Raw genomic sequence first — 43,204 nt, forward strand, 5'->3', positions numbered from 1 at the left:
GGCGGGCCCACCTACCGGGAGCGGGTCTTCGCCGAACTGGATGCCGAGGAGTTCCCCCGGCTGAGCACGGTGGCGAGGCGATGGGAAGACCTGACCGCCCGCGACACCTACGCCAAGGGGGTGCGCGCCCTCGTGAAGGGCCTTCTCCCGTGAAGCCCCGCGTGAAGGGCCTTCGCGTGAAAGCGCCGTTCCGAGGGGGCGGTCCGTCACGCGGTCGTATCCACGCGGTCGTATCCACGCGGTCCTGGTGACCGCCCGGCCTCAGCGGCGGCGGTAGAAGACGATCGACTCGGAGTCGCCGTTCACGATCGAGGTCGCCAGCCACAGCTCGGACGTGCCCGGAATGCGCTCGACCACCGCCCGGGTCAACTCGCCGGGCGACGGCGAGCGCTCGCGCGTCCACGTCCGGCCGTCCCAGTGCAGCAGCACGACGTGCCGCGCGGTACCCACGGGGCGCAGGCTCGCGATCCACACGTCGCGGGGGCCGGAAGCCGTCACGCTGGTCAGCTCACCTCGCCAGCCCGGCGGCAGCGCGACCCGCTTCCAGAAGGCGCCGTCCCACCGCACGACGAGAGGGCTTTCCCCGGCCTGTCCGACCGCCCACACGTCGGACGGGCCGTTCTGCCAGACGGCCACCAGCGTGCCGCCACCCGCCACCGTGGGCATCTCGGCCTGTTCGAACCCGCGGGCCGAGCCGTGCCAGACCATCGGCTGCCCCCTACGTGTTCCGGCGATCCAGGTGTGCCCCGCGCCCGCGCTCACCGCGCGCAGCTCGTTGGCGACGAGCTTCCTGGTGAAGCGGCCGCCGTACCCCTGCACCACCTGCGAGGACGAGATGAGGACGACGCGACCGCCGTCGACCGCGACGTCCCGCGCCTTTATCGGCGAGCGATGGCGTCGCCAGGAGCGGCCGTCCCAGTGCAGGGCGACGGGCTCGTCGTAGGCGCCGCCGCCCACCGCCCAGACGTTGGCCGGCCCGTCGGCGTCGACCGCCGCGAAGGTGCCGTTATGGCCGGCCGGCAGCCGCCGCCAGCGGGAGCCGTCCCAGTGGCGCAGGGTCATCTCCACGCCGTCCTCCCAGCCCTTGTAGCCGGCGGCCCAGGCGCGGTCAGGGGAGGCGGCGCTCACGTCGTACAGGCCGCGCTCCCAGATGTGGTCGTCGGGCAGGCCGGGGACGAGCTTCCACCGTGCCGACAGCGGGACATCCTCGTCGGGCGGCGTCGGTGAGGGCTCGGAGGCGGGCACGGGCGGCGGCTCGGAGCCGACCGCCGGAGTGGGCTCGGCGGCGCAGCCCTGCACGACCAGGCAAGCCACCATGGCCAGCAACCGCTTTCTCAATCGGCGCCCTCCGCGACGGACTATACAGCGCGCCGCGCAACGGTGCCTGAGTCCGCCCGGCGCCGGCGCGAGGCTGCGGCTGGGCCGCGTCGCGCCGGTCCCCGATTCATACGTTTTCTTGACGCCCTGACCTGGTCCATCGACCTTTCGGCGTGAGTAAGGTGCGATGCGTCTTCACGGGGTTCGATGATGAAGGGTGACCTTATGGTGCTGGCGAAACGGCCGGCCGCCAGGGAAGGCACGCCGCGGTTCTGGCTGCTTCAGGACCCGCGTACCGACCGCGAACAGACCGTGCACGGCACCCGCGTCAGGCATCCGTGGTGGCGCAGTGCCCGCACGATCTCCGCAGGCGGCGCCGTTCGAGGCCGGCGGGTTCGCGGTCCGGGCGGTGCGCCTGGCATGTTCGCGACCGGTGCCGTCACGCCCTTACCGACCTCTTCGATCCGTGGCCCGTCCGTCCACGTGCAGGTCGCGGTCGCGTGCTCCGGCCGGCTCCGCGTACGCGGGTGTGCGGCATGAGACGGCATCACGGGATTCTCGGCTGGTTCCGGCACCCGGCCCAGGTGATCGTCACCGGCTTCGGGATGGCGGTCCTGGCCGGCACCGCCTTGCTCGCGCTGCCGATCGCCACCGAGTCGGGGGAGCCGGCGGGCTGGCTGACCGCTCTGTTCACCGCGACGTCCGCGGTGTGCGTCACCGGCCTGGTGGTCGTGGACACCGCGACGCACTGGTCGGTGTTCGGCGAATGGGCGATCGCCGGGCTGATCCAGGTCGGCGGGCTGGGCATCATGACCCTGGCGACACTGTTCACCGTGCTGGTGTCCGGCCGGCTCGGGCTGCGCGCCAAGATCTTCGCACAGGCCGAGACCAAGACGCTGAGCATGACCGACCTGCGGCACGTGGTCCGCAAGGTGGTCGTCTTCAGCCTGGTCTGCGAGGCCATCGCGGCGGCGATGCTCACCGGCCGGTTCCTGCTCGGCTATGGCCAGCCGTTCGGCCGAGCCGTCTACCTGGGCGTCTTTCATGCGATCTCCGCCTTCAACAACGCCGGGTTCGCCTTGTGGTCCGACAGCCTGACGCGTTTCGCCACCGACCCGTGGATCTGCTTGACCATCGCGACCGCGGTGATCGTCGGCGGGCTCGGCTTCCCGGTCGTGTTCGAGCTGCTGAGCATCTGGCGCCGGCCCCACCGCTGGTCGGTCCTGACCAGGGTCACCGTCGGCGTCACCGTGGTCCTCCTGGTCGGCGGCACGCTGCTCTTCCTGGCCGTCGAATGGCGCAACCCGAAGACGCTGGGAGCGCTCGACGACCCGGGCAAGCTGCTGGCCGCCTTCTTCGCCGCCGTCATGCCCCGCACCGCGGGCTTCAACAGCATCGACGTCGCCGGCATGTATCCGACCAGTTGGCTGGCCACCGACCTGCTGATGTTCATCGGGGGCGGCAGCGCGGGAACGGCGGGCGGCATCAAGGTCACCACGTTCGGCATGCTCGCGTTCGTCATCTGGGCCGAGATGCGAGGTGAGCGCGAGGTCAACATCGGTCATCGCCGTCTGCCGGAGGCGGCACAGCGTCAGGCCGTCTCGATCAGCCTCATCAGCGTGGCGCTGGTCACGGTGTCGACGTACGTGCTGCTGGCGCTGACCCCGCACAGCCTGGACCAGGTGCTTTTCGAGGTCGTCTCGGCCTTCGGCACGGTGGGCATGTCCACCGGGATCACCGCGGACGCCACGCCGGCCGGGCAGGTGCTGTTGGTGCTGCTGATGTTCATCGGCAGGACCGGCCCACTCACCCTGGGCTCCGCCCTCGCCCTGAAAGATCGTGCCCGCCGCTACCAGCTGCCCGAGGAGAGGGTCATCGTGGGCTGACAAGGACGCGGCGCGCCCGTTCGGTCGAGCAGGCGGCCGGAACCGGCCGGCCCCATGGCCGTGATCTCCAGATGGACACTCGGCAATACGATGTTGCTGGATACCATATGGACATATAGCATCGGGAATATGCGTTCAACCTACGATCGGCCGCCCGAGGATCTGACCGCCCGCGCGAGGATCCGGGACGCCGCCTTGGCCGAGTTCGCCGAGCGAGGCTTCAAAGGCGCGACGATGAAGGCCGTCGCCGACGCCGCCGGCGTCTCCGTCGGCCTGGTACAACACCATTTCGGCTCCAAGGACGGGCTGCGGGAGGCCTGCGACCAGCATGTCCGCGACGCCATCCTGGGTGCCGCCGGCCAGATCCAGGAAGAGGCCGACGTCGACCCCGAATTCCTGCGGGGGATGTACGAGGCGAGCGAGCTCAGCGTCCGCTATCTCGCCCGGGCCCTGGTCGAGGGCTCCCCGGTGGCGGCCGCGTTGTTCGACGAAGGCGCCGAGGTCGCCGAGCGGTTCTTCACGGCCACCTGGCCCGATGACTTCCCTCCCGGCGAAGCGAAGGTCCGCGAACGGGCCGTCGTGATGGCGGCGATGCATCTGGGCACGATCGTGCTGCACGAGCACCTGTCCCGGCGGCTCGGCATCGACGTGCTGGGGCGCCCGAACTCCAGCCTGATCGGCATCGCCCTGGCCGACGTCTACGCGCACATGGGCGAGTGGTTCGACGCGGAGCAGGGAAGCCGGATCCGCCAGGCCGTCACCGACCTTCACATGAAGGAGCACCCCGATGCCTGATGTGATCGAGGTCCATCAACTGATCAAGGACTTCGGCCGGGTCCGGGCGCTGGACGGCCTGGACTTGACCGTACGGGAAGGAGAGGTACACGGGTTCCTCGGCCCCAACGGCGCCGGCAAGTCCACGACCCTGCGCATCCTCCTCGGCCTGCTGCGCAAGGATGCCGGCGAGGTCCGGCTGCTGGGCGGCGATCCCTGGTCCGAGGCCGTCGAGCTGCACCGGCGGCTCGCGTACGTCCCCGGCGACGTCACCCTGTGGCCGAGCCTGTCCGGTGGCGAGGTGATCGACCTGCTCGGCCGCCTGCGCGGCGGCACCGACGCCAAGCGGCGCGACGAGCTGATCGAGCGCTTCGCCCTGGATCCGCGCAAGAAGGCCCGGACCTATTCCAAGGGCAACCGGCAGAAGGTCGCGCTGATCGCCGCACTCGCCTCCGAGGTGGAGTTACTGCTGCTGGACGAGCCGACCTCCGGTCTCGACCCGCTGATGGAAGCGGTCTTCCGCGAGGTCATCGCCGAGGAGCGACGCGCCGGCCGTACGGTCCTGCTCTCCAGCCACATCCTCGCCGAGGTCGAGGCGCTCTGCGACCGGGTGAGCATCATCCGGGACGGCCGGACAGTGGAGACCGGCACACTCGCGCAGCTGCGCCATCTCAAGCGCATCTCGGTCACGGCGGAGCTGGACACGGTGCCGGATGACGGCCTGCCCCATGTCCACGACCTCCGCCTGGACGGTGGCCGCGTACGCTTCCAGGCCGACACCGACCACATCGGCGACGTGCTGGCCCGGCTGGCGCGGTACGGCGTGCGCGACATCACCGCCCAGCCCCCCACCCTCGAAGACCTGTTCATGAGGCACTACCGATGAACACGCCGGCACTGATCAGGCTGATCCTGCGCCGCGACCGCGTCTGGCAGCCGCTGTGGCTCCTGTTGGTCGCCCTCTTCGTCACCACCACGGTGGCCACCATCCGCCAGCTGCTCCCGACTCCCGAAGCGCGCCTGCACTACGTCAACGAGATCGCGGCCAATCCCGTGATCCTGTTGATGCAGGGGCCGGCGTACGGCGACAGCCTGGGCGCGGCCGCCGCTCAGCAGCGGGGCGCCGCCACCATGATCTTCGCTGCCCTGGCCAGCGTCATCCTGCTGGTCAAGCACACCCGCTCCGACGAGGAGCAGGGGCGGCGCGAGCTCGTCGGCTCGGCCGCCGTGGGGCGGCACGCGCCGCTGACCGCTGCTCTCGCCGTCGTGCTGGGCGCCAACGTGGTGCTGGCCGTGCTGATCACCGTGGTCGGCGTGAGCGCCGGGCTTCCCCTGGCCGGGTCCCTCGCCTGGGGGCTGATGGCCGCGTCGGGTGGCTGGGCCGGGGCCGCGCTGGCCGCGGTCGCCGTGCAGGTGACGCAGAGCGCCCGGGTGGCCGGAGCCGCGGCCTTCACCGTGTTCTTCGGGGCGTACCTGGTCCGCGGCGTCAGCGACGTGGGCGGCCCGGGCATGGAGTGGCTGGGCTGGCTCATGCCGAGCGGCTGGATCCTGCGCGCCCACGCCTTCGGCGGCGAGCAGTGGTGGGTGTTCCTGCTGGTCACGGCGTTCGTCGCGGCCTTGATCGGGGTGGCCTACGCGCTGTCGGCCCGCCGGGACATCGCCGCCGGCCTCCTGCCGCCGCGTCTCGGCCCCGCCCATGCGCCGAACGGCCTGCGCGGGCCGCTCGGGCTGGCGTGGCGGATGCACCGGGGCATGGCGCTGGGGTGGATCGCGGGTGCCGGCTTCATCGGTGCGGCGGTCGGGCTGGGCGGGCAGACCGCCATCGAGACGTTCGCCCGGAGCGGCGCGCTGGACTTCTGGGCCGAGCGGACGGGAACCGGTGATCCCACGGAGATCTTCTTCCGCCTCGTCGTGTACAAGCTGGCGATGTACTCCGTCTCCCTGTACGCGATCATGACGGTGCTCCGCCTGCGCGGCGAGGAGGCCACGGAGCTCTTCCTGTCCAATCCCGTGAGCCGGACGCGCTGGGTGGTCAGCCATCTCGTGCTCGCGGTGGCGGTGCCCGCCGCCGTACTGGTGATCGCCGGCCTCGCGTTGGGCCTCGGCGACGGGGACTTCGCCGGCGGCCTGGCCATCACCACGATCCTCCTGCCCGGCGTCTGGGCGATGGCCGGGATCGCCGTGGCGGCGTTCGGGTTGTTCCGGCGGGCCGGGGCGATCGTGGGGTGGACGGCTCTCGTGCTGGCCATCGCTGTGGAGGTCGGCTGGGAGGTCGGGCTGGTGAGCGACTCGTTCTTCATGGTCTCCCCGTTCGCGCACGTCCATTACTCCACGCTGGCCAGCCCGGGACCGGGCACGCTGCTCGGGCTCACGCTCGTGGCCGCCGGCTTCACCGCGGTGGGCCTGTACGGGCTCCGCCGCCGCGATCTGGCTCTGTGACTCCATCCCGCCGCGCCGCAACGCGGGGATGCCCCGCCGCCGTCGGGGACGCGTGCGGCCGGCGCGGAGGATGGAGCACCACCTGCGACAGGACTGTGCCGAGGCGTCGGCCAAGCACTGTCCGGCCGGAGGGTGGACGGGCGCCCGTGTCCGCGTTATTTTGTCTGCTTGTTAGCAGCTAATGCGGGATAGCAGATGAATAGTCGTGACCACATAGAGCAGCTGCTCGCCGCGATGCAGCGCGACCTGCTGCCCTCGCTGTTGTACGTCCATGAGGACGACGACCTGCGGCTGATCGACAACGTCATGCTGCAGGTGCTCGACCGTGGTGAGGAGCCCACGGTCAAGGAACTGGCCGCCTTGATCGGCCGTTCTGACTCGCGGACCAGCCGGATCGTCGATGGGCTGGTGCGGCGCGGGCTCGTGGAGCGATATGAGGACGAGCGGGATCGCCGCGCCCGCAGGATCCGGGTGAGTGAGCAGGGCACCGCGTTGCTGCAACGGCTTCGCCGGCTCAGGGTCGATGCGCAGATGCGGCTCTGGGAGCACTTCACCGAGCAGGAGCAGCAGATCGTGCTCCAGGCGCTGGAGCTTTTCGCCAAGGCTGCGAGGAGGATACGGGATGAAGCTGATCCAGCTGTCTCAGATCGACGCTTCGATGATCGACCTGGTGGGCGGCAAGGCCGCCGGGCTGGGGGAGATGATCAAGGCCGGTGAGCGGGTCCCTGACGGCTTCTGCGTGACCGTCGAAGCCCATGCCACAGGAGAGGTCCCGGAGGCAGAGCTGGTCGAGGCCTACGAGCGACTCGGCGGCGGCAAGGTGGCGGTGCGCTCAAGCGCCACCGCCGAGGACCTCCCCCAGGCCAGTTTCGCCGGGCAGCAGGACACCTACCTCAACGTCGAGGGCGGAGAAGCGCTGATCGACGCCGTCCGCCGCTGCTGGGACTCCCTGCACACCGAGCGCGCGGTGGCCTACCGGGCCAACGCCGGCATCGAGGACGCGGCGATGGCCGTCGTGGTGCAGCGGATGGTCGACCCTGAGCAGGCCGGTGTGCTGTTCACGGCCAACCCGATCACCGGGCGTCGCACGCAGATGGTCGTCGACGCCGCGAAAGGACTCGGCACCGCGATCGTCGACGGCGCCGTGGTGCCCGACCACTATGAGTTCGACGACGATGCCGCCCAGGACGGCTGGCTGGAGGACCTGCGTACGGCAGGACTGCGCTTGCGGGAGCACTTCGGGTCGCCCCAGGACATCGAGTGGGCCGTCGATCGGGACGGCACGCTGTGGTTACTGCAGTCTCGCCCGATCACGACGCTGTTCCCGGCGCCGCCCGCGACCGGCGAGACCCGGCTCTACCTGGAGATCGGTCACATCCAGGGCATGCTGCGGCCGATGACCCCGATGGGGGTGTCGATGCTCAAGGCCGGCGCCGCCCCGTGGTTCGAAGCGGTCGGCGCGAAGGTCGAACGGCGTGATCCGTTGCCCCGGATGGTGCCGATCGGCGGCAGGCTCTATTTCGACCTGACCGACTTCCTGCGCAACAAGGCGATCCGCAAGCGGCTGGGAGTCTCGCTGGAAGTGTACGGTCCGCGGGTGCAGGGCGCCGTGCGGCGGATGCTGGACGACCCGCGCTTCGACCCGCGGCCCGGCCTGCCGTTCAGGATGCGCACGGTCATCAAGGCGACGGCGCTTCTCGTGCCCCGAGCGGTCGCCGGGCTCGTCTCCGCGCTGGCCCGGCCGGAGGCCGCACGGGCCCAGGCCTACCGTGGCGTCGAGAGGATCAGGCGGCTGACCGTCCCGCCCGGGGAGAACGCGACCGCCGCCGAGCGGTTGCGCTGGGCGACGGAGGACGCGCACAGGTCGGTCATGGACCTCGACATGCAGGGGGTCATGTGGCCGCTGGTCGCCGGCATCATGGCGGGCACCGTTCCGGCCTCTCTGCTCGAGGGCGTGGCCACAGAAGAGGAGCTGGACACCGTCCTCGGCGGCATGCCGTACAACGTGACCACGGAGATGGACCTGGCCCTGTGGGGGCTCGCGGTGAAGGCGCGCGAGCACCGCGGCCTGTTCGGCAACACCTCCTCGGAAGAGCTCGCCGCCCGCTACCGAGAAGGCGGCCTGCCCGACATCGGCATGGCCGCGTTCCTCGAGAAGTACGGTCTGCGCGCCGCTGCCGAGATCGACGTCGGCACGCCACGGTGGGCGGAAGACCCGGCCCCGCTGTTCTCCACGATCGCCAACTACCTGCGCGTGGACGACCCCGACCAGGCACCGGACCGGCGGTTCGAGCAGGCCGCGGCGAAGGCCGAGCGGATGCTCGCCACGCTGGCGCGGCGCGCCGCGCGCAGGCGGCCGATCCGCGGCAGGATCGCGACCTTCCTGATGCGCAGGTCGCGCAAGCTCACCGGCCTGCGCGAGATCGCCAAGTTCGCCTGGCTGATCCCGCTGCAGGCGGCCCGGCAGCAACTGCTGCTCGTGGGCGAGGAGTTGTTCGAGCAAGCGGACGACATCATGTTCCTCGACCTGGTGGAGGCGCGCCAGGCCGTTCAAGGTGCGGATCTCCGTCACGTGATCGCGGCCCGGCGGGCCGAGTACGAGCGTGAACTGCGACGGCCCACCGTCCCCGGAGCGCTGCTGTCCGACGGCACCGACGTGGAGGCGCTCGCACCGCAGGGCCCCGCGGACGACGGAGTGCTCACCGGCATGGCCGGGGCGGCGGGTCGGGCGACCGGGAGGGCGCGAGTGATCCGCGACCCGGCCGACGCGCACATCGAGCCGGGTGAGATCCTCGTCGCGCCCACCACCGACCCCGGCTGGACTCCGCTCTTCCTGACCACGGCGGGCCTGGTCACCGAGACCGGCTCCCCGGTCGCGCACGGCCCGACCGTCGCCAGGGAATACGGCATCCCGGCCGTCATCTGCGTGCGCAACGCCACCCACGAGATCAAGACCGGCCAGCTCATCACCATCGACGGCGCCGCGGGTACCGTGCGCATAGAGGAGGGATGAACCAGGCGATGGGCGGAACCGCGGCGCTGCACCCCCTCCAGAGGGGTGGACGGATGGTGCCCGCCGCGCCCGCGGCTCACGAAGGGGAGTCCTCGCGGGTTCGTCCGCGGAGCCGGCGTGCGACACCGAACCAGGCGGGCACGTCACGCTCGTCGTCGAAGCCGCGGGCCACCACGATGTCGGTGGAGGAGTGCAGGAAGATCGACAGGACGATCGTCACCGCGACGAGCTGGAAGACGTCCTGGGCCGCGCTGATGCCGGAGGCGAGGACGATCAGCCCGTAGACGACGGAGGCGAAGCCCTTGGGGCCGAACCAGGCCACCGCGGCCTGCTCCCGCACGCTGAGCCCGGAGCGGAGGAACGACACCCAGATCGCCACCGGGCGGGCCAGCACCAGCGCCAGGATCGCGAAGAGCCAGCCCTGCCAGCCGACCGAGCCGAGCAGGGCGGGAGTGATGAGCGCGCCGAACACCAACAGCGCCGCCAGCTTCAACAGCTCGGCGATGAGCTCGCCGAAATGTTCGAACGACTCGCGCTGCCGCTCGCCGAAGGTGGCGACCGTGATCCCGGCGGCGAAGGCCGCGAGGAAGAGGTTGCCGTGTGTGGCCTTGCCCACCGCCAGCACCAGCAGGCCGATGGCCAGGCCGTTGAGTGGTTCGTACGGGGCCGAGGCGGAGAACCAGCGGGTCCGCTCCAGCTTGATCGCCAGCCACGGGATGGCCACCCCGATCACGATGCCGAGGCCGAGTTCGAGGCTGAGCTCACCGAGATGCAGGTCTTCCGAGCCGGCCGCGACGGCCAGGAACACCATCACGAACGGCAGCGCCAGGCCGTCATTGACGCCCGACTCCACGTTCAGCAACTGCCGCAGCCGGGGCGGCACCTTGTCGTTGCCGACCAGCGCGGCGGCGAACACCGGGTCGGTCGGCGCCAGGATCGCGCCGACCAGCAGGGACTCGACCCACCCGAGACCGAGCAGGTAGTGGGCGGCCAGCGCGGTGATGACCAGCGTGAGGGGCAACCCCCATCCCAGGGCCCGACCGGGCAGACGCCACGCGCCACGCAGATCCCTCCAGCCGACCCGCATGCCGTCAGTGAACAGCACGGCGAACAGCGCCAGCTCCGCGAGCGTGGCCACCAGGTCGTCGCCGGGCCGCAGCGACACCACGCCCAGCGCGCCATCGCCGAGCACGAACCCGGCCACCAGGAACAGGGCCGCCGTGGACAGGATGGTGCGGTGGGCCAGACTGGACAGCAGCACGGCCAGCATCAGCATGCCCGCGAACGCGAGCAACAGCGCACCCATCAGACGGCTTCTCCTCTGTATCGGCACCGACGAACGTCCGCGACCGAACCTGTCGGCGCACTGCGCTGACTGCGACGGAGCCACCTGGGCACGGAGGGCGACCCGACATCCGCTTCGACCCAGCCGGAGAACCCAGCCCGTCGACGATCAGTCCAGGCAGGTTCTGGCCGGCCGGCAGCCGGGCGGCCCTGATGGCCGGGGTCGGCGGTGCTCGCAGCGACGGCGGCAAGCCCTTCACGAGCGCGCACGTCTAGCCCCTTTACACGATCGGCGAAAAGACTGCCGACCAGACTTCCCGGCGCACCTGCAGGGAACCTATCAAGACATGTCAAGCGCGGGCACAGTGGCCCGATCAGATCGGGACAGGCGGCCGGTGCGTCGATGAGGACCCGATCCGGGCCCATGCCACATGGTCACCGGCGCCGACCTCGGCAACCGGCGCCGACCTCGGCACCCGGCCCCCGCACGGTCCCGCTCGTGGGCCTGCGCCGGTGGCAGGCGTGGAGGCGGCCGCCCCGGACACCCCGGGACGGCCGCCCTCTTCGACCTGCGTGCCACGGGTCAGGAGCGGAGCCGCGGCCGGATCACTAGACGATCCGCAGCTGGTATCGGAGGCTCGTCCAGCCCACTGAACACCCGTTGTCCTTGCTGGACGTCTGGCGGAAGGTGAACTCGACGGTGCCGTCAGACCGCTTGGTGAAATGGGTGTCGGGCGACACGTCGTAGGTCCTCGACCACACTGTCGTAGCCGGCGGAACCTGGTTCCAGGGCGTCGACAAGGCCACCTCGCGCGTGTGCGACATCGACTGCCGTGCGATGCCGCCATCGAGCGCGCCCGCACGCTCGCCGGCATTCCTTCCTTCCGCTGACCCGCCTCGCCACCTGGAGAAACGGTTATGAGTGACAGTTGCTGCGGCCCCGTCCCGGTCACGACCGCACACGTCGCCGCCCCTCAGCGGGCCGCTTCAGGGCGACGGGAAGACCTGCCTGTGGCCGTGATCGGCGCGGGCCGGTCGGCCTGGCGGCCGCCGCCCACCTGGCCGAACGCGGGATCGACTTCCTGGTCCTGGAGGCCGGCGAGCAGGTCGCCGCGTCGGTGGCCCACTGGGGGCACGTGCGGGTGTTCAGCCCCTGGCAGTACGACATCGACTCCGCTGCCCGCCGCCTGCTCCAGGCCGACGGCTGGAGCGCCCCTGACCCCGAATGGCTGCCCACCGGCGCCGAACTCGTCTCGGACTACCTCGCCCCGCTGGCCGAGCTGTTCGGCGACCGGGTACGCACCAACGCACGAGTGAGCGCGATCAGCCGCCTCGGCTACGACCGGGTGCGCACGGCAGGCCGCGAGGAGGCCCCCTTCCTGATCCGCCTGGCCGACGGCGGCGAGCTGCAGGCCGGCGCGATCATCGACGCCTCCGGTACCTACACCAGCCCGAACGTGCTCGGCGCCAGCGGTCTGCCCGCCCACGGCGAGGACACGGCGGCCGGCGTCGTCGACCACGCCCTGCCCGACGTCCTCGGCGCCGACCGCGACCGCTACGAAGGCCGGCGCGTCCTGGTCGTCGGCGCCGGGCACTCGGCCGCCACCACGCTGCTCGCCCTGGCCCAACTGGACGCCACCCCGATCACCTGGGCCATCCGCGCCGGCCACGCCACCCGCACCTACGGCGGGGGCGACGCCGACGCCCTCCCGGCCCGCGGCGCGCTCGGCAGCCGCCTGCACGCCCTCGTCGAGTCCGGCCGCATCCAGCTCCTGACCGGCTTCTTCACCCACCGGGTGCGCACCACGGGCGACGGCGTCGAACTGATCAGCCGGGCCCCCTCCGGCGCCGAGCAGTCGATCACCGTGGACCGGATCGTGAGCGCGACCGGCTACCGTCCCGACCGTTCCCTCGCCTCCGAGCTGCGCCTCGACCTGGACCCCATCCTCGGCTCCGCCCGCCGGCCGGCCCCGGTCATCGACCCCAACCAGCACTCCTGCGGCACCGTCCCCGCCCACGGCGTGGACGAGCTGACCCACCCCGAGCCCGGCTACTACGCCATCGGCGTCAAGAGCTACGGCCGCGCCCCCACCTTCCTCATGGCCACCGGCTACGAGCAGGCCCGCTCCGTCGTCGCCGCACTGGCCGGCGACTGGGAGGCCGCCCGCGACGTCCAGCTCGACCTGCCCGAGACCGGCGTGTGCTCTCCGGCCTGGCCGAGGCGCAGGAGCAGCGGGCCGGACTGGCCAGCGGCATCAGCGGCGGCCTGCTGTCCACCCCGCTCGCAGGCGTGGGCGCCTCGGCGGAGAACAACGGCGGCTGCTGCGGCTGACCCGCTGCGCGTCCGCGCCCTACCTCTGGAGAGGAGTGTTCGAGATGTCCGACGGATATCTCACCGCGGCCCAGCGAGAGGCCCTTCGTCTCATCTGTGACCACGGCCCCCTGGATACCCGCCGGCTGGGCGAGCATCTGATCGCCGCGCGCCCGGCCAGCACCAACCCCGGCTACGCCCCGGCCATCGCCCGCATGGCCGGCACCCTGGCCTGGCGGCTGCAGGCCCAGGGCTTCGTCACCGAGAGCGGGACCGGCCTCTGGCGGACCAGCCGGGACGGCCGCGCGCTGATCGGCTGCCCAGCCGTATGAGTTCCGCCACCGACAGCGCCGCCCCGAGCCTGCGGGGCGGCGCTGCGGCGCACGGGCGGCGCATCGTGGCGGCCCTGGCCGTCACTCAGACCATCGGCTACGGCGTGCTCAACTACGCCTTCATCGGTGTTCCTCGCCCCCATGGCGGGCGAGCTGAAGGCGGGCGGCACCCAGGTCGCCGCCGCGCTCACCCTCGCCGTGCTCACCATGGCCATGTGCGCGCCGCTGGCCGGACGCCCACGGCGGACGCGCCCTGATGACGGCGGGCTCGCTGCTGGGCACGCTGGCCGTGCTGGCCCGGTCCCAGGTCGCCAGCCTGGCCCCTGTACGCCGTGTTCGTCGCGGTCGGCGTCGCCTCGGCCATGGTGCTGTACGAGCCGGCCTTAGCCGTCATCGTCGCCTGGTTCGCCGGCCGGGAACGGCAGCGGGCCAACGCGCTGCTGGCGCTGACCATCGTGGCCGGGTTCGCCTTCACCATCTTCCTGCCGCTGACCGGGCTGCTGACCGCCGCCCACGGCGGCGCGGTCGCGGTCATCGCGGTGCTGCTGGTCACCTGATCCACCTGGGTCACAGCCCGGTCTTCGCCGTCGGCATCGCCGGGCTGCTGGGAGTGTTGCCGGTCACAGCCCGCCTGGTCACCACCGGGCTGCGCCGCCGCTGGGCGGCGCAGCCCGTGGCCGCGGCGGTCTTCGCCTTGCAAGGGTCGGGCGCGCTGGTGCTGCCCCTGATCGGGCGCGGCACGGCCGGAGCGGTCGCCTGCGTGCTGCTGTTCGGCATCGGCTTGGGGGTGGGCACCATCACGTTGCCGCACCTGCTGGCCGAGCGGTACGGCACCGCCGCCTACGCCAGGCTGTACGGCCGGATCGCGATGTTCTCCGTCGCCGACAAGGCCGCCGCCCCGCTGGCCGCGGTCGCGCTGGTGCAGGCCGTCGGGTACGGGTGGGTGATGGGGGCGGTGGCGATGGCCTGCGCGAACGCGGCGTTCGCGCTGCTCGCCTACCACCGCCTATAATTTAGACCGGCATCGAAATAAGGAGTCGCGTCATGGCCGCCCCCGCCACCACCCAGTGCTGCGCGCCGATCGCCCGCGAGCCGCTCGGCGAGGCCGAAGCCGCAGAGCTGGCCACGCTGCTCAAGGCCGTCGCCGACCCGGTGCGGCTGCGCCTGCTGTCGATGATCGGCTCCCATGCCGGCGGCGAGGCGTGCGTGTGCGACCTGACCGGCGTGTTCGACCTGACCGCGCCGACCATCTCCCACCACCTGAAGGTGCTGCGCACCGCCGGGCTGATCGACGGTGAACGCCGCGGCACCTGGGTCTACTACCGGATCGTCCCCGAAGTGGTGAACAAGCTGGGCGCCCTGTTCGCCCCGCTGTCCACGCCCGCCCCGGCCCAGGCCCAGAACGGCCCGGTGGACGTCGAGCTCATCACCGTATGACCGCGGCCCCCCGCTTGGCCGATGTCGTCGTCATCGGAGCTGGGCAGGCCGGGCTGGCAGCCGGGTACTACCTGCGGCGCGCGGGCGCCGACTTCGTCATCCTGGACGCCCAGGACGCCGCCGGTGGTGCCTGGCGGCACGCCTGGCCGTCGCTGCGGCTGTTCTCGCCCGCGCAATACAGCTCGCTGCCGGGCCGCATGATGCCCATCCCCGCCGACGGCGGCTACCCCGGCGCCGCCGACGTCGTCGCCTACCTCACCGACTACGAGCAGCGCTACCGGCTGCCGATCGTCCGCCCGGCCGCCGTGCGGGCCGTCCGGCGCGCGGGCGAACGCCTGGCCGTGGAGTCCGGCGCCGGCACCTGGCGGGCCCGCTATGTCGTCAGCGCCACGGGCACCTGGTGGCGGCCCTACGTCCCGCACTACCCCGGCATGCGGGAATTCGGCGGCGAGCAACTGCACACCGCCGGCTACCGCGGGCCGGAACCGTTCCGCGGCAAGCGCGTGGTGGTCGTCGGTGGCGGCAACTCCGCCGCCCAGATCCTCGCCGAACTCTCACAGGTCGCCCGGACGACCTGGGTCACGGTGCGGCCGCCCCGGCTGCTGCCCGACGAGGTCGACGGCCGCGCCCTGTTCGATCTGGCCACCCGCCGCCGCCAGGCGGTCCTCGCCGGGCAGGAGGCCGCAAGCATCGGAGACCTGGGCGACATCGTCGCCGTGGCCCCGGTGCGCCAGGCCCGCGATCGTGGCGCGCTGAAGGCCGAGCCGATGTTCTCGGCCCTCACTCCTGGCGGGGTGGTGTGGGCTGATGGCAGCACGGCGGTGTGCGACGTGATCGTGTGGTGCACCGGGTTCCGGCCCGCGCTCGGGCACCTGGCCCCGCTGCGGTTGCGCGGCCCCAGCGGCGTGATCCCCACCGACGGGACCCGCGCCCTGGCCGAGCCGCGCCTGCACCTGCTCGGCTACGGCGACTGGACCGGCCCGGCCTCGGCCACCCTGATCGGCGCGGGCCGCACGGCCCGGCAGCTGGTCGCGGAGATCGCTGCCCAGCTGTGAGGCGTCACATCACCACAGTCCTTATTTCGACCCCCATCTATCTTGACGAACATCTAAATATCATGGCATCGTGGCCTTTGATTCGACATTCGTCTAAGTTTTGACGCCTCGGCCTCACACCGCAGAAGAGGGAAACCACCATGACGACGCACCAGATCACCGGCGGCTTCATCGGCGACTTGGCGGAGGCATTCGCCCCGCCCGCCGCCGGAGGCTGCTGCGGAGGCCCTGCCGCGGCCTCCGGCTCCCTGGCCAGTGGCACGACCGAGCAGGCGGAGGCGGCTGCCACCGCCTGCTGCGGCAGCACGGCCGCCGCGCAGCAGGCCGCCCAGGCCGGCTGCTGCGGCGAAGCCCCGGCAGGCGACCCGGCCGCCACGGGGGCCGCGGAGACCGCCTCCACCGGATGCTGCGGATGACCTCCACCACCACTCAGGGGCCGGACCGGGCCTCCGTCGTGGAGCGGGTGTCCGCGGCGCGGATGCTGGCCACGGTGCACGAGCTGGCCCGCGACAGCTACGCCGGGCGGCGCGTGGGCACCCCCGGAGGCCGCGCCGCCGCCGCGTGGCTCGCAGAACGGCTGCGCGAACTCGGCGGCGAGGTCGAACTCGACTCCTTCCCCGTCGCCGACGTAAGGGAGCTGTATGCCACCCCTGAGCTCGCATGGAGCGCAGGCGGCCGGGTGCGTCGCCTGCGACACCGCCGGGACTTCGTCGAGCACCTCGCCTCCGCCGAGTCGCCGCACCCGCGCGCCGCGCCGCTGGCCGCGGCCTCCGAGGCCGACCTGAGCGGACGATGGGTGCTGGCCGAGGCCGGAGACTGGGCACAGGCCTGCGAACGAGCCGAAGCCCAGATGGCGGCAGGGGTGCTCATCGCACGCGGCACCGACCCCGAGGGGTGGATGCCCAAAATGATCGCCGGACCGGCCGCCCGCGCCGTCCCGATCATCGCCCTGCGCACCGACCAGCACGCCAACCTGGCCGACGCCCTGACCGTCGGCCCCGTGCACGTGACCGGGTCGATGCCGCTCCGGCAGGTCGCCGCGGACGGCCACAACGTCCACGCCCGTTTCCCACGCGCCTCCCGCACCGGTAGGGCGGAGGCCGGGCCTCGGGTGCTGCTGACCGCGCACTACGACGGCGTCGGCGACGATCCAGGCGTGCGGCTGCCCGCGGCGGCCGACAACGCCTCCGGCGTGGCCGCCGTCCTGGAGGCCGCCCGCGTCCTGTCGGTCAGCCCGGCCATCCGGGCCGAGCTGTCGGTGGCCTTCCTGGACGCCGAGGAGACCGGGGCATGGGGCTCGGCCCACCACGCACCCGCCCTGCCCGCCGACACGCTGGTGATCAACCTCGACGGCGCCGCGCACCTGCACCAGGCCGCCTCGGTCGAGGCGGGCGGGCCCGCCCACGCCCTGCTGGCCACGCTGGACCAGGCCGCCCGCCTGACCGGCGTCCCGCTGCGGGCCGGCGCCATGGCCTCCGACAACCGCCGCTACGCCGCAGCCGGGCTGGGTGCGGTCGGCGTCGGCATGGGCATGCCCGGCTATCAGACGCCCGCCGAGACGCCCGAGCGCGTGCAGGCGGGCACGCTGGCGGCCGCCGCCCGCCTTCTCGTGGCCACCGTAGGGCTGCTGGCCGCCCAGGCGCCGGCCTGATCGCCGCACGGTGCCGCCATCGCGCCGTGCCCAGGCGGGTCGACCTGCTGGACACCGGGCGGCTCAGCCGGCTCAGCCGGGCAGCACCTCGTTGAGCAGCTTCTCGACCCGGGAGCGGATGGCGTCACGGATGACCCGGACGGCATCGATGCCCTGCCCGGCCGGGTCGTCGAGCTTCCAGTCCTCATACCGTTTGCCGGGGAAGATCGGGCAGGCGTCGCCGCAGCCCATCGTGACGACCACGTCGGAGGCCTCGACCGCGTCGACGGACAGGACCTTGGGCCGGGCGGCGGCGATGTCGACGCCGACCTCGGCCATGGCCTGGACGGCGACCGGATTGACCTGATCGGCCGGCTGCGAGCCGGCCGAGCGGATCTCGATGCGGCCCGCGGCCAGGTGGGCTAGCCAGCCGGCGGCCATCTGGGAGCGTCCGGCGTTGTGCACGCACACGAACAGCACGCTGGGCCGGGCGGCGGTGGCCTCAGGCACGGGCGTTCTCCTCTCTGGTGGTGGTGAACAGGCGGCGGCCGGCCAGGGCGACGTAGACCAGGGCGACCAGGACGGGAACCTCGATCAGCGGGCCGACCACCCCGGCCAGGGCCTGGCCGGAGGTGACGCCGAAGACGCCGACCGCCACGGCGATGGCCAGCTCGAAGTTGTTGCCGGCGGCGGTGAAGGCCAGCGTGGTGGAGCGCTCGTAGCCCAGGCCGATCAGCTTGCCGGCCAGGAAGGAGCCGCCCCACATGAGCGCGAAGTAGGCCAGCAGCGGCAGTGCGATGCGGGCCACGTCGCCGGGCTGTGCGGTGATCGTGCCGCCCTGCAGGGCGAACAGGATGACGATGGTGAACAGCAGCCCGTACAGGGCCAGCGGCCCGACGCGGGGCAGGAAGCGGCTCTCGTACCAGTGCCGGCCGCGAGCGCGTTCGCCGAGCTTGCGGGAGAGGTATCCGGCGGCCAGCGGGATCCCGAGGAAGATGAGCACGTACTGGGCGATGTCCCAGGCCGAGACCTCCAGCGCGGCCTGCGAGAGGCCGAGCCAGCCGGGGAGCACCTGCAGGTAGAACCATCCCAGCGCGCCGAACGCCACGACCTGGAAGATCGAGTTGAGGGCCACCAGGACGGCCGCGGCCTCACGGTCGCCGCAGGCCAGGTCGTTCCAGATGAGCACCATGGCGATGCACCGGGCCAGCCCGACGATGATCAGCCCGGCACGATACTCGGGCAGGTCGGGCAGGAAGATCCAGGCCAGGGCGAACATGACGGCCGGGCCGAGCACCCAGTTCAGCACCAGGGAGGAGAGCAGCAGGCGGCGGTCGCCGGTGACGGTGCCCAGGCGGTCGTAGCGGACCTTGGCCAGCACCGGATACATCATCAGCAGCAGCCCGAGCGCGATCGGCAGCGAGATCTCGCCGATCTTCACCGCTTCCAGCGCGGTGTTCAGGCCCGGTACGAGCCGTCCGAGCAGCAGCCCGGCGGCCATGGCCGCGATGATCCACACCGGCAGGAACCGGTCGAGGGTGGACAGGCCGGCGATGACGCCCTGCGGGGGCGCGGCGGCCGACGACGCCGGCGACGTGGAGGAGGACATCGTGTGGCCCCTCAGACGGTGGCGGGCACGTCGAGCAGGGCCGACAGCTCACCCAGCGTCTCGGGCACCAGCCGGTAGTACACCCACGAGGCACGCCGCTCGGACGTCAGCAGCCCTACCTCCTTGAGCACCTTCAGATGGTGGCTGATCGTCGGCTGGGACAGCTCGAACGAGCCGGTGATGTCGCACACGCACACCTCGCCGCCGGCGCGGCTGGCCACGATCGACAGGATGCGCAGCCGTACCGGATCGCCCAGCGCCTTGAACACCCGCGCCACCCCGGCCGCCTGCTCGGCATCCAGCGGTTCGCGGGTCAGGGACGGGCTGCACTCCGACATCTCCAGCAGCTCCACAGGCATCCCTTCGTATAGACGCTCGTCGAATTAGGTGTCTGTCTATATTGGCATCGGCCGATGCGTGCTCCGTACGCGTGGCCGGCCGGCAGGTCAGCGGGTGGAGATCTCCAGATCGGCCAGCAGGGCCCGGACGCGGCGCTCGACCTCGTCGCGAATCGGCCGGATCTGCTCCGCCGTCCTGCCCTCGGGATCGTCCAGGTCCCAGTTCAGGTAGCGCTTGCCCGGGTGGACGGGGCAGGCGTCCCCGCACCCCATGGTGACCACCACGTCGGCGGCCTGGACGATCTCGCTGGTCCACGGCTTGGGAAACTCGCCGGTGATGTCGATGCCGACCTCGCGCATCGCCTCGATCACGCCCGGGTTGACCTGCTCGCCCGGTTCGGCGCCGCCCGACCAGCCCAGGGCCCGCTCGCCGGCCAGGTGGGCGAAGAAGCCGAGCGCCATCTGCGAGCGCCCGGCGTTGTGCACGCACAGGAACAGCACGATCGGCACGCCGCTGGAGTCCTTGCCCTCGACGCGGGCCAGCGCGCGCAGCCGCTGCCGGGCGAACCGCTCGGCCAGCAGCGGCAGGAAGTTGGCGATGGTGGCGCCTCCGGCGAACTGGTCGTAGCTGGTGTGCAGGAAGCGCTCGACCGTCTCGACGCCGAAGGCGCCGGCGAACTCCTCGCTCAGGGTACGGGCGGCGGTCAGCAGGGCGTGCTGCTGATCAATGGTCAGGTCGGCGCGGTGGTAGGTGCTGTCCATGAAGGGCTCCGGCGACGTCATTGATATCGACGCCTGTCGATGTCGATGTCCGCCTATATTGACAGCTGTCGATGTCGTACGGGTGAACGGCCGGCCAACAGCAGCCCTACGTCCTTCAGGCGCCGACCGCAGCGCTGCGGCGCTCGATCAGGAGCACGTCGCGCCAGAAACCGTGCCGGCTGCCGATGCGCTCGCGGGTGCCGACCACGCGGAAGCCGAGCGCCTGGTGCAAGCTCAGGCTTGCGGCGTTCTCCGGGAAGACGCCCGACTGGATCGTCCACACGCCGGCGTCTTCGGTGGCGGCGATGAACGCCGACAGCAGCGCGCGGCCGATGCCGTGCGCCTGGCAGCCGGGGTGGACGTAGATGCCGTGCTCCACCACGCCCGCGTACACGGGCCGGGACGAGACCGCCGATGCCGCCACCCAGCCGAGCACCTCGCCGGAGTCGGCATCCACCGCCACGTACCGCAGGTGCGGGGACCTGCTCGCGGTGAACCCCTCCCAACTGGGCGCGGTGGTCTCGAAACTGGCCTGACCGGTGTCCAGCCCGGCCTGGTAGATGGCCAGCACCTCGGCGGCGTCGCTCTCGCGCATCGGACGGATCTCCAGGCCGGGCCCGATGGCGGGCTTGACGGCCTGGACGATGGCCGAGTGCACCCCGTCGCCGTGATCGGCGGTCAACGTGATCGTGACCGCGACGAAGCCGGCCGCGACGAGCAGGTCCCGGTACTCCCGTACGGTGAGCGACCCGGCGGCGCAGCCGATGCGCTGCTCGGCCCGCTGTCGCGCCTGCTCGTCGAGCACCTGCGCGGTGACGACGTCGCTGACGCCGAACCGGCCGCCGGGCCGCAGCACCCGGAACGCCTCGGCGAGCACCGCCGCCTTGTCGGCGGACAGGTTGATCACGCAGTTGGAGATGACGACGTCGACCGTGTGGCCGGGCAGCGGGATCGCTTCGATCGTGCCGTGCAGGAACTGGACGTTGGCCACACCGGCCTGTTCGGCGTTGCGCCGGGCCAGCTCCACCATGGCCGGGCTGGCGTCCAGGCCGAAGACGGTGCCCTGCGGGCCGACGCGGCGGGCTGACAGCAGCACGTCGATGCCGCCGCCGGAGCCGAGGTCGAGGACCGTCTCACCGGCACGCAACCCGGCGACGGCGACCGGGTTGCCACAGCCCAGGCTGGCGCGGAGCGCCCCGTCGGGAAGCGCGGCGGTGTCGTCGTAGCCGGCCGGTCCGAAGCCGCCTTCGGTGAAGGCGACGGGGTCGCAGTCGGCGATGTGCTGCCCACGGGACGCGTTGCGGGCCAGGGCGGAGTAGTGGTCGACGATCTCGTCGTGTGCCATGAGATCTCCTCAGTCGCGAACCGGCGCGGTCGGCACGGGGTTGCCCATCACCACATCCGCGGCGGTGGGGAAGCAGCTCACGCAGCTCTCGTTGATCCGGTACAGGCTGGACGTCCCCTGCCGCTCCACCAGGACGAACCGCACCTCGGACAGGATCTTCAGGTGGTGCGACACCGTGGACTGCCCCACCCCGGAGACCGCCACGATCTCGCCCACGCTCATCGGCTCGCGCCGCCGCGCCAGCAGCGACACGATCTGGATCCGGGTGGCGTCGGCCAGGGCCTTGAACCAGCTCGCGTACTCCTCGGCCTCCGCGCGCGGCAGCGGCTCCTTCTGCTCGTCCATCGTCAATCGACGATATTCGATGAACGGGAAAAGTCAAGCTGCCGCCACCTGCACGCGGAAAACCGTCGCTATCCCGGGCCCGGCCTCTTCCGCCGCGAGCTGCTGTCGGCGATCTGCTGCGAGGCGCTTTCCGAGGCCTTGTACGCCGGGTGCCGGCCGAAGGCGTACGCGGAGGACTGCATCGTGAACAGGTCGGCGTAGGCCCGGCCGGCCGCCACCAGGGTGGCGTGATCACCGATCTCGACCACCCTGCCCCCGTCGAGCACCACGATGAGGTCGGCCGTACGGACGGTGGACAGGCGGTGCGAGACGAACACCGTGATAGCGCCCACCGACCGGCCGATGCGCCTGGCCTGCGCGGCGTACCGTTCGAACACGGCGTCCTCGGCTTCCGGGTCGAGGGCCGAGCCGGGCTCGTCCAGAATGAGCAGCAGGGGGGCCTCGCGCATGAACGCGCGGCCCAGGGCGAGCTTCTGCCACTGACCGCCGGAGAGTTCGACGCCGTCGGCGTACGACCTTCCCATCTGGGTGCTCAGGCCATGCGGGAGGCGGGCGACGACGTCGGACGCGGCGGCGCGTTCCAGGGCCCCGGCCACCACGGCATCATCGGCGATCCTCGGCAGGTCGCCCAGGCCGACCCCCTGCCGGATCGCCAGCTCGTACCGTACGAAGTCCTGGAAGCCGGCCGAGACGCGCAGCCGCCACTGGTCGGGCGCCACCTGCCGCTGGTCGACGCCGTCGAGCAGGATCCGCCCGCTGGTGGCTGGTAGAGCCCGCACAGGAGCTTGACCAGCGTGGACTTGCCGGCGCCGTTCTCGCCCACCACGGCCACGGTGTGGCCGGCCGGGAGGATCAGCCGGACGTCCGTCAGCACGTGCCGTGTCGTGCCGGGATAGGCGAAGCTCACGTCCTCCAGGGTGATGCCCCGATCGAGCCGGTCCGGGGGCCGACGGCCGCCGGCCGCCGCGGGCCTTCCACCGGCCCCCGCGGGCCTTCCGCCCGCTGCGGCGGGGTCTCCACCGGCCGCAGCCGGCTTTCCGCCGGCTGCGGCGGGTTCTCCGATGGCGGCCGCCAGGTCGGCCAGCCGCCGGTGCGCGGCGGCCATCCGGTGCAGGTCCTGCATCAGCCGGACGGCGGTGGTGACCTGCTGGTTGACCTGCACGGCCAGCACCACGACCAGGACGACGCCACCCGCAGACGCGCCCCCGGAAACCGCGCTCCGGACGGCGACCAGCACCGCGCCCGTGTACCCCGCCGCGAACGTCACCAGCCCGGCGGCACGGATCACCGTGGCGGCGAGCTGCCCTCGCCACAGGCGGCGGGTGGCGGCCGCCCACAGCCGGGCGTGGCGGGCGCGCAATTCGCCTCCGAGCGCTGAGACCCGCAGCTCGCCACCGTGCCGGGCCGTGGTCGCCAGGCGAACAGGTTCAGCGCGATGCGGGTCGGCTCGGCCGAATCCTGCCGGGCGCTGTCCAGGGCCCGATCGGCGACGCGTCCGGCGACCAGCGGCGGCAGCACGGCGAGCGGGAGCAGCAGGAGCAGCGCGCTCACCCGGGCCAGCAGGATGCCGGTGCAGGCCATGGCGATCGCGAGACCGGCGGCGCTGACGATCGCGCCCAGACCGGTGTGGAACCGGCGGCTCTCGCGCTGCAGCACGGTGAACGCGTCCGCATGCTCGGGCTGGTCGTGGTGGGCGGTCCCGGACGTTCCGTTGGACAGCGCCGCCAGCCGCAGGTCGAAGTCGATTTCGGCGAGTTCGGACAGCTCGAAGTACGCGATGTGCGCGAAGTGGCCGAAGGTCAGCGACACGATGGCGAGAACGGCGACGCCGGCTCCGGCGAGCGCCGCGGCCCCGGATCGGCCGGCGAGCACGTCGTCGGTCATCTCGCCCAGGCAGGCGGCCAGCAGCGGCGCCGCCGCGGCGCCGGCGAGCACCAGGACGAACGCGGTCACGGTCTCGCGACGATCGGCCCGCCAGGCGCCGCCGACCAGGTGCCGCACGGTCCGGGACACCTCTCTCACGTCGGGTCTCCGGTGCACCCGGCGAAGCGGCGGGCCTGCAGGCGGAACAGGGACGCGTACCGGCCGTCGAGCGCCATCAGCCCGTCATGGCTGCCCTGCTCGACGCGGCGGCCGCCGGCGAGGACGACGATGAGGTCGGCGCGGCGCACGGTGGCGAACCGGTGCGAGATGAGCAACGTGGTCGCACCCTGGGTGAGCTCGGCGAACTCGTCGAAGAACCGGGCCTCGGCGCGGACGTCCAGGGTCGCGGTGGGCTCGTCCAGGACGATGACGGGTGAGCCGTGCCGCAGCGCGAACAGCGTGCGGGCCAGGGCGATCCGCTGCCGCTGCCCGCCGGACAGGTCCGCGCCGCCCGACAGGTGCCGGGCCAGGGGCACAGGAAGGGCACGAGCGGCTGGGGGAAGGTGGCCGACCAGCCTGGGAAGCCGACCTTGTGGCGTTCGGCGGCGGTGAGCCGGAGCAGCCGTTCCTCGACCGTGTCAGCGAGCGGGTCTCTGCTGCTCAGGGTGGTCACCGGGGACTCCTCGGGGGGACCGCCGCCCGCTCGCGCGCGAGGCTCGATGCGGCCACGATGCCGGCCACCGCGCCGAAGGGGTCGGACTCGGCGATCTCCGCGCGCAGCCGCCGGGCGGCCGCGCGGTAGCCGGCGTCGCCGAGCACGGTGACGACCGCCTGACGGACCTGCTCCGGCCGGGGGCGCCCGGTGCGCAGGTCGAGCCCCGCGCCGCTCCACTGGACCCGAGCCGCGACCTCGGGCTTGTCCTCCGTGTCACCGGCGACGACCAGCGGCACTCCGTTCCGCAACGCGGCATGCACGCCGCCGTAGCCGCCGTTGGTGACGAGGACGCTCGCCACCGGCAGCAGCCGGTCGAACGTCACGTAGCCGGCGATGACGGAGTTGGCCGGGATCTCGGGGAGCAGGCGGGCGAAGTCCTCCGGGCCGTCCGGGCGGGCCGTCGCCGCGACGACCGTGACGTCGGTGGCGGCGAGCCCCTGGACCGTCGGCAGGATCAACTCGGAAAGGTCCTCATTGCCAGTGTCCCCTGGGTCACCGCCACGACCGAGCGGCCCGCCGCGGTGTACTCGGGCCACCACTCCGGCGTCGCGAAGGAGTCGCTCGACGGTTGCGGGAGCGCCCCGATGCACCGGAACGAAGCGGGCGCATCCGAGCGTGGGTACTCGAAGCCGGGCACGGTCAACTGGAGATAGTGATCGGGCCCGGTGACCGCACAGTCGAAGACGAACCCGGGGAGGTCGCAGCCGATGGCCCGGAAGACGTTCGCGACGTCCTTTTGCAGGCCGGCGTACGCTTCGAGCGTCTCGGCGTTGAGCCGGCGGTTCCGCGCGCGGCCCTCGGGGCCGGCGAGATACGGAAGTCCGGGCCCGAACGGGGGAACGTCGTCATCAGCAGCATGGGGGAAGGACCCCGAGGCAGATCGTCGTCGGCCGATCGGCGCTGGGCGGTCGCAGGGACAGCGGCAGGGCGCCCAGGAAGACGGTGTCGTGCACGAGCACGGTGGCGGGGAAACGTTCCAGCAGGGCTTGGATCAGGGGTCCCGGCGGCTGGGCGAGGGAGGTCGCGGACCGATCGCCGCCCATCATCAGGGACCGGGCGCGCCAGGTGCCCTCGTGGCCGCGGTTTCGAAGACATATCCGGTCCGGGCCGAATACGGTGGCTCGTTGACGATCGGCCCAGCCGTAAGCCTTCGGGAGCTCTTCATGCGCACCGCAGCCGCGATCCTCTCCTTCGTGCTCGCCATCACCATCCTGCCCGTCCGTCCGGCCACCGCCGCGGTTTCCGCCTCGCGGCTGCCGGGCGGCAAGGCCACCTATGTCGTCTCCCAGGGGCATCTGAAGGCCGCCTCCCGGCAGAACTGGGTACGCCTGGGCAACTACCGCTTCGCCGCGAACGGCACGGTGAGCGCCGCCCTGTACCTGTGGTGGCAACGCCATCCCAAGGCCAGGCAGCGCACCGGCACCGTCCCCGACTCGAGCTGCACCACCAAGGCGGGCGGTGCCGCGTCGCGGCCCCGCGCCTGCGAGGTGCTCACCGCCGGGGGCTTCACCGGCGGCCCCAGCGAGAAGCGCACCGGGACGTACACCGTGGCCGGTGACGTGCTCACGATCCGGTGGAAGATCGCCCAGACCTGGACGGAGCAGTGGTACGTGCGGCGCTCGTCCGACGGCAGGCTGGCCCGCCTGGACCTCAAGCGGAGCACGCTGGCCACGCACGGGTACGGCTACGGCAGCAACGCCGCGCTCGGCACCCGTCGCGCGATGAGCTCGGTCAAGGCGTTCTCGGGCTCGCTCAGGCAGGACCTGACGAGCTGGGCGAGCGGCAAGCTCGTGAACTCCGCCAACCAGCCGTTCGGCCACTCCGCCTTCCGCGCCTGCACCGGCACCACCTCGTGCCTGACCTACCTGCAGCCGTCCTCGCGCGGCGCGTGCCAGAAGTCCGGCGGCTGCCCCAAGTACGGCGGCGGAACGCGCCCCAACATCAGCTCCATCCAGTACTACCTGACGATGATCTCCAAGTCCGACCGCCGTGACACGTTGTGGCACTGGTGCACCTGCCTGGCGATGGAGCGCCGTCAGTTCTGCTACACCGGGAACTCCCACGTCAAACCGCTCATGCAGATCATCGACGACAGGGGAGCCTTCCGCGGCTGGGTCGGCGCGGAGGCGTCCTTCTCGACCGGCTCCCGGGCGACGGACATGCTGGCGGTGTTGCGCATCTCCGATTTCCGCTGACCGGGCCGCACCTGAGTGCCCGAGTGCGCCGGCATCCCCGTGGGACGGCGACACGTCTGCCTCTGGTTTGCCGTAGATGTGGTTGAGTGTGCCGTTCATGGCGGCCGAAGGGGTGGTCGCGAGAGAGCAAAGACCGAAGGAGCACGTGTGAGTTTCAGCCGGCTGACCCATCTGGAATGCGGCCGATGCGGGGCCGAGCACGACAGCGAGCGGCCACAGAACCTCTGCGTGACCTGCGGTTCGCCGCTGCTCGCCCGCTACGACCTGGCGGCGGTCCGCACGTCGCTGAGCCCCGCGGAGCTCGCGGGCCGCGGGCCCGACCTGTGGCGCTACCACGAGCTGCTGCCGGTCAGGGACCGCGCGTACGTCACCACGCTGGGCGAGGGGATGACGCCGCTGCTGCCGATGGCGCGATACGGCGAGCGCATCGGCCTGCCGCGGCTGCTGATGAAGGACGAGGGCCTGGTCCCCACCGGCTCGTTCAAGGCCCGCGGGGCCGCGGTCGGCGTCTCCCGGGCGGCCGAGCTGGGCATCGAGCGGCTGGCGATGCCGACCAACGGCAACGCCGGCGCCGCCTGGGCGCTGTACGGCGCTCGCGCCGGGCTGGCCGCCACGGTCGTCATGCCGGTGGACGCGCCGGAGATCACCCGGCGCGAATGCGTGGCGTCCGGCACGGACCTGCACCTGGTGGACGGCCTCATCAGCGACGCGGGGCGGATGGTCGGCGAATGGGTCGCGGCCTCGGGCGGCCGGGTCTTCGACACCTCGACCCTCAAGGAGCCGTACCGCATCGAGGGCAAGAAGACGATGGGCATCGAGATCGCCGAGCAGCTCGGCTGGCGCACACCCGACGTGATCCTCTACCCGACCGGCGGCGGGGTGGGCCTGATCGGCATCCACAAGGCGCTGAACGAGCTGCGCGAGCTGGGCTGGATCGAGGGCCCGCCGCCTCGGCTGGTCGCCGTCCAGGCCGAGGGGTGCGCGCCGATCGTGCGCGCGTTCGAGCAGGGAGAGAAGGAGAGCCGGCACTGGGACGGCGCGCGCACGGTGGCGTTCGGGATCAACGTGCCCAAGCCGCTCGGCGACTTCCTCATCCTGGAGGCGCTGGCGGAGACCTCGGGCACCGCGGTCACGGTCACCGACGCCGAACTGCTGGCCGAGCTGCGGGAGGTCGCGGCCCTGGAGGGGGCGTTCGTCTGCCCTGAGGGTGCGGCGGCCTTCGCCGCGGCCCGCAAGCTGCGCGCGTCCGGGTGGATCGGCCGGGACGAGCAGGCCGTGGTCCTGAACACCGGCGCCGGCCTGAAGTATCCGGGCACCGTTCCCGTGGACGCGCCGGTCCTGGGGGCGGACGCGCACCTGACCTGACGCGGGGGCGCTCCGGTGGCGTGCTGCTAAGGTGCGGCGGATGAGCGGACGTGGAGTTCTTGTCACCGGCGCGTCGCGAGGCATCGGACGCGCGATCGCGGCGGCCTTCGCCGCCCAGGGAGATCGGGTCGCGATTCACCACCGCGACTCCGCGAAGGAGGCCCAGAGCCTGCTCGGCGAGCTGCCGGGCGGGGGTCATGTGATCGTCCAGGCCGACCTGGCCGACGCCGACGGCGTGCGGCGCATGGCCGACGAGGCGGCCCGGGCGCTCGGCGGCATCGACGTCCTGGTCAACAACGCCGGGCTCTTCCTCCATCACCCCATCGCCGAGATGTCCTACGAGCAGTGGCAGGACGCCTGGCGGCGGACGCTCGACGTCAACCTGACGGGCGCGGCCAACGCCACGTGGTGCGCGATCCAGCACATGCCCGCCGGAGGCCGGATCGTCAACGTCTCCTCGCGCGGCGCCTTCCGCGGCGAGCCCGACAGCCCGGCCTACGGCGCGAGCAAGGCAGGGCTGAACGCCTTCGGCCAGTCACTGGCCGTCGTGCTCGCTCCGCGGGGCATCGCGGTGGCCTCGGTGGCGCCGGGGTTCGTCGAGACGGACATGACGAACGAGCACCTCAAGGCGCCGCGCGGCGACGCGATCAGGGCGCAGAGCCCGTTCGGGCGGGTGGCGCGGCCGGAGGAGATCGCGGCGGCCGTGCTGTACCTGGCGTCGCCGTCCGCCGAGTGGGCCAGTGGCACGGTGCTCGATCTGAACGGCGCCTCATACCTCCGCTGACAAGCCGCCCCAAAATTCATGATCTCCGTGAATCAGGCGGTTATTGTGAATTCTCAGGACACTTCGGAAAACTCGCTTCGAGGGGGACGGTGTGGCCAAGGGGTGCTTGTACGCGCTGGCATCCGTCGCGGGATGCGCGACGCTTGCCGTGCTCGGCTTCGTTCTCTACGTCCACCTCGGATCAGGCGTCCTGCTCCTCGCCCTGCTGATGGCGCCCATCGGCCTGTGCGGGCTGGTCGTCGCGCACGACGTCATGAACCACCGGGCCGTCAACGCCAACGAGCGGCTGCGGCTCGTCCAGGAGCGTGACCGGGTCCGGCGTACCGTCGACCTCGTCACCGATCCCTCCCTCACCGACGTCGAGCGCCTGGCCGTGATCGACTGCTTCATCCCCAGGCTGGGACGGAACCCGGCGCGGTCGCCGTACCGTGACAGGTTCGTGGCGGTGGACGAGCTGTCCCCGCCGTCACGCGCCCTCCTGGAACGCGCCAGAGCAGCCGTCATGTCCGTCTACACCTCCCAGGTCATGCAGCGGCGGCTGCTGGACGACCTGGCCAACGAGACCCTGTTACCGAGGCAGCTCTGGGAGATCGCCATGCTCCTGCGGGTGCAGACGCACCTGCAGGAGGAGCAGGACCAGGCCCGCCAGGGACGCGTCACCCCCGAACTGCTGGCCGTGCTCGATCCCCAGCAGGAGGCCCTGCGCCGCTCCGTCGCGTCGGTGACGGCCAGGGTGGAGAGCCTGGAGCGGTACGCCGGGCGGGTCCAGGAGGCCGACGCCGCCCTGCGGGCCATGGACGCCCTGGGCAACAACCACAAGTACCGGGCGCTGCTGGCCCACACCGACGACACCGAAGGGCTGCGCGAGCTCGAAGCCCAGGGAGACACGCTGCAGGAGACCCTGACCAGGAGCGTCCGTGACGCCATCGAAGCAGGCCAGACCCTCGAACCCGGCCCGCCCGCCTGAGCCGGCGACCACGGTCACGTGAGCCGGCGGTCCAGCAGGAGCGCTCCCCGGCCCGCCAGCAGCGAGCCGCACCATTCGCGCAGATCCGCCGGGTTGGGCCCGCGCACCTCGCCCTCGCCCAGCAGGTCGGCCCAGTCCAGCAGGGACTCGGCCAGCATGAGCGGCACCCCACGCCGCTCGTGCACCTCGGCCGCCGCCTCGAAATGCTCGGAGGCCCGCCGCGGATCGCCCATGGCGACGCGCAGGTGCGCCAGGTAGTGGTGCCCGCAGTGGTGCGCCACCGTGCCGTGCCCGAACGTCTCGCCCTCGGCGGCCAGCGCGTCGCACAGCTGCCCGGCCAGCTCGGCCCGCCCCAGCCGGGACGCGGCCACGGCCAGGTTGTCGAGAGCGGGCCGGTAGGCCATGTTCCGTGGCGGCTCGGCGCCCTGGTCGGCCAGGATGCGGTCGAGCAGGGGAGCGGCCCCCTCGTCGCCCAGCTCGCACAGGAAGCGCAGCACCGCGTGCACCGGATCGACGCGCGGCGCCTGGGCGGCCCGCCGCAGCCGGTCGCCCAGCTCCCACAGCCGCCCCTGCAACCGCCGGATCTCGCCGATCTGCTCGGCGTAGATGGCCACGGCCTCCAGGCGGCGGCCGATCTCCGAGCCGAGCCGCATGGCGGACTCCGCCTCGGCCTCGGCCTGCGCCAGGTCACCCTGCATGAGAGTCAGCCCGGCCCTGGAATAGCCGATGATCCAGTTGAGCTGGGGTTGCGCCAGCCGGCGCGCCAGCTCGTCGGCCTGGTCGAGCAGCGTCGCCGCCCTGGCGGCGTCGCCGCTGTCGAGCACCGGGGGCGTGCGCTGCACGTACGCGTGGAACAGGGCGAGGTCGTCGCCCGTCCTGCGGGCGGCCTCCAGCATCTCGTCGCCGTCGCGGTGCCGCTGGTGCAGCGGGTCGGCGGGAATGATCGTCAGGCTGCGCAGCCCCAGCACGCCGGCCAGCGTGCGCGGGTCGCCGGACTTGCGGGCCAGCGCCACCGCCTCGTCGCTCAGCGCGAAGCGCCGCTCGCCGTCGGGCGCCCAGATCAGCTCCAGGGCGAGCTGGGCCGCCAGCAGCGCCCTGGTGCTGATGTCGGTGGAGTCGACCAGTCGGCGCGCCTCGGTCAGCAGGGCGATGCGCTGCGTGTCGGGCGCCGCCGAGATGGTGGAGAAGCCGCGGTCGCCGCCGAGCGCGGCCATGACGATCAGGTCGTGGCGCTCGCACTCCCTGGCCAGGTCGGCCGCCCGCACCAGGGTCTGCCTGGCCTCCGGGTGGCCCGCCAGCCACATCGCCCTGCCACACTCCATGAGCAGCTCCGCGCGCCGCTCCCGCGTGGTGCCGGGGAAGTCGCCGAGCAGGTCGAGCACCCGCTGGTACCAGGTGACGGCCTCCCGGTGGGCCAGCCCGGCCAGCGCGTGCTGCGCCGCGCGCACCGCCGCCTCCGCCGCCGCGCGCATCCGGGCGGGGTCGCGGCCGTGCTCGGCGGCGGCCAGCAGGTGGGCGGCCACGACGTACGGCCGGGCCTCCATGGCGTTCGGGTCGGTCCGCGACAGCGCGTCGGCCACCCGGCCGTGCAGCAGCCCTGCGCGCGGCGCGGACAGGTTGCCGTAGAGGGCGTTCCTGGTCAGCTCGTGCGAGAAGTGGCAGGAGCCGCCGTCGGACATGCTCACCAGGCCCGCGCCCATCGCCTCCTCGACGGCGGCCACGAACCGCGCCTCGTCGAGGTCGAGCCCGGCCCGCAGCTCCGCCGGCTCCATGCGCTCGCCGACGGCCAGCAGGTTGACCAGGTCACGCGCGTCGGGAGGAAGCTGCGCCAGGCGGGCCACGACCATCCTGGACACCGAGTCGGGCACGGCCAGCGCGTCGAGGTCCTTGCCCGCGGAAAGTTCCCTCACCACCTCGCTGACCAGGAACGCGTTGCCGCCCGTGATCCGGTGCAGCTGCTCGGCGTCGCCGCGGGTGCGCAGCTGCGCCAGCGCGTGACCGACCTCGTCGAGACCGAAGGCGGGGACCGGGATGACGCGGCTTTCCGCGGTCACCTTGTGCAGCTCCGGCATGGCCGACTCGACCGGCAACGGCCGCGACATGGCGAGGACGAGCATGGGCAGGGCGTCGGCGTCCCACATGAGGGCGTTGAGCATCTGCAGCGACTCCAGCGTCGCCCACTGCAGGTCGTCGATCACCAGCAGCACCGGCCGCACGGCGGCCAGGCGTTCGATCAGCGTGCGGGCCGCGGCCATCAGGTGGTAGCGCTCCGATACGGGCTCGGTGGCGGGCGGCACCTCCAGCGACAGCGGCGGCGCGGCCAGCGAGGGCGCGAGCCGGACGAGCTGGCCGCACTGCTGGTCGACCCCGGCCCGCAGCAGCAGCGCGGGTGAGGTGCGGGCCAGCCGTTCGACCGCGCCCGCGATCGGTTCGTACGCCTGCCGCGCCGGATCCGTGCACCGCCCCGCGAGCACCGTGAACTGCCGCTTGAGCGCCCGCCTGGCGACCTCGGAGGCCAGCCGGGTCTTGCCCACCCCCGGCTCGCCCTGCAGAATCACCAGCCCGCTGCCGAACTCGGCCGCCGCCAGCTCGCCGTCCAGCGCCCGTAGCTCGTCATCCCTGCCGACGAAGGGCAGCACGTGGCTCTCGTCCAGCCACGGCGCCAGCCCGCCGCCCTGGTGGTGCTCGGCGCTCTGCCAGTGCAGCTCGTACGTGTGCAGCGGCTCCCGCAGCCCTTTGCCGGACAGCCGGCCCAGGTCCTTGAACTCGTGCCTGCCCCGCCCCTGCGCCAGCCGGCGTACCAGGTCGGTGCAGAGCACCTGGCCGCCCTCGGCCACCGCGACCAGGCGTGCCGCCTCCACCGTGGGCAGCCCGCTGACGTCGTCGCGCCCCCAGCACACGTCGCCGGCGGCGAGCGCGGCCCGGATGGAGATCTTCTCCGGGGCGCGCTCGTTCTCGTCGGCGATCGCCTGCTGGACCGCGATGATCGCGTCGAGCCCGGCCGTGGCCGAGTCGAACACCGCCATCAGCCCGTCGCCCAGGCTCTTGGTGAACGTCGAGCCGTTGGCGGTCACGACGGACTGCAGCAGCTGGTAGAGCCGGCGGAAGACGACGTTGGCGCGCTCCTCGCCCAGCCTGACGCGCAGGGCGGTGGAGCTCACCACGTCGGTGAACAGGATGGTCGCGGTCGTGAGCGCGCCCGGCGCGTGCGGGGGAGTCACGTGCGCGGCCTTTGCGGCGTCCCTTTTAGCGGTGTGCCCTTTTCGCGGGCCCGCTTCTCGAGGGCCCGCACGGGCGCGCGTAGCGTGCCGCGGACGTCACGGCGGACCGCGCGGGTCGCCACCGCGGGGCGTGACTGCCCGATCCGCCAGGCGCGGGCCAGCTCTTCGGGGATCCGGAACGCCGCCGTCCCCGCGGAGTGGCGGTCGATCAGGGCGGTCACGATGTGCCGCCCGGCCTTGCGCGTCAGCCGGCGGGCCACGCCGTCGACGGGCCCGGCCAGCCAGGAGTGCCGGTGCGAGGATCGCGCCGCCGCGAACAGGGCGGTGAACCACCATGCGGGCTTCGGCACCCGCAGCAGCTCGGGCACCCGGTCGGCGCGGTGGGCCGCGTCGCGGAAGACCCAGTGCACCAGGCTGCGCGGCAGCTTGCGCCATCCCAGGGGCATGAACTCCTCCATCTCCGCCAGCAGTGTGGCCATCAGCCGGCGGCCCTCCTCGCTGGACTCGTAGAGGCGGCCGAGACGCTCGCTGACCGGCTCCACGTCGGCGAGCGTGAGAGGCTCGTCACGGCAGGCGTCGACGCCCATGAGATGGCCGAAGACGCTCCACGTGTAGAGGTGGGCGGCGCGCTCCTCCTCGGTCAGCACGACGCCCATGCGCTCCAGAGCCTCCCACGTCACCACAGAGAAGTCGAAGATGGTGGCCAGCAGCAGTTCCTGGTTGACCGGGGGCCCGTATCTCGCGGTGTCCCAGTGGTCGGCGTAGCGCTCGTTGACCACGGCGCGCACGAACGAGTGCAGGATGCGCAGCCCGATCGCCGTGGTGTGCCCGGGACCGCCCGGACGCAGGCTGCCGGTGGCCCGCAGCCCCATCACGTCGATCAGCATCTGCCCCGTCTCCGCCACCCGCCGGGTGAGGCTGTGCGTGGCCAGGTTGGAGACGCCGGCCAGCACCTTGGCGCTGGACACCTCCACGTACGCCATCGGCAGGCACTTGCAGAACAGCGCGGCCGACTGGTAAAGCCCGTAGTCGGCGAACACGGCCTGCCCCCTGGCCAGCAGCTCGGCGTCGTCGCCCCAGTCGGGCAGGTCCTTGGCGAAGTCGATGGCGTCGAAGATCTCGGAGGCGGGCGGCTCGCCCGAGGGCGCCCTCGCCTCCCGCTTGGCCTGCCCCAGCTCGGCGACCACGGCCTTGAGCAGCTCCAGCGGGCCGCTCCCCTCCGGCTGGGCCTCGAGGTAGTCGGCGACCACCTTGTCGATGTCGGGATCCGCCTGCTGCCTCAGCTGCCGGAACCGTTCCTCCGGCCAGCGCTCGTCTTGGTCCGTCATATGCCCCGTACTCCAGATTCGGTCAGAGGCCGCCCCGTTTCCGTAGGGCGGCGACATCCAGCAGCGTGATGGTCCGGCCTTTGACGGCGATGAGATTCCGCGACACGAGCGACTGCAGCGCCCGGTTGACCGCCGGTCGCGACGCGCCGATCAGCGCTGCCAGGTCGGACTGGGTCAGCCCCGGCATCTCCACCACGCCGTCGGCGTGGCCGTGCTTGTCGGCCAGTTGCAGCAGCAGCTTCGCCAGCCGCCCGCCGAGGTCGAGGAAGGCCAGGTCGGCCGCCTGGTCGGTGAGCCGGCGCACCATGTGGCCGAGCATGCGCAGGAACTCGTCGGCCAGCCCCGGGTGCTCCCGCATGAGCTCCAGCAGCCGCGCCCTGGGCAGCGCGAACACCCACGCCGGCCGCGCCGTCACGATCGACGCCGAGCGCGGCGAGCCGTCCAGCAGCGCCATCTCGCCGAAGGTGTCGCCCCTGCCCAGCATGTTGAGCACGATCTCGTCGCCGTGCTCGGTGGTGAACACCACCTTCACCAGGCCGTCCAGCAGGACGTAGAGGGACTCTCCCGGGTCTCCCTGGTGGAAGATGATCTGCCCCGAGCGGTATCTCCGCGCCAGCCCGGCCCGAGCCGTGCTCCGGATGCCGCTCTCCCCGAGCACGCGGAACAAGGGAATCCCGGCCAGCACGGCGGCGATCGCCTCGACGTCGTGAGGGAGATGCCCGGTCATGCAAGAACTTTAGGCCGCATTCCGTGCTTGGACAGGGAGCCGCCGCCGTTCCCCGGAATGTGACGAGGAACACAGCCGTACTGTGTCGTCCGGAACAGACCGGACAGATCGCTCGACGCACGGTGGACCTGCCGGACGGGATTGGCCCCCCGAGTACCCGGACCGGCAGGGAGAAGACAGACATGCACGTGGAGACCATCGAGCGTCCCGGCACGGCCACGGCCGCGCTGGTGTCGGCCGCGCAGGACGGCGACGCGGCGGCGTGGGAGCGGCTGATCGAGGAGTTCAGCCCCATGCTCAGCGCGCGCATCCGCAGGTTCAGGCTCAGCCACGAGGACGCCCAGGACGTGCTCCAGACCACCTGGCTGCTGGCCTGGCAGAACCTGAGGAGCGTGACCGACGGCCAGCGGATGGCGGGCTGGCTGGCCACCATCGCCTTCCGCGAGTGTCTCAAGCTCACCAGGCGGACGAAGGAGATCTGCACGCCCGACCTCGATTCGCTGGGCAGCACGGACGACGTCGACAGGGAACTGGCCAGGATCTGGCTGGCGGGCACGCTGGCCGAGCTGGTCGAGGAGCTGCCGGCGGCGCAGCGGGTCCTGTTCAGAGCGCTCACGGAAACCTCCGAGCCCCACTACGTGGACGTGGCACGCAGGCTGGGCAGGCCGGTCGGGAGCATCGGGCCCACCCGAGCCCGCTGTTTCGCGAAGCTGCGCGGGCTTCTCCAGGCTCGGGAGATCACCCGCGACTTCCTTGACTGACTCACTTCGTTTCCGGGCCGAGCGGGATCGCCTCGAGGAACGGCTCGAAGTCGAAGTGCTCCATCTCGTACGCGTCGGGATCGGTCTCCGACGGATAGCGGTAGACCTTGTGCGGACGGCCGAGCCCCGGGTTGCCGGCGAACATGTCGCTGACCGCCTGGGGGAGCAGGCCGCGCTTCATCTCCTCCGCCAGGCCCTCGGCGATCTCCTTGGCGAACGGGACGTCGTAGAGCGCGGAGACGTTCTGGTAGACGCGGAAATAGCTGACGATGAAGCGCATCCGGTCGGGGTAGGACACCCAGTCGGTGACGCCCGCGAGGGACGCCTCCTGGTCCTCGGTGATGAACTCCTCGGCCAGCTTGCGCACCTTCTCGTTCCGGATCGGCGCCCACACCTCGGCCAGGTCGACGCCGGCGGGCGCGGTGAGCGGCCTGCCGACCTTGACGTCGCTGAGCGGCGTGCGCACCGCGAACATGTGGCGCGTGTAGAGGGAGGACCACGCCGACTCCAGCAGGCGCGTCAGCCACGGCTGGTCCTCGTGCCGCGCGCTGTAGAGCCGGAACCTGGGGAAGGGCCGCCGGGTCACCAGCGAGCGCAACGACCGCCACGACACCCGCGTCAGCCACCTGACGGGCCGGTAGAGCACGAGCTCCAGGGACTTCTGCGCGCGTGCCTGCTCGTAGGCGGACAGCGCGATGTTGGCCCCCAGCATCAGCTCGGCCCGGGCCGCCGGGTCGGTGGCCTCCCGGGCCTCGGCCAGCAGCCGCGCGGCGTCCTTCAGGTAACGCTCGTCGGCGTCGGCCAGCAGGTCGGTCAGGAACCGCGGCGGCGTCGGCGTCAGGTCGGACTCGGGGCTCACCTTGAGGTAGCGGTCGGGCGTCTCGTTCCACAGGTTGACCGCGAGGCTGGCCGTCTCCAGGAAGATGGCCCGGTTGGCCAGCGCCAGCCCGAGCCGGTAGCTGGGGCCGAGCAGGGTGAGCAGCGCGGCTCTGAACACCCGCATGAACCGCTGCGGCACTCCGAGCCGGCGGCCGACGTCCTCGATGAACGGCGAGTCGGGGCCGAGGTCGAGGCTCTCCCCGACCGCCTTGGACGTCCAGGTGGCGTAGCAGTACCAGTTGGTGGCGTCCTTGCCGAGGTGCGCGGCCAGGTCACCGGCGACGCGGTGGTAGCTGTAGGCGATCACCATCGCTTCGAGCGCCGGGCTCCGGTCCTTGTAGGCCGCGATGCGCAGCACGTCGTCCGCGGTCATCGGAGTGTCGGACATGGGGTCTCCCGTGTTGCTGGTCCCGTCGCCTCGAGGAGTGCCTCGTGAGGAGAGCGGCTCCAGCGGCGTCAGATAGGGTCGGCGGCCGGCTCTGCCCCGTGGCCGCCAGCCAGGAGCGTAGGAGCCCTCGCTTGCGACGGGCTTGCAGACGAATCGTCGATCCGCCGCCCCGGCGCGGCGCTCTCAGTCCAGCACCACGATCTTGCTGAGCACCACGTACCCGCCGAGCGCCCCCGCGGTGCCGGCGGCGGTCGCCGTGGTGAGGTTGACCACGAGGTCATAGGTGCCAGGGCTGAGCTCGCCGCGCATCGGGACGGAAGCGGTGTACCGGCCCGAGCCAGGGGTGAAGGTCAACTCCATGGGAGGAGAGGGATGCCGTGCCTCACCACCACCCGGCCGGTCGGTGATGATCTCCAGCTTCCAGCACCCCGCCAGCCAGTCGACGAGCTCACCGGTGACCTCCCAGCTCACGTCCACGGTCCAGCCCTCGCCCCGCCGCACGACCTTCGTGGGCTGGGCGCCCGGATCGACCACCTGACCGTGCAGAACCCCGGTCAGCTGCTCGGCCGGCACCTTCATCACGTGGAATTCCCCGGTCGCCATGTCGCTCTCCTCTCAGCGGGGCGGTGCCCCGTGCGAAGGTGCAGAGCGATGGCGGTGGCAGGGAAATACGCACCCTTCTGGTGATGAATGACGGACCTCTGGCCGTCCGCCTAGCGCAGGCGGATCGCGTCGGGGCCCAGCTCGGTGACGTCGCCGACGCCCAGCAGTTGCAGGGTGCGTACGAGCTCGGCGTGCAGCAGGTCGAGCACCCGGCGCACGCCCGGTTCGCCGCCCGCCATCAGCCCGTAGAGGTAGGCGCGGCCGATGAAGCAGGCCTTCGCGCCCAGCCCGACCGCGGCGGCCACGTCGGCGCCCGTGCGGACACCCCCGTCGAGGAAGACCTCGGTGCGGTCGCCGACGGCGGCCACCACCTCGGGCAGCAGCTCCAGCGGCGTGGGGGAGCGGTCGAGCTGCCGCCCGCCGTGGTTGGACACGACGAGCCCGTCCACCCCCACCGCGGCCAGCTCCTTGGCGTCGTCGACCCGCTGCACACCCTTGACCAGCAGCTTGCCCCGCCACGCCGACCGGATCCAGCCGAGGTCCCTGATCGTCACCGAGGGGTCGAACATCATGTTCGTGATCCCCGCCAGGTCGTCGGGCGCGCCGTCCACGGTGGCGAACCTGAGCGGCTCGCTGGTCAGGAAGTCGAACCACCACGCCGGGTGCCGCACCGCCTGGAGCGCGCTCCGCCAGCGCAACGACGGGGGGACGGTCAGGCCGTGCCGCACGTCGCGCAGCCGGGCCCCCGCCACGGGCACGTCCACGGTCACCACCAGCACGTCCATGCCCGCCTCTCGCGCCAGGGACAGGACGTCCAGGTTGCGGGCGCGGTCGCGGACGACGTACAGCTGGAACCAGTTCCACCCGCGGGGGGCCGCGGCGGCCACGTCGCCGGCACTGGTGGTGCCCATGGTGGACAGCGTGTACGGGACGCCCGCGCGTTCGGCGGCCCGCGCCACCGCCGGCTCGCCCTCGCGGTGCATCATGCGCGTGAAGCCGGTGGGGCCGAGCACCACCGGCATCGCGATCCGCCGCCCCAGGATCTCGACCGCGGTCGGGGCCTCGGCGACGTCGCGCAACACGCGAGGGCTGAACTCCACCCGTGCGAACGCCTCCACCGCCCTGGCCATCGACCGCTCACCCTCGGCCGCGCCGTCGACGTAGTCGAACACCATCCGCGGAGCCCGCCGCCTGGCCAGCAGCCGCAGGTCGGCGACGTCGGCGGCGCCCGCGATGCGCTGGGCCGCGGACCAGCGGGGCCGTCCGGGCATGACGGCGCGCAGCTCCCGCCAGCGGGGCAGGCGCCGCGGCTGATTCGGTGTGGTGTCGATGACCAGGACGTTACCAAACGATCCTGGACGATCCGCGTACGGTGGGAGGGTGATCGACGACTGGACCGCGCTCGCGGGCGGCTCGCCCGCGAGCCTCGCCACCGGGGCGGAGCTGGTCGCCCGCTGGTCGGAGCCGCACCGCCGCTACCACACCCTCGGCCACCTGGCCGCCGTGCTCGCGGCCGCCGACCGGCTGGCCGGCGACGCGGACGATCCCGCGGCGGTGCTGCTGGCCGCCTGGTTCCACGACGCCGTCTACGACGGCAGGCCGGGCTGGGACGAGGAGCGCAGCGCCCAGCTCGCCCAGTCGAGGCTGCCGAAGTGCGGCGTGCCCGCCGGCCGCGTCGCCGAGGTGGCCAGGCTGGTGCGCCTGACGGCCGCCCACGACACGCTGGCCGACGGCGACCGCGACGGGGCCGTCCTGTGCGACGCCGACCTCGCCGTCCTCGGCGGCCCGGATTACGCCGGCTACGCCGCGGCCGTCCGCGAGGAGTACGCCCACGTGCCCGATGACCTGTTCGCCAAGGGGCGCTCCGAGGTGCTGCGCCGGCTGCTGGCCGGGCCGTCCCTCTACCGCACGGCGCGGGCGCGCGGGTGGTGGGAGGAGGCCGCCCGCGCCAACCTGGCGGCCGAGCTATCGGCGCTTGCGGCGGCGCAGGCCGGCGGCGACGAGCCGCTGTAGCAGCTCGCGGGAGCTGACCGCCTGGGCGCCCAGCGACACCGCGCGGGCGTGCACGGTCTCCGGCACGTCGTAGTGATCGCGGTCGAACGCCCGCTCCGGCACCCCGAGCCGCAGCGCGAAGTCGTGCAGCTCCTGCAGCGAGCTGTCGCTGACCAGGTGCGACCACATGAGGCCGCGCGGTCCCGGCCAGTTGGGCGGGTCGATGAGGACGGTCACGACCCCCAAGAATAGGACGATGCCGCGGCCAGGCCCCCGGCCGGGCCGGCGCCGGGTCAGCGCCGGACGGGAGGACCCTGCCGCTCTGCCGGGTCAGCGCCGGACGGGCAGGACCCTGCCGCGCACGGCCAGCTCGCCCAGGTCGGGCAGCACGATCTCGGCGCCGTGCGCGTGCAGCTCGGCCGCGCCGTCACCGTCCCTGGCGACCGCGATCACCAGCCCGAACCCGCCCTTCCTGCCCGCCTCGATGCCGGGCAGCGCGGACTCGACCACCGCGGCCTTGGCGGCGGGCAGGTCGAGGCGGCGCACGGCCTCGAGGAACAGGGCGGGGTCGGGCTTGCCCGGCAGGTTCATCAGGGCCGCGTCGTTGCCGTCGACCAGCAGGTCGAACAGGTGCGTGACGCCCGCCGCGTTCACCAGCCTGCGGCCGTGCAGGCTGGCCGACACGGCCGCCGTACGCGCTCCCCGCTGCCGCAGCTCGTGCAGCAGCGCGACCGTGGACGGGAAGGCGGCCACGCCGTATTTGTCCACCTGCGCCATGAAGACCTGGTCCTTGGCCAGGCCGAGCCCGTGCACGGTCGGCGCGCCGGGCTCGTCGTCGGGCGCGCCCTCGGGCACGGTGATGCCGCGCGCGGCCAGGAAGGTGCGGATGCCGTCGAGCCGCGGACGCCCGTCGACGTGGCGGAGGTAGTCGTCGCGGATGTCGAACGCCGCGGAGCGGCCGCGCAGGAAGGCGTCGAAGACGTGCTTCCAGGCGGCCGCGTGCCCCCGGGCGGTGTCGGTCACCACGCCGTCGGTGTCGAACACGACGGCGCTGATGACGGCCAGGTCGATGACGGGCTCATTCGCGCTGCGCTCGTTCACAGTGCGAACGTAACCGCTCTACCAGGCGACGGGTAGCTCTTTCACGCCGTAGACGATGGCGAGTTCCCTGAACGGCACCTCGCCCGCCACGCGCAGGCCGGGGAAGCGGCGCAGCAGGGCGGGGAAGGCGATGCGCATCTCCATCTGCGCCAGCGGCGCGCCGATGCAGCGGTGGATGCCGTGGCCGAACGCCATGTGCGAGCCCACCACGTCGCGGCCGGGACGGACGACGTCCATGTCGTCGCCCAGGCTGGGGTCGCGGTTGGCGCCGGTCAGCGAGCAGAGCACCATCTCGCCCTTCTTGATCGGCACCCCGTGCAGCTCCATGTCGTCACGGGCGAAACGAGGGAAGGCGACCTGCACGACCGTCATGTAGCGCAGCAGTTCCTCGACGACGTCGTTGATGTAGCCGTCGACCTCGCGCACCTTGGCGGCCTGCTCGGGATTGCGCAGCAGCCAGAGGGTGCCGAGCGCGAGCATGCTCGTGCTGGTGTCGTGGCCGCCGGTCAGCAGGCCGTCGGCCATGCTGGCGAGAGTCCGGTCGTCGAGCTCGTCGCCGTGGTCGCGCAGCAGCTGCCCGAGCAGCCCCTCGCCAGGGTCCTGGCGCTCCCTGGCCACGAGGTCCGTGAGGTACGCCATCGCGTCGTTGATCGCCTGCAGGGACGCCTCGGGGCCGGCGGTGAAGTCGAAGCGGTCCTTGCTGAGCTTCACGAAGTCGGCGCGCTCGTCGTAAGGGACGCCGAGCAGCTCGCAGACGACGAGGGACGGGATCGGCAGCGCGAACTCCTCGACCAGGTCGACCGGCATGCCCTCGGCGCCCTTGGCCTCGATGCGGTCAAGGGACTCCTCGACCATGGCCGCGATCCGCGGCTCCAGCCTGCGCAGTCGACGCACGGTGAACTCGGGCGTCAGGAACTTGCGCAGGCGGGTGTGCTCGGGCGGGTCGCGGAAGCCCAGGCCGCCCGGGTCCTCCTGGTTGGACCCGAGCCCGATCACGCCGGCGAAATCGTTGCTGAAGCGTTCGTGGTCGCCGAGGACGCCGCGCACGTCCTCCCAGCGGGTGACCAGGTAGACGGTCTGACCGCCGGGGATCTCCATCGGGAAGACGGGGTGCTCGGCCCGGATGCGGCCGAGCTCTCCCACGGGATCGAACCCGTCACGCATGAACTGGACGAGAGGGAACTCGTTGTCTGCCATCGATATCCGTCCTGCTGGGATGCATCACACCATGTCGGGATAAACCCCTCCATAGATGGTCCCATCAGGAAAGGCGGCTGTTGCCCTCCGAAAGGAGGAATTTATTTTCGGCCCGGCGGAGTTCGTCCCCACCCTACGGCTCGCCCGCGGAGGGGCCCGCCGCTCCCGGCGCTCACCTTGTGTGACCGCAGGGTTACCTGATCGTGAGCTGGACGGATCGTCCGGACGATGGCAGGGGGAGGACCGCCGGGGGATGTCACTGGCCGCTTCCGGCCGGTTTCTCGGAGTTGATCAAGCGTCGGAACTGGAGTGAAAGCTGGGCAAAATGGGGCGGCAGATGCCGTTTGGCGTACAAGATGGCGACATTCTGCGATGATCTCGTCGCATAGAGCCGGAGCTAGAGCCCCCACGGATAGTGACTGATGCCGACATTCGAGGAAATAACAGCCTTCGTCACAGAGAAGCCGCTTGCCACCGCTGTCATCGCGCTGCTCAGCCTTGCCGGGCTCGCGCTGGCGTTCCTGGTCATCAGGGTCGTCTGGCGCGCGGTCGCCTGGTTGTTCGCCCGATACGTGGCCCAACGTCCCGTCGAGGACGTGCTGACCATCGTGGCCGCGTCCATTGCCACAGGCGTGTCGGCGCAGGGCATGTGGCGCTTCTCCGGCGACGTGCTGGGGCTCGACGGGCCGCTGCGGCTGCTGCTGTTCGCGTTCATCGAGGTCGCGATCATCACCTCCGCCGTGCGCGCCCGCCGCAACATGCGCGAGAACTTCTCCGCCGGGATCGACGGCATCGCCGTGTGGGCGCTGACCTGCCTGACCGCCGTCCTGTCCAGCATGGACGCGCGCAGCGCGCCCGAGGCGCTGTTCCGGCTGGCCGCCCCCCTGGTGGCAGCCTGGCTGTGGGAGCGCGGCATGGCCATCGAACGCCACCGCATCCGCGGCACCGGCCGCATCAACTGGCGGCTGACGCCCGAGCGGCTGCTGGTCAGGATGGGCCTGGCCGAGGTCAGCGACCGTACGGCCAGCGAGGTCGACGCCCACCGCAGGCTGACCCGCGTCGCGCTGGCCGCCAAGCGGGCCAAGGCGCTGCGCGAGGGAGGAGCGTCCGAGCGGAAGATGCGCGCAGCGCTGAGCAAGCTCGACAAGGCCATGGACCAGGCCGTCGAGCACACCGGGCTGGCCGTGGACCAGAGCCGCCAGGAGGCCCTGCTGGCCCAGATCGCCGCCCTCTACAACACC

At 72.1% G+C, this 43,204-nt stretch carries 42 protein-coding genes and 2 pseudogenes; 21 read left to right on the plus strand and 23 right to left on the minus strand.

Annotated features, from left to right (window positions below):
• Window positions 1-261 precede the first annotated feature (261 nt).
• Window positions 262-1,338 carry a hypothetical protein gene (locus tag E1292_RS25120; protein WP_132597669.1) on the minus strand — a complete coding sequence of 359 codons (1,077 nt, stop codon included), beginning with the start codon at window positions 1,336-1,338 and terminating at the stop codon, window positions 262-264.
• Between the two features lie 515 nt (window positions 1,339-1,853).
• Here E1292_RS25120 and E1292_RS25125 point away from each other — a divergent pair.
• The 6 genes from E1292_RS25125 to E1292_RS25150 all read left to right on the plus strand — a co-directional run bounded on the left by E1292_RS25125 (window position 1,854) and on the right by E1292_RS25150 (window position 9,429).
• Window positions 1,854-3,203 (plus strand): TrkH family potassium uptake protein, encoded by a 1,350-nt coding sequence (locus E1292_RS25125; RefSeq protein WP_132597670.1) that lies wholly within the window; start codon window positions 1,854-1,856, stop codon window positions 3,201-3,203.
• A gap of 129 nt (window positions 3,204-3,332) precedes the next feature.
• The gene (locus E1292_RS25130) at window positions 3,333-3,998 is read left to right on the plus strand and encodes a TetR/AcrR family transcriptional regulator (protein WP_132597671.1); all 666 of its coding nucleotides are present in this window, start codon (window positions 3,333-3,335) and stop codon (window positions 3,996-3,998) included.
• Window positions 3,991-4,863, plus strand: coding sequence for an ABC transporter ATP-binding protein (locus E1292_RS25135; RefSeq protein ID WP_132597672.1), 873 nt, complete (start codon window positions 3,991-3,993; stop codon window positions 4,861-4,863). Before E1292_RS25130 ends, E1292_RS25135 begins: the two co-directional genes overlap by 8 nt.
• Window positions 4,860-6,416, plus strand: coding sequence for an ABC transporter permease (locus tag E1292_RS25140; RefSeq protein WP_132597673.1), 1,557 nt, complete (start codon window positions 4,860-4,862; stop codon window positions 6,414-6,416). The genes E1292_RS25135 and E1292_RS25140 overlap by 4 nt, the downstream gene beginning before the upstream one ends.
• A 195-nt stretch (window positions 6,417-6,611) precedes the next feature.
• A complete protein-coding gene (locus tag E1292_RS25145; RefSeq protein WP_132597674.1) occupies window positions 6,612-7,133 on the plus strand; it encodes a MarR family winged helix-turn-helix transcriptional regulator in 522 nt (173 codons plus the stop codon).
• A complete protein-coding gene (locus E1292_RS25150) occupies window positions 7,039-9,429 on the plus strand; it encodes a PEP/pyruvate-binding domain-containing protein (protein ID WP_132597675.1) in 2,391 nt (796 codons plus the stop codon). The genes E1292_RS25145 and E1292_RS25150 overlap by 95 nt, the downstream gene beginning before the upstream one ends.
• Window positions 9,430-9,505: 76 nt before the next feature.
• Here E1292_RS25150 and E1292_RS25155 read toward each other — a convergent pair whose 3' ends face one another.
• Window positions 9,506-10,735 carry a cation:proton antiporter gene (locus E1292_RS25155; RefSeq protein ID WP_132597676.1) on the minus strand — a complete coding sequence of 410 codons (1,230 nt, stop codon included), beginning with the start codon at window positions 10,733-10,735 and terminating at the stop codon, window positions 9,506-9,508.
• Window positions 10,736-11,322: 587 nt separating this feature from the next.
• Complete coding sequence (locus tag E1292_RS55030) at window positions 11,323-11,454, minus strand: hypothetical protein (protein WP_281284056.1); 132 nt, start codon at window positions 11,452-11,454, stop codon at window positions 11,323-11,325.
• A 188-nt stretch (window positions 11,455-11,642) separates the two neighbouring features.
• Here E1292_RS55030 and E1292_RS25160 point away from each other — a divergent pair, with 188 nt between their 5' ends.
• From E1292_RS25160 to E1292_RS25190, 8 genes are all read left to right on the plus strand, one after another.
• On the plus strand, window positions 11,643-13,145 hold the full coding sequence (locus E1292_RS25160) for an NAD(P)-binding domain-containing protein (protein ID WP_246090314.1): 1,503 nt from the start codon (window positions 11,643-11,645) through the stop codon (window positions 13,143-13,145).
• A complete protein-coding gene (locus E1292_RS25165; protein WP_132597677.1) occupies window positions 13,090-13,356 on the plus strand; it encodes a hypothetical protein in 267 nt (88 codons plus the stop codon). The genes E1292_RS25160 and E1292_RS25165 overlap by 56 nt, the downstream gene beginning before the upstream one ends.
• Window positions 13,357-13,688: 332 nt before the next feature.
• Complete coding sequence (locus E1292_RS54015; protein ID WP_246090315.1) at window positions 13,689-13,913, plus strand: hypothetical protein; 225 nt, start codon at window positions 13,689-13,691, stop codon at window positions 13,911-13,913.
• A 53-nt stretch (window positions 13,914-13,966) separates the two neighbouring features.
• Window positions 13,967-14,368 carry a hypothetical protein gene (locus E1292_RS54020; protein ID WP_246090316.1) on the plus strand — a complete coding sequence of 134 codons (402 nt, stop codon included), beginning with the start codon at window positions 13,967-13,969 and terminating at the stop codon, window positions 14,366-14,368.
• Window positions 14,369-14,400: 32 nt separating this feature from the next.
• Entirely contained in the window at window positions 14,401-14,793 is a 393-nt protein-coding gene (locus E1292_RS25175) for an ArsR/SmtB family transcription factor (RefSeq protein ID WP_132597678.1), read from the plus strand.
• The gene (locus E1292_RS25180) at window positions 14,790-15,848 is read left to right on the plus strand and encodes an ArsO family NAD(P)H-dependent flavin-containing monooxygenase (RefSeq protein WP_132597679.1); all 1,059 of its coding nucleotides are present in this window, start codon (window positions 14,790-14,792) and stop codon (window positions 15,846-15,848) included. The genes E1292_RS25175 and E1292_RS25180 overlap by 4 nt, the downstream gene beginning before the upstream one ends.
• Window positions 15,849-15,988: 140 nt before the next feature.
• Entirely contained in the window at window positions 15,989-16,264 is a 276-nt protein-coding gene (locus E1292_RS25185; protein ID WP_181958290.1) for a hypothetical protein, read from the plus strand.
• The gene (locus E1292_RS25190) at window positions 16,261-17,499 is read left to right on the plus strand and encodes a M28 family metallopeptidase (protein ID WP_246090317.1); all 1,239 of its coding nucleotides are present in this window, start codon (window positions 16,261-16,263) and stop codon (window positions 17,497-17,499) included. Before E1292_RS25185 ends, E1292_RS25190 begins: the two co-directional genes overlap by 4 nt.
• Window positions 17,500-17,571: 72 nt before the next feature.
• Here E1292_RS25190 and E1292_RS25195 read toward each other — a convergent pair whose 3' ends face one another.
• The 11 genes and pseudogenes from E1292_RS25195 to E1292_RS25250 form a co-directional block, all read right to left on the minus strand.
• Window positions 17,572-17,988 (minus strand): arsenate reductase ArsC, encoded by a 417-nt coding sequence (locus E1292_RS25195; protein WP_220447053.1) that lies wholly within the window; start codon window positions 17,986-17,988, stop codon window positions 17,572-17,574.
• Window positions 17,981-19,087, minus strand: coding sequence for an ACR3 family arsenite efflux transporter (arsB, locus tag E1292_RS25200; RefSeq protein ID WP_165974726.1), 1,107 nt, complete (start codon window positions 19,085-19,087; stop codon window positions 17,981-17,983). The genes E1292_RS25195 and arsB overlap by 8 nt, the downstream gene beginning before the upstream one ends.
• A gap of 11 nt (window positions 19,088-19,098) precedes the next feature.
• Window positions 19,099-19,446 carry an ArsR/SmtB family transcription factor gene (locus E1292_RS25205; RefSeq protein ID WP_220447054.1) on the minus strand — a complete coding sequence of 116 codons (348 nt, stop codon included), beginning with the start codon at window positions 19,444-19,446 and terminating at the stop codon, window positions 19,099-19,101.
• An 87-nt stretch (window positions 19,447-19,533) separates the two neighbouring features.
• Entirely contained in the window at window positions 19,534-20,187 is a 654-nt protein-coding gene (locus tag E1292_RS54025; RefSeq protein WP_132597681.1) for an arsenate reductase ArsC, read from the minus strand.
• A 115-nt stretch (window positions 20,188-20,302) separates the two neighbouring features.
• A complete protein-coding gene (locus E1292_RS52815; protein ID WP_220447055.1) occupies window positions 20,303-21,532 on the minus strand; it encodes a GNAT family N-acetyltransferase in 1,230 nt (409 codons plus the stop codon).
• Between the two features lie 9 nt (window positions 21,533-21,541).
• Window positions 21,542-21,877: an ArsR/SmtB family transcription factor gene (locus E1292_RS25225; RefSeq protein ID WP_132597682.1), complete on the minus strand. Its 336-nt coding sequence runs from the start codon at window positions 21,875-21,877 to the stop codon at window positions 21,542-21,544.
• A gap of 68 nt (window positions 21,878-21,945) precedes the next feature.
• Window positions 21,946-23,000: pseudogene (locus E1292_RS54030) on the minus strand (ATP-binding cassette domain-containing protein).
• Window positions 23,001-23,161: 161 nt separating this feature from the next.
• Entirely contained in the window at window positions 23,162-23,899 is a 738-nt protein-coding gene (locus tag E1292_RS25235; RefSeq protein WP_132597683.1) for a hypothetical protein, read from the minus strand.
• Window positions 23,896-24,276: an ATP-binding cassette domain-containing protein gene (locus E1292_RS25240; protein ID WP_246090318.1), complete on the minus strand. Its 381-nt coding sequence runs from the start codon at window positions 24,274-24,276 to the stop codon at window positions 23,896-23,898. Before E1292_RS25240 ends, E1292_RS25235 begins: the two co-directional genes overlap by 4 nt.
• A 133-nt stretch (window positions 24,277-24,409) precedes the next feature.
• Window positions 24,410-24,913, minus strand: coding sequence for a glycosyltransferase (locus tag E1292_RS25245; protein ID WP_165974727.1), 504 nt, complete (start codon window positions 24,911-24,913; stop codon window positions 24,410-24,412).
• A gap of 390 nt (window positions 24,914-25,303) precedes the next feature.
• Window positions 25,304-25,498 (minus strand): hypothetical protein, encoded by a 195-nt coding sequence (locus E1292_RS25250; protein ID WP_132597686.1) that lies wholly within the window; start codon window positions 25,496-25,498, stop codon window positions 25,304-25,306.
• Between the two features lie 120 nt (window positions 25,499-25,618).
• Here E1292_RS25250 and E1292_RS25255 point away from each other — a divergent pair, with 120 nt between their 5' ends.
• The 4 genes from E1292_RS25255 to E1292_RS25270 all read left to right on the plus strand — a co-directional run bounded on the left by E1292_RS25255 (window position 25,619) and on the right by E1292_RS25270 (window position 29,766).
• Window positions 25,619-26,650: a hypothetical protein gene (locus E1292_RS25255; RefSeq protein ID WP_132597687.1), complete on the plus strand. Its 1,032-nt coding sequence runs from the start codon at window positions 25,619-25,621 to the stop codon at window positions 26,648-26,650.
• Between the two features lie 147 nt (window positions 26,651-26,797).
• A complete protein-coding gene (locus E1292_RS25260; RefSeq protein ID WP_132597688.1) occupies window positions 26,798-28,015 on the plus strand; it encodes a threonine synthase in 1,218 nt (405 codons plus the stop codon).
• A 40-nt stretch (window positions 28,016-28,055) separates the two neighbouring features.
• Window positions 28,056-28,799 carry an SDR family NAD(P)-dependent oxidoreductase gene (locus E1292_RS25265; protein ID WP_132597689.1) on the plus strand — a complete coding sequence of 248 codons (744 nt, stop codon included), beginning with the start codon at window positions 28,056-28,058 and terminating at the stop codon, window positions 28,797-28,799.
• A 91-nt stretch (window positions 28,800-28,890) separates the two neighbouring features.
• Entirely contained in the window at window positions 28,891-29,766 is an 876-nt protein-coding gene (locus tag E1292_RS25270) for a hypothetical protein (protein ID WP_132597690.1), read from the plus strand.
• A gap of 14 nt (window positions 29,767-29,780) precedes the next feature.
• On the opposite strand, the gene E1292_RS25275 is transcribed toward E1292_RS25270, so the two are convergent.
• From E1292_RS25275 to E1292_RS25285, 3 genes are read right to left on the minus strand one after another with little or no spacing between them, the layout of a single operon-like run.
• Window positions 29,781-32,987, minus strand: coding sequence for an ATP-binding protein (locus E1292_RS25275; RefSeq protein ID WP_132597691.1), 3,207 nt, complete (start codon window positions 32,985-32,987; stop codon window positions 29,781-29,783).
• On the minus strand, window positions 32,984-34,315 hold the full coding sequence (locus E1292_RS25280; RefSeq protein ID WP_165974728.1) for an oxygenase MpaB family protein: 1,332 nt from the start codon (window positions 34,313-34,315) through the stop codon (window positions 32,984-32,986). The genes E1292_RS25275 and E1292_RS25280 overlap by 4 nt, the downstream gene beginning before the upstream one ends.
• Window positions 34,316-34,337: 22 nt before the next feature.
• A complete protein-coding gene (locus tag E1292_RS25285) occupies window positions 34,338-35,042 on the minus strand; it encodes a Crp/Fnr family transcriptional regulator (protein ID WP_132597693.1) in 705 nt (234 codons plus the stop codon).
• 182 nt (window positions 35,043-35,224) lie between these two features.
• On the opposite strand from E1292_RS25285, the gene E1292_RS25290 reads away from it, so the two are divergent.
• Window positions 35,225-35,803 carry an RNA polymerase sigma factor gene (locus tag E1292_RS25290; protein WP_132597694.1) on the plus strand — a complete coding sequence of 193 codons (579 nt, stop codon included), beginning with the start codon at window positions 35,225-35,227 and terminating at the stop codon, window positions 35,801-35,803.
• A 1-nt stretch (window position 35,804) separates the two neighbouring features.
• Here the strand turns inward: E1292_RS25290 and E1292_RS25295 are convergent, their stop codons facing one another.
• The 3 genes from E1292_RS25295 to E1292_RS25305 form a co-directional block, all read right to left on the minus strand.
• Entirely contained in the window at window positions 35,805-37,070 is a 1,266-nt protein-coding gene (locus E1292_RS25295; RefSeq protein WP_132597695.1) for a hypothetical protein, read from the minus strand.
• 183 nt (window positions 37,071-37,253) lie between these two features.
• Complete coding sequence (locus E1292_RS25300) at window positions 37,254-37,673, minus strand: hypothetical protein (protein WP_132597696.1); 420 nt, start codon at window positions 37,671-37,673, stop codon at window positions 37,254-37,256.
• Between the two features lie 110 nt (window positions 37,674-37,783).
• Complete coding sequence (locus tag E1292_RS25305; protein WP_132597697.1) at window positions 37,784-38,944, minus strand: alpha-hydroxy acid oxidase; 1,161 nt, start codon at window positions 38,942-38,944, stop codon at window positions 37,784-37,786.
• 109 nt (window positions 38,945-39,053) lie between these two features.
• On the opposite strand from E1292_RS25305, the gene E1292_RS25310 reads away from it, so the two are divergent.
• The gene (locus tag E1292_RS25310) at window positions 39,054-39,686 is read left to right on the plus strand and encodes an HD domain-containing protein (protein ID WP_132597698.1); all 633 of its coding nucleotides are present in this window, start codon (window positions 39,054-39,056) and stop codon (window positions 39,684-39,686) included.
• Here the strand turns inward: E1292_RS25310 and E1292_RS25315 are convergent.
• The 3 genes from E1292_RS25315 to E1292_RS25325 all read right to left on the minus strand — a co-directional run bounded on the left by E1292_RS25315 (window position 39,639) and on the right by E1292_RS25325 (window position 41,963).
• A complete protein-coding gene (locus tag E1292_RS25315) occupies window positions 39,639-39,902 on the minus strand; it encodes a DUF4031 domain-containing protein (RefSeq protein ID WP_132597699.1) in 264 nt (87 codons plus the stop codon). The two genes, E1292_RS25310 and E1292_RS25315, sit on opposite strands and share 48 nt — an antisense overlap.
• Window positions 39,903-39,995: 93 nt before the next feature.
• Window positions 39,996-40,766 carry an HAD family hydrolase gene (locus E1292_RS25320; RefSeq protein WP_132597700.1) on the minus strand — a complete coding sequence of 257 codons (771 nt, stop codon included), beginning with the start codon at window positions 40,764-40,766 and terminating at the stop codon, window positions 39,996-39,998.
• Between the two features lie 18 nt (window positions 40,767-40,784).
• The gene (locus tag E1292_RS25325) at window positions 40,785-41,963 is read right to left on the minus strand and encodes a cytochrome P450 (protein ID WP_181958291.1); all 1,179 of its coding nucleotides are present in this window, start codon (window positions 41,961-41,963) and stop codon (window positions 40,785-40,787) included.
• 572 nt (window positions 41,964-42,535) lie between these two features.
• Between E1292_RS25325 and E1292_RS25330 the strand changes: the two are divergent.
• Window positions 42,536-43,204, plus strand: a pseudogene (locus tag E1292_RS25330) (hypothetical protein); the annotation flags it as partial.

The sequence above is a fragment of the Nonomuraea deserti genome, from assembly GCF_004348685.1.
Taxonomy (GTDB): Bacteria; Actinomycetota; Actinomycetes; order Streptosporangiales; family Streptosporangiaceae; genus Nonomuraea; species Nonomuraea deserti.

Bases quoted from the DNA above. Each gene is read 5' to 3' on its own strand.
- E1292_RS25300 (WP_132597696.1), bottom strand. From the start codon at position 37,673: ATGGCGACCGGGGAATTCCACGTGATGAAGGTGCCGGCCGAGCAGCTG.
- E1292_RS25225 (WP_132597682.1), bottom strand. From the start codon at position 21,877: ATGGACGAGCAGAAGGAGCCGCTGCCGCGCGCGGAGGCCGAGGAGTAC.
- E1292_RS25165 (WP_132597677.1), top strand. From the start codon at position 13,090: ATGTCCGACGGATATCTCACCGCGGCCCAGCGAGAGGCCCTTCGTCTC.
- E1292_RS25295 (WP_132597695.1), bottom strand. From the start codon at position 37,070: ATGTCCGACACTCCGATGACCGCGGACGACGTGCTGCGCATCGCGGCC.
- E1292_RS54025 (WP_132597681.1), bottom strand. From the start codon at position 20,187: ATGGACAGCACCTACCACCGCGCCGACCTGACCATTGATCAGCAGCAC.
- E1292_RS25205 (WP_220447054.1), bottom strand. From the start codon at position 19,446: ATGCCTGTGGAGCTGCTGGAGATGTCGGAGTGCAGCCCGTCCCTGACC.
- E1292_RS25285 (WP_132597693.1), bottom strand. From the start codon at position 35,042: ATGACCGGGCATCTCCCTCACGACGTCGAGGCGATCGCCGCCGTGCTG.
- E1292_RS52815 (WP_220447055.1), bottom strand. From the start codon at position 21,532: ATGGCACACGACGAGATCGTCGACCACTACTCCGCCCTGGCCCGCAAC.
- arsB (WP_165974726.1), bottom strand. From the start codon at position 19,087: ATGTCCTCCTCCACGTCGCCGGCGTCGTCGGCCGCCGCGCCCCCGCAG.
- E1292_RS25150 (WP_132597675.1), top strand. From the start codon at position 7,039: ATGAAGCTGATCCAGCTGTCTCAGATCGACGCTTCGATGATCGACCTG.
- E1292_RS25125 (WP_132597670.1), top strand. From the start codon at position 1,854: ATGAGACGGCATCACGGGATTCTCGGCTGGTTCCGGCACCCGGCCCAG.
- E1292_RS25265 (WP_132597689.1), top strand. From the start codon at position 28,056: ATGAGCGGACGTGGAGTTCTTGTCACCGGCGCGTCGCGAGGCATCGGA.
- E1292_RS25145 (WP_132597674.1), top strand. From the start codon at position 6,612: ATGAATAGTCGTGACCACATAGAGCAGCTGCTCGCCGCGATGCAGCGC.
- E1292_RS25140 (WP_132597673.1), top strand. From the start codon at position 4,860: ATGAACACGCCGGCACTGATCAGGCTGATCCTGCGCCGCGACCGCGTC.
- E1292_RS25135 (WP_132597672.1), top strand. From the start codon at position 3,991: ATGCCTGATGTGATCGAGGTCCATCAACTGATCAAGGACTTCGGCCGG.
- E1292_RS25180 (WP_132597679.1), top strand. From the start codon at position 14,790: ATGACCGCGGCCCCCCGCTTGGCCGATGTCGTCGTCATCGGAGCTGGG.
- E1292_RS25190 (WP_246090317.1), top strand. From the start codon at position 16,261: ATGACCTCCACCACCACTCAGGGGCCGGACCGGGCCTCCGTCGTGGAG.
- E1292_RS25290 (WP_132597694.1), top strand. From the start codon at position 35,225: ATGCACGTGGAGACCATCGAGCGTCCCGGCACGGCCACGGCCGCGCTG.
- E1292_RS25280 (WP_165974728.1), bottom strand. From the start codon at position 34,315: ATGACGGACCAAGACGAGCGCTGGCCGGAGGAACGGTTCCGGCAGCTG.
- E1292_RS25250 (WP_132597686.1), bottom strand. From the start codon at position 25,498: ATGGGCGGCGATCGGTCCGCGACCTCCCTCGCCCAGCCGCCGGGACCC.
- E1292_RS25130 (WP_132597671.1), top strand. From the start codon at position 3,333: ATGCGTTCAACCTACGATCGGCCGCCCGAGGATCTGACCGCCCGCGCG.
- E1292_RS25185 (WP_181958290.1), top strand. From the start codon at position 15,989: ATGACGACGCACCAGATCACCGGCGGCTTCATCGGCGACTTGGCGGAG.
- E1292_RS25175 (WP_132597678.1), top strand. From the start codon at position 14,401: ATGGCCGCCCCCGCCACCACCCAGTGCTGCGCGCCGATCGCCCGCGAG.
- E1292_RS25305 (WP_132597697.1), bottom strand. From the start codon at position 38,944: ATGCCCGGACGGCCCCGCTGGTCCGCGGCCCAGCGCATCGCGGGCGCC.
- E1292_RS25255 (WP_132597687.1), top strand. From the start codon at position 25,619: ATGCGCACCGCAGCCGCGATCCTCTCCTTCGTGCTCGCCATCACCATC.
- E1292_RS25325 (WP_181958291.1), bottom strand. From the start codon at position 41,963: ATGGCAGACAACGAGTTCCCTCTCGTCCAGTTCATGCGTGACGGGTTC.
- E1292_RS25155 (WP_132597676.1), bottom strand. From the start codon at position 10,735: ATGGGTGCGCTGTTGCTCGCGTTCGCGGGCATGCTGATGCTGGCCGTG.